This is a genomic window from Azohydromonas sediminis, from assembly GCF_003574675.1.
GTDB lineage: Bacteria > Pseudomonadota > Gammaproteobacteria > Burkholderiales > Burkholderiaceae_C > Calidifontimicrobium > Calidifontimicrobium sediminis.
Window position 1 is genome coordinate 1 of sequence record NZ_QOAZ01000024.1, and the last position, 56,476, is coordinate 56,476.

Here is a 56,476-nt window from a genome sequence, read left to right on the forward strand (position 1 = left end):
CGCCGCACCCTCGTCCCAGCGCACGTGCATGCGCCCGCCCAGCGTGTCCACCACCTGCGGCGCGCCGGCCGCCACTTCGGCCGCCAGGGCCACCTCGCGCATGCGTTGTTTGCTCTCACCCATCGGGTGAGTGTGCCAAGACCCGTCAAAGCCGCGCCAGTGCTCGCTTAGCGCGCGATGACGGACGGTGAACTGCTGGATTCAGGGTCATGGTACGCCGCGCGCGTCGCTCAGCCCGGCCGGTGCCGCGCGGCGCGCGCGCTCAAGGCGTTCGGGAAGAACAGTGCCGTCAGGCTCTTGCTGTGCACCGGCGAGAAGCCGCCGGCGTCGCCGCCGCTGCCGAAGCGGCGCCAGTCGCGCACCCAGTGGATGTCGTCGCAGACTTCCATCAGCCCCATCGTCTCGCGGTCGCCGACGAGGATGCCCTGCACGTGCAGGCCCAGTTCGGCGCGCGCGGCGTCGAGTCGCTCGAGCGTCGCGCGCGTGCAGCCGAACTCGCCGTCGCTGACGATCAGCAGGTCGGCGCCGCGCCAGCGGCCGGCGCCGTCGTGCACCGCCTCGATGGCATGCTCGATCGGCCCGGCCACGTCGGTGCCGCCGTCGAAGCCCTGGCCGAGCAGCTCGAACAGCGCCGCGAGGCCCGCGGCGCCCGCGTCGAGGTCGCGCTCGACGAGCTCGCCGGCGCCGCCGAACGCGATCAGCTTGCAGCCGCGCCGCTCGGCGTGCGCGGTGCGCAGCGCCTGCAGCACGACGGCTTTCGCGATCTGCTCGGGCGCACCGGCCATCGAGCCCGAGCTGTCGAGGCAGACGATGAACGGGCCGCGCGCCAGCGGCGGTGCGGCGGTCGGTGCGGCGGCGGCGCGGGCCTTCGCCTGCGGGTCGGCGCGCCAGTCGGCGAGCACCGCTTCGCTGTCCCACGCGAGCAGCCGCGCCTCGGCGCGCCGTGCGCGCCACAACTTGCGGCCCGCCGGGTGGTGCATCAGCATCGCTTCGCTGGCGAGCTGGCGCTCGACGTGCGCCGAGCGGCGGATGCCGGTGATCTCGCCCGGCGCGTCGGGAATGCGCGTCTCGACGGCGGCCAGCGCACGCGGCGGTGCCGCGCGCGCCGGTGCCGGCGTCGGCTGCGGCGCACCGGCGGCCACGTCGCGCCGGCCGAGGCGGCGGATCACGTCGGCCAGCGCCGGCAGCCGCTCGAGCACCGCCGCCAGCCGTTGCGCCTCGCGCCACTCGCGCGCACGCCACAGCCCCTGCAGTTCGTCCCAGCGCAGCGCGCGCAGGTCGCCCAGGCCCTGCAGCAGCGCGAGCATCTGTTCCCAGTCGCCGCGCTCGACCTGCCACTCGGCGCGAAACGCCTGCACCGCGCGCGCGATCGCGTCGGCGCGCGGCTCGCCGGGCGCGCGGTCGATCACGCGGTCGGCGTGCCACAGCACGGTGCGCAGCACCTGCTCGGCCATCGCCGGCACGCCGCGCGCGAGCGCCGGCAGGTCGAGCTCGCCGACCGCGGCGCGCAGCGCGCCGACGAGCGCCGGGTCGCCGAAGTCGTCGCCGGCATCGGGCAGCGCGCCGGCCTCGAGCGCGTCGCGCCAGCGCGGCAGCGCGTCCAGCCGCGCGGCGGCGGTGCCGGCGCTCGTGACGACGGCCGGCAGCCACAGCCCGCGCGCGAGCGCCGCGAGGCGGTCGTACGGGGCGTCGCGCGCGCTCACCGCGTCAGCCGGCGAGCGCGACCGGCTCGGGTGCGCCTGCCGCGAGCGTCTCGTCGACCGGCAGCGCCGCGAAGCCGGCGCGGATCGCCTGCAGCTGCGCGGCGAGCGACTGCGCGCGCGCCAGCGTCGCGGCCGGGCCGTCGACCAGCCGCGCGGCCAGCGTCGGCGGCAGCCACAGCCGGCCGGCGAGCCGTGCCTGCAGCCGCGCGAGCCGGGCCTGCGCGTCGGCGGCGATGCGCGTCGCGTCGGCGATCACGGCGTCGACCTGCGCGGTGCGTGCGGCCACGTGCACCGGGCTGAAGCGCCGGCGCAGCCGCTCCTCGAGCGCGGCCGCGACGACGCGCAGCATCCCGCCACCGTCGGCGGCGCCGCCGACCGCGCGCGCGAGCGCGAGCTTGCCTGCGGCGTCGTCGCCGTCGTCGGCCGGCAGCGACTGTTCGATCTCGAGCTGCTTGCCGAAGGCCTCGACGGCGCGCGCGAGCCAGGGCAGTTCGTCGGCGGCGGCGTCGGCCACCTGCGCGACGAACCACGCGGCCAGCACCGGCTGCTGCGCCGGCTCGTGCGCGACGACGTACGGCGCCAGCCACAGGTCGAGCGCGTCGACCTCGGCGCGGCCTTCGCTTGCGGCGGCGGTGCGCAGCAGCGCGACGAACTGGCGCCAGCGCCGGTCCGACACCGCGATGCCGGCATCGCGCAGCGCCGCGCGCAACGCGTGCAGCGCGGCCCGCGCGTCGGCGCCGAGCGCGACGGTGGCGGCGGCGTCGCGGATCGCGTCGCGCTGCGCGGCGTCGATCGTTGCGGCGTGCCGCGTGTCGGTGCGCGGCGGCAGGGTCAGCAGCGCGTCGAACGCGCCGTCGCTGACCGGCGCCACCGGCACGCGCACGAGGAAGCGGTCGTAGAACGCGAGCAGCGCCTCGTCGGCGGGCACCTCGTTGCTCGCGCCGACGACGCTGACCAGCGGCGTGCGCGCGCGGCCGGCGCCGTTGTCGAACTCGCGCTCGTTGAGCAGCGTCAGCAGCGCGTTGAGGATCGCCGAGTTGGCCTTGAACACCTCGTCGAGGAACGCGATGCCGGCGGTGGGCAGGTAGCCGTCGACGAGGCGCTCGTAGCGGTCGGCCTCGAGCGCCTTCAGCGACAGCGGGCCGAACAGCTCCTCGGGCGTCGAGAAGCGCGTCAGCAGCCGCTCGAAGTAGCGGCAGCCGGCGAACGCGCGGTGCAGCCGGCGCGCGAGCTCGCTCTTCGCGGTGCCGGGCGGGCCGATCAGCAGCACGTGCTCGCCGGCCAGCGCCGCGAGCAGCGCCAGCCGCACCGCGGCGTCGCGCTCGAGCAGGCCGTCTTCGAGCGCCGCGACGAGCGCGCGCAGCGCCGCGGGCGACGGCGGTGGCGTGCCGTCGCCGGCGGCGCCGGTGTCGTGGCGGGCGGGCACCGTCAGACGGCGGCCATCACGCGCTGCAGGCGCTCGCGCACCTGCGCGGCGACCTGGGCGAGCGCGGCGTTGTCCGACAGGCGGCGCATCGCGTCGGGGTCCATGAACTCGACGTGCACCGCACCTTGCGCGTCCTGGCGCACGACGACGTTGCAAGGCAGCAGCAGCCCGATCGTCGGCTCGGCCTCGATCGCCTGCCGCGCGAACGGCGGGTTGCACGCGCCGAGGATGCGGTACGGCGGCATGTCGTGTCCGAGCTTCTTCTTCAGCGTCGCGGCGACGTCGATCTCGGTCAGCACGCCGAAGCCCTCGGCCTGCAGCGCCGCCGTCACGCGGGCGACGGCGTCGTCGAACGAGAGCGAGACGGTCTTGCCGAATCCGTAGGCGTTTTGCATCGGGGCTCCTGCACAGGGGGTCAGCGGCCGAGGATACCGCGCAGCACGTCGACCGGATTCGGCATCGCCGGCTGCTGCGGCTGCGCGGGCCGCTCGGACGCGGTGCCGGCCGGCTCGCGGGACGCCTGCGAGTCACGCGACGGCACGCCGCCGCCGTCCATGCCGAGCATCGCGGTGGTCATTGACTTCACGCGCACCTTGACGGCCCACTGCGGCTCCCACGCGACGCGCGGGTCGCTCGGGCGCGGCGGGTGCGCCAGGTTCAGCTCGCTGCCGTACGCGATCGCGCGCAGCATCGCGCCGTCGCTGCCGAAGATGCCGCGCGGCACCGTGCACTCGGTGACGGTCGGCGCGAGCAGCACCTTGTCGCGCAGCCAGCGGTCGACGGCGGCGTTGGTCTGGTAGTCGAGCAGGCCGAAACCGCTGTCGGGGAGCTCGCTCGACGTCCACAGCACCATGTGTTCGTCGTCGCCGGCCTTGCTGCCCATCGCGGCGACGAAGTACGCGCGCGCGGCGGGAATCGCGTTCCAGCGCAGCTTCGTTGCGCCGCCGGCGTCGGTCTGCGTCAGCTCGAGCGGGGGCATCAGGTCCTGCGCGGGTGGCAGCGTGAAGCGGAAGCCCTCGGGCACGCCGGCGCCGGTGAAGCCGTGCTCGCCGGCCAGCGTCGCGCGCGCCGGCACCAGCCGGCTGTCCTGCTCGTTCGGCCACACCGGGCGGCCGACGGCCAGGTGCGTGCCGCGCTGCGTCGCGCGCCGGCCCTGGAACACCTGCATCAGGTCGGCCGGCTGCGCGCGCGCGAAGTCGATCGTGCGCGGCTGGCCGGCGCGCACGGTCTCGCCGCAGCCCCAGTACAGCGAGACCTTGCCGCGCGGCTTCTCGGGCTCGCCCTCGATCACCGACTCGTCGCCCGGCTCGGGCGGCGGCGACTTCTGCGTGCGCGGCGCGACGAGCTTGAGCGTGGGCGCGAGCTGCGAGCCGGCCGGCACCGCCATCGTCGCGTCGGCGAGGTTCGGGTTGGCGCGCGTCATCAGCGTGACGTCCATCCAGCGTCCCGTCATGCCGGTGTGCGTGCGGCCGAATTCGTTCTTGCCGCCACCGCCGCCGAACAGGCCGCCGAGCGCGGCCATCGGGTTGGCACCACCGCCGCCGAGGGCGGGCATGCCCATGCCGCCGAAGGTCGCGAGGTCGATCCACGCCTGCGACACCGGCGGGCTGACCTTTTGCGCGGGGGCCTGGGCGAAGGCGATCGAAGGGGCGACCAGCGCAGCCGTAAGGGCGACGGCGCGCAATGGGATGGTCCTGGGCATGGCGTTCCTCCTGCGTGTGGCCCCGCGGCCGGCGAAAGGGGCCGCCAAACGGGGCCGCCGGCGGCATGGCGCGGCGGCCCTGCGGGCGTCCGATAGTGTGGGCCCGACCGGCGCGCGCCGGTGTGATCCCGGTCAGGCGTCGTGGACGACGCCGTCGCGCAGCGCGAGCGCGCCGGTGTCGACGAGCTCGCGCAGCAGCACGTCGCACCACGCGTGCAGGCTGCGCTGCGGATGCCCCAGGCGCTGCCACACGGCGCGCAGGTACGGCGTGTCGCCGGCCCACAGGTGCAGCCGCGCGACGCTCTGCGAGCGCACCTCCATCAGGTGGTACTTCAGCAGCACCTTGGCGGCGTGGCGCGCGTGGCGCGCCGGGTCGCCGCGCATCGCGTCCAGCCGCGAGCGCGCGCGTGCGAGCGCGCCGGGCACGTCGGTGAACGGCGCGCCGTGGCCGGGGATGACCCAGCGCGCGTCGAGCCCGGCGATGAGGTCGAGCGTCGCGCCGACCTCGTCGAAGCCCGGCTCGCCGGCGAGCTCGGGGAACACGACGCCGAAGCCGTTCTCCCACAGCGCGTCGGCCGAAATCAGCACGCCGTTCGCATCGTCGAACAGCACCACGGAATGCGGGTCGTGGCCCGGCGCGGCGAGCACCTGCCAGGCGCGCCGGCCCACCCGCAGCGTCTCGCCCGGCAGCACGGTGCCCTGCGGCGTGAAGCGCTCGCAGGTCTGGCGCGTCGGCGCGTAGCTCAGCGTGTCCTCGTCCCAGTCGAGCGCGGCCTGCCAGTGCCCGGGCGGGATGAACACGACCGCGCCGAACTCGCGCTGCAGCGTCGCGTTGCCGCCGCAGTGGTCGGAGTGCAGGTGCGTGTTGACGACGCAGGCCAGCCGCTCGCCGGCCAGCGCGTGGCGCACCAGCGCCACCGTCTGCGCGGCGTGCGCCACGTGGCCGCTGTCGACGAGCGCCGCACCGCCGCCGTCGCCGGCCAGCAGCACGTTGTTCGACGACAGCCAGCCGCGCTCGAACACCGTGAGGCCGTGCAGGACGGGGTGGTCGATCACCATCGCGCCGATGGTAGGTCAGCGCCGGCCCGCGCGCCGTCGCCGGGGCGACGGCGGCTCACGCCGCGGCGGCGGCGGGATCGACCGGCGCGACGCCGCCCGGGCGCAGCGTGTCCATCAGCCAGCGCGCGGTGCGCAGCAGCCGCGCGTCGTCGTCGCGCGCGGCGACGAGCTGCACGCCGAGCGGCAGGCCGTCGGCGCCCGCCAGCAGCGGCAGCGAGACGGCCGGCGTGCCGGCGGCGGTCCACAGCGTGCACATCAGCGGGTCGCCGGTCGAGGCCAGCCCCGCCGGCGCGGTGCCGAGCGCGGCCGGCGTCAGCACCGCGTCGACCTGCGCGAGCGCGGCGTCGAGCGCGTCGGCGTACGCCGCCAGACGCGCCAGCGCCTGGCGGTGCGCGACGGCGCTCGTCTGCCGCCCGCGCTCGATCTGCCCGCGCAGCGACGCCGACAGGTGCTCGCGCCCGCGCTCGTACTCGGCGTCGAACGAGCCGGCGATCTCGGCCTCCATCACGAGGCGGTGGTCGGCGACGACGGCGTGCGCGTCGGCGGGCAGCTCGAACGCGACGAGGTGCGGCGCGAGCCGCTCGCGCAGGCGCTCGAACGCGGCGCGCGCGTCGGCGGCCACGCGGTCCCGGAACGGCCCCGGGAACCAGCCCAGGCGCGGCGGCGCGGGCGGCGGCTGCAGGCACGCGTCGAGCAGCGGCGGCGTCGCGCGCAGCGCGGTGGCCGGGTCGCCGGCGTCGGCGCCGGCAAGCACCTGCGCGAGCAGCGCCGCGTCGGGCACGCTGCGCGCGAACACGCCGACGTGGTCGAAGTTCGGCGATTGCACGAGCACGCCAGTGCGCGCGATCCGGCCGAACGTGGGCTTGACGCCGACGACGCCGCAGAACGACGCCGGGCGGATCACCGAGCCGTTGGTCTGCGTGCCCACCGCCAGCGGCACGTGGCCGGCGGCCACCGCGGCGGCCGAGCCGCTCGACGAGCCGCCGGGCGTGTGCGCCGTGTCGTGCGGGTTGCGCGTCTTGCCCGGCGCGTAGGTCGCGAGCTCGGTCGTCACCGTCTTGCCCATCACGACGGCGCCGGCGGCGCGCAACCGCTGCACCAGCACGGCGTCGCGCCGCGGCTGGCGTCCGGTGTGCAGCACGGTGCCGTTCTCGGTGGGGAGGTCGGCGGTGTCGACGATGTCCTTCAGCCCCACCGGCAGCCCGAACAGCGGTGCGCCGCGCGCTTCGGGCGGCAGCGCGTCGAGTGCCGCGGCCTGCGTGCGCACGTGCGCGGCGTCGAGCGCGGCCCAGGCCTGCACGGCCGGCTCGCTGCGCCCGATGCGCGCGAGCAGCGCGTCGGCGTAGCCGCCGGCCGTCAGTGTGCCGGCGCGCAGGCGCTCGCGCGCCTCGAGCGCCGTCAGCGCCGCCGCGTCAGCGGCCATAGAGCACTTGCGGCAGCCACAGGCCGATGCCCGGGAACAGGTACAGCAGCACGATCGCGATGACCTGGATGCCCATGAACGGCAGCATGCCGGCGAAGATCTGGTTCAGCGTCACGTGCGGCGGGCTGACGCCCTTCAGGTAGAACGCGCTCATCGCCACCGGCGGGCTCAGGAACGCGGTCTGCAGGTTCAGCGCAACGAGCAGGCCGAAGAACAGCGGGTCGACGCCGAAGTTGTCGAGCAGCGGGATGAAGATCGGCATGAAGATGACGATGATCTCCGTCCACTCGAGCGGCCAGCCGAGGATGAAGATGATGACCTGGCTGAGGATCAGGAACTCCGTCTTGCTCAGGTTCAGGCCCATCACCCACTGCTCGACGAGTTCCTGCCCGCCGAGCAGTGCGAACGCCGCCGAGAAGATCGCCGAGCCGACGAACAGCCAGCACACCATCGCGCTCGTCTTCGCGGTCAGGAACACCGACTCCTTGAGCACCGTCGCGTTGAACTGCTTGTAGGCCACCGCGAGCAGGAAGCCGCCGAAGGCCCCGACCGCCGCCGCCTCGGTCGGCGTGGCCAGGCCGAACACGATCGAGCCGAGCACCGCGAGGATCAGCACCAGCAGCGGGAAGAAGCTCGACAGCAGCATCTTGAAGATCTCGAGCCGCTGGAACGTCAGCAGCGCGTAGAACGCCACGAGCGCCAGCGCACCGACGCCGGCGCCGATCCACCAGCCGGTGGTCGGCGGCGTGCGCCCGGCGCTGGCGGCGGCATCGGCCACGCCCGGCGGCTCCTGCACGTCGTCGCCGGGCGCGGCCGGCTCGGAGGCTGCCGCCTCGCTGCCCGGCGGCTCGGCCAGGTCGCCGTCGGACGCGTCGCCCGGCGGTTCGGCGAGCCCGCCCTCATCGCGCGGCTCGGCCAGGCCGCCCGGCGACGAGCTGCCGCCGAAGCCCATCTCCTCGAGCCCCTCGATTGCCGCCTCGGCCTTGGCCGGTGCGGTGTTCAGGTGCCAGCTCCACGCGGTGACGAGCGCGAACAGCAGCGCCGGCAGCAGCGCGACGCCGAGCTGGCGCAGCAGGTAGCCGGTGGGCACGTCGACGTTGCGCGCGCCCTTGAGCGCGCGCAGCAGCGCCGGCAGCGCGGTGTTCGACACCGCGTCGGCGATCTTCTGCGTCAGCGCGGGCAGGGGCACGTGGCGTTCCTCGGCCGTCAGCGGCGGCATCAGGCTCGGCTTGAGCTTGGCGACCAGGATCACGTAGACGACGTACAGCCCGGCGAGCATCAGCCCGGGGAAGAACGCGCCGGCGTACAGCTGCACGACCGACACGCCGGCCGTGGCGCCGTAGACGATCAGCAGCACCGACGGCGGGATCAGGATGCCCAGGCAGCCGCCGGCGGTGATCGCACCGGCCGACACGCGCACGTCGTAGCCGGCCTTGAGCATCTGCGGGAACGCGAGCAGCCCCATCAGCGTGACGACCGCACCGACGATGCCGGTGGCGGTCGCGAACACCGCGCAGGTGAAGAGGGTCGCCACCGCGAGTGATCCGGGCACGCGCGCCATCGACAGGTGCAGGCTCTTGAACAGCTTCTCGATCAGGTTCGCGCGCTCGACCAGGTAGCCCATGAAGACGAACAGCGGGATCGAGATCAGCACGTCGTTGCTCATCACCGAGAACGCGCGCTGCACCATCAGGTCCAGCGTCTGCTTGACGGCGCCGGCCACGCTCTGCCCGCCCGAGTGGTAGGCGAAGAACGTGAAGATGATGCCCATGCCCATCAGCGTGAACGCGGTCGGGAAGCCGAGCATGATCGCGACGACGACGAGCGCGAGCATCAGCAGGCCGTAGTGGCCGTTGGTCATCTCGTCGGCGCCGAGCACCAGCGCGACCGCGCCGGCGACGATGACCGCCATCAGCGTGAAGCCGAACCACAACTCCTTGCGCAGCTTCATCGTGCGGCTCCCGACTTGTGCTCGTGTTCGACGACGAACCGGTCGAGCGCGGCGATGTCCTCGTCCTTGACGTGGACCATCTCCTTGAGCTTGTCGACGTCGACCTCCTCGACGTCGTGCTCGCGCGAGGGCCAGTGGCCATCGCGCAGGCAGATCACGCAGCGCACGATCTCGGCCGCCCCCTGCAGCAGCAGCAGCGCGCCGGCGAACGGGATGATGAACTTGAACGGGTACAGCGGCAGCGGCGTGGCCGAGAACGTCTTCTCGCGGATCGCGAGCGAATCCTGGAAGTAGCTCCACCCGGCCCAGGTGAGCGCGACGATGCCGGGCAGGAAGAACACGACGTACAGCACGAGGTCGATCGTCGCCTGCGTGCGCGGGCGGAAGAAGCCGTACAGCACGTCGCCGCGCACGTGTCCGCCCTTGGCCAGCGTGTACGCGCCGGCCATCATGAACAGCGTGCCGTACATCATGATCTGGGCATTGAGCGCCCAGTCGTGCGGGTCGTTGAGCACGTAGCGCGAGAACACCTCCCAGGTGATCATCAGCGTGAGTGCGACGATGAGCCAGGCGAAGGCCTGGCCGATCCAGGTCGACAGGCGGTCGACCCGCAACAGGAGCGCTTGCATCGGAAGTCCTCGTCGGTCGCGGCGCACCTCGCAAAGCGCCGCAAACGCGAAGGGCCACCGGCCTTGCAGCAGCGGTGGCCCCCCGCAGGGTGGGCGTTGATTATCAGCTGCGGCGGCGGAAGTAGTGGTTCCACGCCATCTTGAAGTCGACCAGGTAGTCGTTCTGCCACGCGCCGGCACGCTCGGCGAACGCGCGCTGGCTGTCGAGCACCTTCTTGAACATCGGGTTCTCGGCCGACTTCTTCTTCATGATGTCGTCCCACGCCGCCAGCTGCGCGCGCAGGATCGCGTCGGGCGTCTTGTAGAACTTGACGCCGGCCTTCTTCAGCTCGATGTAGTCCTGCGAGTTGCGCTCGATCGCCTTCCAGCTCATGTCGGCACTCGCCGCCTGCACCGCGTAGTCGATGACGGCCTTCAGCTCGGCGGGCAGCGCGTCGTACTTGCCCTTGTTGAACAGGATCTCGAACTGCTCGGTGCTCTGGTGGAAGCTCTGCAGCATGCAGTTCTTGACGACGTCGGCAAAGCCGAGGATGCGGTCGGACGTCGCGTTGTTGAACTCGGCGCCGTCGATCAGGCCGCGGTCGAGCGCCGGCACGATCTCGCCGCCGGGCAGCGGGTTCACCGCGGCGCCCATCGCGGTGTACATGTCGACCGCGAGGCCGACGGTGCGGAACTTGGTGCCCTTGAGGTCCTCGACTTTCGCGATCGGCTTCTTGAACCAGCCGAACGGCTGTGTCGGCATCGGGCCGTACAGGAACGAGACGACCTCGAGGTTCAGGCTCTTGTAGATCTCGTCGAGCAGCGCCTTGCCGCCGCCGTAGTAGTGCCACGCGAGCAGCATGTTCGGGTCCATGCCGAAGCCCGGGCCCGAGCCCCACAGCGCGAGCGCCGAGTTCTTGCCGTAGTGGTACGCGACGACGCCGTGGCCGCCGTCGAGCGTGCCCTTGGCCACACCCTCGAGCAGCTGGAACGCCGGCACGACCGCGCCGGCGGGCAGCACCTCGATCTTCAGGCGGTTGCCCGCCATGTCGTTGACCTTCTTCGCGAAGTCGTTGGCGTACTCGTGGAAGATGTCCTTCGCCGGCCACGTGCTCTGGAAGCGCAGCGTCGTCGTCTGCGCGACGGCCGTCATCGGCGCGGCCATCGCGGCGGCGCCGGCGACACCGGCGGTGCCGAGGAAGCGGCGGCGGGACTTGGTCTTGGCTTGGGCGGGGGATTGGCGTTCGCTCATCGGGGTCTCCGTGCGTGTGTCGATAGCGGAAAGGGGCGCGGCCGGTGAGCGCCGGCGGCGCCGAAGCGGTCCGAGACGATGGTGGGGCTGGACTATCGAGGCCGCCCGCCGGCCCCACAACTGGGTCTTACCCGTGCGGCACGCAAGCCCCAGGGCGGTCCAACGCGTCAGATTGACGCGCGCTGCGGGCGCATGCGCGCCGGGGGCGCTGCGGCCAGACCGCGGCGGGCGGCGCGACGCACGAGGGGTCAGGCGGCTGCGTCGCCGGTGCGCCACAGCGAGGCGGCGCGCTCGGCCAGCCGGGCGTGCTGCGCCGCGTCGAGCAGGCGGTGGCGCAGCGCGAAGTCGAGCGTCGCCAGTGCGGCGTCGACCGTCATCGCGCCAGTGGCGGCGAGCGCGAGCGCCTCGTCGACCGGCACGAGGCGCAGCGCGGCGACTTCGCCGTCCTGGTTGCGCGGCATCACGTCGCGCGGCAGCGGCAGGTCCCACACGTGCAGGTGCTCGTGCTGCAGCCCTTCGGCGATGTCGCAATCGAGCACGATCACGCGCCCCGGGCGCGCGGCGGCCATCGTCGCCGCGTCGAGCCCGGCTTCTTCCCAGCCCTCGCGTACCAGCGCGTCGAACGGCGACTGGCCGTGCGGCACGCCGCCGCCGACGAGGTTGTCGAGCTTGCCCGGGTCGGTGGGCTTGTGCGGCGAGCGCTGCGCGATCCACAGCGCCCGCGGGCGGCCGCTGTCGTCGGCGACGTAGCCGTTGGCGTGCGCGCCCAGCGTCAGCGTGCCCCAGAAGCGCGCCGCCGCGCGCTCGATCGCCGCCAAGGCGCGCATCGTGCGCGGCTGCCACAGCGTGAAGCGCTCGTCGCGCCACGCGCGGATCCACCCGTCGTCGCGCAGCGCGGCGTGCACCTCGTCGAGCCGCGCGTCGAGGTCGGGCACCGCACGCAGCCGCACCGCGTCGGGCGCGACGTCGATGAGCGTGGGCCAGCGGCCGAGCGCCTCGAGGTGCGCGCGGGCGACCGAGCCGACCGGGGTGTCGTCGCTCCCGACGAACAGCGGCACGCGCGGCACGCGCCGCCGGCGCGCCGCGTCGATGCAGCACCAGTCGCGGTCGCCCACCGGCAGCCGCTCGCGAGCGCCGTTCAGGCGGCGCGTGCCACCGCGGTGCCGGCCGGCTGTCCGCGCCAGCGCGCCATCAGCGCGTCCCACTTCGCGCGCGCGGCCTTCAGGTGGCGTGCCTTGACGTGGCCGTAGCCGCGGATCTCCTCGGGGATGCGGGCGATCTCGACCGCGAGCGCGAGCCGCTCGGCGGTCAGGCCCTGCAGCAGCTCGTCGATGCACGCGCGGTACTCGCCGATCAGCGCACGCTCGGTGCGCCGTTCCTCGGTGCGGCCGAACGGGTCGAGCACGGTGCCGCGCAGGCCCTTGAGCTTCGCGAGCACGCCGAACGCCGTGCGCACCCACGGCCCGAACGGCCGCTTGACGAGTTCGCCCTTGGCATTGGTCTTCGCGAGCAGCGGCGGCGCGAGGTGGTGCACGAGCCTGAAGTCGCCTTCGAACATCGAGGCGATCTTCGCGACGAACGCCGGGTCGGTGTGCAGGCGGGCGACTTCGTACTCGTCCTTGTACGCCATCAGCTTGAACAGGTAACGCGCGACCGCTTCGGTCAGGCCCGTCGAGGCGAGCGGCGCCTCGGCGGCGCGCACCTTGTCGACGAACGCCTTGTAGTCGGCGGCGTAGGCGGCGTTCTGGTAGCCGGTGAGGAACTCGACGCGCCGGGCGACCATCTCGTCGAGCGACGGCCGCCTGACGAACTCGATCACCTGCGCGCCCTTGAAGAGTGCGCGCACCGCGGCGAGGTCGTGCGCGCAGCGGCGGCCCCACTCGAACGCGGCCTTGTTGGCCTCGACCTGCACGCCGTTGAGCTCGATCGCGCGCAGCAGCGACGCCTGCGTCAGTGGCACGCGCCCCTGCTGCCACGCGTAGCCGAGCATCAGCGGGTTGGTGAAGATGCTGTCGCCGAGCAGGGCTACCGCGACTTCCTCGGCGTCGAACGCGCCGACGAGGGTGTCGCCGGCCGCCGCGCGCAGCGCGGCTTCGCAGTTCGCGCCCGGGAACTGCCAGTCGGGCTGGTGCACGAACGCGGCGGTCGGCGTGCCGTGCGTGTTGACCGCGACGTAGGTGCGGCCCTTCGCGATCGCGCCGAGCGTCGTCTTGCCGGCGGTGACGATCGCGTCGCAGCCGATCACGAGGTCGGCCTTCGCGGTGTCGACCTTCGTCGTGTAGATCGCCTCGGGGCGGTTGGCGATCTGCACGTGGCTCCACGTCGCGCCGCCCTTTTGCGCGAGGCCGGCCGAGTCCTGCGTGACGACGCCCTTGCCCTCGAGGTGCGCGGCCATGCCGAGCAGCTGGCCGATCGTGATCACGCCGGTGCCGCCGACGCCGGCAACGACGATGCCGTAAGCCGTCTCGGCCGCCGGCAGCACCGGCTCGGGGATCGGCGGCAGCGCGAACGGGTCGGCCTTCGTCTCCTTCTTCGGCTTGCGCAAGCTGCCGCCTTCGACGGTGACGAAGCTCGGGCAGAAGCCCTTGACGCAGGAGAAGTCCTTGTTGCAGGTGTTCTGGTTGATGCGCCGCTTGCGGCCGAACTCGGTCTCGAGCGGCTCGACCGACAGGCAGTTGCTCTGCTCGCCGCAGTCGCCGCATCCTTCGCACACCAGCTCGTTGATGACGACGCGCTTGGCCGGGTCTTCCATCGTGCCGCGCTTGCGGCGGCGGCGCTTCTCGGTGGCGCAGGTCTGGTCGTAGATCAGCACGGTGCAGCCGGCGATCTCGCGCAGCTCGCGCTGCACGGCGTCGAGCTCGTCGCGGTGGCGCACCGTGACGCCGGCAGCGAGCCGCTGCCTCACGCCGGCGTCGTCGTACTTGTCCGGCTCGTCGGTGACGACGACGATCTTCTTGACGCCTTCGGCGTCGAGCTCGCGCGTCATTTCGGGCACGCGCATCGTGCCGTCGACCGGCTGGCCGCCCGTCATCGCGACCGCGTCGTTGAACAGGATCTTGTAGGTGATGTTGACGCCGGCGGCCACGCTCTGGCGCACCGCGAGCAGCCCCGAGTGGTAGTAGGTGCCGTCGCCGAGGTTGGCGAACAGGTGCTTGTCGGTCGTGAACGGCGCCTGGCCGACCCAGCTGACGCCTTCGCCGCCCATCTGGCTGAACGTGACGGTGCTGCGGTCCATCCACACCGCCATGTAGTGGCAGCCGATGCCGGCCGCCGCGCGCGAGCCCTCGGGCACGCGCGTGCTGGTGTTGTGCGGGCAGCCGCTGCAGAACCACGGGATGCGGTCGCCGGTCGTGACGGTGGTGGCCGCCATCGCGCGTTCCTTGGCCTCGATGACGGCGATGCGCGCGTCCATGCGCGCGGCGATGTCGGCGCTCACGCCCATCTTCTTCAGCCGCTTCGCGATCGCCTTCGCGATGATCGACGGCGTGAGATCCGCCTTGGCGCGCAGCAGCCAGTTCTGGCTCGGGTTCGGCATCGCCCACTCGCCACCCGAGAAGTCGCCTTCGGGCTCGTCGAACTTGCCGAGCACGTTCGGCCGCACGTCGGGGCGCCAGTTGTAGAGCTCCTCCTTGAGCTGGTACTCGATGACCTGGCGCTTCTCCTCGACGACGAGGATCTCCTGCAGCCCGGTGGCGAAGTCGCGCGTGATCGTCGCTTCCAGCGGCCACACGACGTTGACCTTGTGCAGCCGGATGCCGAGCTGCCGGCAGGTGTCGTCGTCGAGCCCGAGGTCGGCGAGCGCCTGGCGCGTGTCGTTGAACGCCTTACCGCTGGCGATGATGCCGTAGCGGTCGTTCGGCCCTTCGATGACGTTGTGGTTGAGCCGGTTTGCACGCACGTAGGCGAGCGCGGCGTACCACTTGTAGTCCATCAGCCGCGCTTCCTGGTCCAGCGGCGCGTCGGGCCAGCGGATGTGCACGCCGCCGGCGGGCATCACGAAGTCCTCGGGCAGCACGATGCGCACGCGCTCGGGGTCGACGACGACCGACGACGCCGACTCGACGACTTCCTGGATCGTCTTCATGCCGGTCCACACGCCGGCGAAGCGGCTCATCGCGAACGCGTGCAGCCCCATGTCGAGGATGTCCTGCACGTTGCTCGGGAAGAACACCGGCAGCCCGCAGGCCTTGAAGATGTGGTCGCTCTGGTGCGCCGCGGTGCTGCTCTTGGCGACGTGGTCGTCGCCGGCCACCGCGATCACGCCGCCGTGCTTCGCGGTGCCGGCCATGTTGGCGTGCTTGAACACGTCGGAGCAGCGGTCCACCCCCGGGCCCTTGCCGTACCAGATGCCGAACACGCCGTCGTACTTCTTCGAGGACGGGAACAGGTCGAGCTGCTGTGTGCCCCACACCGCGGTGGCGGCGAGCTCCTCGTTGACGCCGGGCTGGAACACGACGTGGTTCGCCGCGAGGTGCTTCTTGGCCTGCCACAGCGCCTGGTCGTAGCCGCCGAGCGGGCTGCCACGGTAGCCGCTGACGAAGCCCGCCGTGTTCAGCCCCGCCATCGCGTCGCGCTGGCGCTGCAGCATCGGCAGCCGTACGAGCGCCTGCACCCCGCTCATGAAGGCGCGGCCGTGGTCGAGGGTGTACTTGTCCTCGAGCGTGACGCTCTCGAGCGCCTTGCGGATCGATTCGGGCAGCGGTGCATTCATCGGGCGGACTCCGTCGGTGGGGGGTCGGTGCGGCGTTCGCGCGCGAGGCTCGTGACCCCGCCGCGGCTGCGTGCCAGTGTAGGAGCGCGGCGCCGACAGGTGTTTTCTATTCGTGCTTTCCAGGGCATGATGGGCGCATCGATCTTGCTCTGTCGCCGAGTTTCACGAATCAATGTCATCGCCGATCGCCGAATCAGGGAAAACCAGAAGGCCGCCCCCGGGTGACGGTGCCGAGGCGGCGCACGGCCCCGACCTCGACCGCTACGACATCGCGATCCTGGCCGAGCTGCAGCGCGACGCGCGGCTGTCGAACGCCGAGCTGGCGTCGCGCATCGGGCTGTCGGCCGCGCCGACGTGGCGGCGCGTCAAGTGGCTCGAGGAGCAGGGCTACATCACCGGCTACCGCGCCGAGATCGACCGCCGCCGCATCGGGCTGGGCGTGCTCGCGTTCGTGCGCGTCGACACCGAGCGCGCCAGCGGCGCCGCGATGCGCGAGCTCGAAGCGGCGATCCGCGCGCTGCCCGAAGTCGTCGCCTGCCACTACGTCAGCGGCAGCGGCACCTTCGAGCTGCAGGTGATGGCCACCGACCTCGACGCGTATGCCCACTTCTCGGTCGACACGCTGCTGAACCTGCCGAACGTGAAGGACATCCACACGCGCTTCTCGCTCGGCGAGGTCAAGGCCGGCGGCGCGCTGCCGCTGGCGCACCTGCGCGCGCGGCGTGGCTGACGCACGCGGCGCCCCCGCGCCGGTGCTGCCGTGGCGGCACCTGCTGCTGGGGCTGGTCGTCGTCGCCGTGTGGGGCAGCAACTTCGTCGTCATCAAGGCCGCGCTGGCGCACCTGCCGCCGCTGTTCCTCGCGTTCCTGCGCTTCGCGCTCGCGTTCGCGCCGGCGCTCGTGATCGTGCGCCCGCCGGTGCCGTGGTCGCAGCTCGCCGCGTACGGCGTGCTGATCGGCGCCGGCCAGTTCGGGCTGCTGTTCTTCGCGATGACGGCCCACATCTCGCCCGGGCTGGCCTCGCTCGTGATCCAGACGCAGGTCTTCTTCACGATCGGGCTGGCGGCGTGGCTCGGTGGCGAGCGCGTGCGCCGCGTGCAATGGCTCGGACTCGGCTGCGCCGCCGCGGGGCTCGCGCTGATCGCGTGGCAGGGCGACGCGAGCGCGACGCCGCTCGGGCTGGCGCTGGTGCTCGCCGCCGCGGCGAGCTGGGCCGGCGGCAACCTCGTCGGCCGGCGCGCCGGGCGCGTCGACATGCTCGGCTACATGGTGTGGTCGAGCGCGTTCGCGCTGCCGCCGCTGCTCGCGCTGTCGCTCGTGTTCGAGGGGCCGGCCGCGATCGTCGAGGGCGTGCGCGGCGCCGACGGCGCGACCTGGCTGGCGGTGGCGTGGCAGGCGCTGGGCAACACGCTGTTCGGCTACGCGGCGTGGGGCTGGCTGCTCGCGCGCCACGCGGCAGCCACCGTGGCACCGCTGGCGCTTGGCGTGCCGGTGTTCGGGATGGCGGCGTCGGCGTGGTGGCTCGGCGAGGCGCTGCCGGCGTGGAAGCTCGTCGCCGCCGCGCTCGTGATGCTGGGGCTGGCGCTGAACGTGCTGTGGCCGCGCGTCGAGTCGGCGTTGCGCGGCAGGTCGAAGTGACGCGATACCCGAGGAAGCCGGGCACGGATGGCGCAAGCCCTGGGCCGGGATCGATGGCGCGCGGCACTGGTACGCACCTTGCACCGGGGTGTCCCAGTCGTGCCAGCGAATCCTGCCCCTCCCGAACCGTCGCTGATGTCCAGTGTCCACGACGCCGCCCCCGCGCCTGCCGCGCTGCCTGTGCACGCCGACGGCTGGTACGAGCGTCTGTCGCTGCTGCTCGAGTCGACCGGTGACGGCATCTATGGCATCGACGACGCCGGTCGCTGCACCTTCATCAACCGTGCTGGTGCGCGCATGCTCGGCTGGCGCACCGAAGAGGTGCTCGGCCGCAACATGCACGACCTGATCCACCACCGGCGCGCCGACGGCTCGCCATACCCCGAGCACGACTGCCCGATCTTCAACGCCTTCCGCCAGGGGCTTCCGTGCCGCATCGACACCGAGGTGCTGTGGCGTGCCAACGGGACGTCGTTTCCGGCCGAGTACTCGTCATACCCGATCGTGCAGGACGGAAGGCTCATCGGCGCCGTCGTGACCTTCGTCGACATCACCGAGCGCAAGCGCGGCGAGGAGCTGCTGCGCCAGGCACGCGACGAACTCGAAAAGCGTGTGGCCGAGCGCACGGCCGAGCTGTCGGCCGCGCTCGGCCAGCTGCGCGAGCTCGCCGCGTATTCCGAGACCGTGCGCGAGGACGAGCGCACGCGCATCGCGCGCGAGATCCACGACGAGCTCGGTTCGCTGCTGGTGGCGCTGAAGATGGATGTCGACTGGCTGGCGCGCCGCCTCGACGACCGCCCGGCACTGGCTGCGAAGTGCCACGGCATGGGGCGGCTGATCGACACCGCGGTCGACAACGTCGGGCGCATCATCACCGACCTGCGCCCGAGCATCCTCGACCACCAGGGGCTGTGGGCCGCGCTCGAGTGGCAGGCGCAGGAGTTCGCCGGCAGCGCCGAGCTCGACGCCGACATCCAGGTCGTCGTGCCGGCCGGTGCCGTCGCGCCGCAGGGCGGGCAGGCCACCGCGGTGTTCCGCATCTTCCAGGAGATCCTGAGCAACGTCGCGCGCCACGCGCGCGCCCGGCACGTGTGGATCCGCATCGACGTCGATCCGCCGCCAGGGCCGGTGCTGTACATCGAGGTGCGCGACGACGGTGTCGGCGCCGCGCCCGACGCGCTGAGCCACCCGCGCAGCTACGGCGTGATGGGCATGCGCGAGCGCGCGCGCCATTTCGGCGGTCGGCTGACGATCGACAGTGCCCCCGGCCAGGGCACGCGCGTGCGGCTCGTGATGCCGATCGAGGAGACCGCGACATGATCCGCGTGCTGATCTGCGACGACCACCTGATCGTGCGGCAGGGCATCAAGCAGATCCTCGCCGACGCGAGCGACATCGAGCTTGCCGGCGAGGCCGCCGACGGCCCCGATGCGCTGGCGTGGGTGCGCCGCGCCGCCGCCGACGGCACGCTGCCCGACGTCGTGCTGCTCGACATCGCGATGCCTCGGCGCGATGGCCTCGACGTGCTCAAGGCGCTGAAGAGCGAGTTCGCGAAGCTGGCGGTCCTGATGCTCAGCACCTACCCCGACCGCCAGTACGCGGTGCGCAGCCTCAAGCTCGGCGCGTCCGGCTACCTGAACAAGAGCGCCGACTCGGAGCAGATGATCGAGGCGATCCGCAAGGTCGCCGGCGGCGGGCTGTTCATCACGCCGGCGATCGCCGAGCAGCTCGCCACCGCGCTCGGCGCCGGCGCGAGCCGGCCGGCGCACGAGCAGCTGTCGCACCGCGAGTACCAGGTGTTCCGCCTGCTCGCCGCCGGGCGCAGCGTCGGCGAGATCGCCGAGCAGCTCGTGCTGTCGCCGAACACCGTGAGCACGTACCGTGCGCGCATCCTCGAGAAGACCGGCGCGCGCAACGACGTCGAGCTCGCGCTGTACGCGGTGCGGCAGGAGCTGCAGTCGGTCTGACCGCGCCGTGTGCGCGATGTAGGGCCAGCCCTACGCGGTGTCGTCGGCGCGGCGACGCCGACTTCATTGCCGGCGCGATGGTCCGCGCGGCGGGCGCTTCCTACGATGGGCCATCGACCTGGTTGGAGCTGCGATGGACACCGACCGCAATGCTGCCCTCGACCCGTACGACGCCGACCGCCCGCTGCGCCTGCGCTGCGCGTGCGGCGGCGACCACGCACCGAAGGACCACGCACGCTGCGCCACGCCGGCCACTGCCGTCGCGGCGGCGGCGCTCGACGAAGAGCGGGTCGGGCGCGACCTCGTCGAAGCGACGCTCGTCAAGGCGCTGTTCCCGCACGAGCCGCTGCGGCGCGCGTTCCTGAAGGCGGTGGGCCGGCGCACCGCGATGGCGGCGATCGCCAGCGTGGTGCCGCTCGCGTCGCTGCAGGCCATGGCGCAGGAGAGGAAGCCGCCCGAGAAGAAGAACCTGAACATCGGCTTCCTGCCGATCACCTGCGCGACGCCGATCGTCGCTGCCGACCCGCTCGGGTTCTACGCGCAGGAGGGGCTGCAGGTGTCGCTGCAGCGCACGGCGGGCTGGGCCGTCATCCGCGACAAGACGCTGGCCGGCGAGTTCGACGCGTCGCAGATGCTGTCGCCAATGCCGCTGGCGATCACGCTCGGGCTGGGCTCCACCGGCACGCCGATGGTGATGCCGGCGATGGACAACATCAACGGCAACGCGATCACGCTGGGCATCCAGCACAAGGACCGGCGCGACCCGAAGACGTGGAAGGGGATGCGCTTCGCGATCCCGTTCGACCACTCGATGCACAACTATCTGCTGCGGCACTACCTCGCGGCCAACGGCATCGACCCCGACCGCGACGTGCAGCTGCGCGTGATGCCACCTCCCGACATGGTGGCGAACCTGCGCTCGGGCAACATCGACGGCTTCATCGTCGCCGAGCCATTCAACCAGCGTGCCGTCGTCGACGGCGTCGGCTTCATCCACATGCTGACGAGCCAGATCTGGGACGGCCACCCCTGCTGCGCGTTCGTCGCCACCGAGAAGTTCGCGCGCGAGCTGCCGAACACGTTCGCCGCGCTGTTCCGCACGATGGTGCGCTCGGCGATGCACTGCTCGCAGCCGGCCAACCGCAAGGCCGTCGCCGAGGCGCTCGCCGGGCCGAACTACCTGAACCAGCCGCCGGCTGTGCTCGAGCAGGTGCTGCTCGGACGCTTCGCCGACGGCCTGGGCAACGTGCGCAACGTACCCACGCGCATCGACTTCGACCCGTTCCCGTGGCACTCGATGGCGGTGTGGATGCTCACGCAGATGAAGCGCTGGGGCTACGTCAGTGGCGACGTCGACTACGCGCAGATCGCGCGGCGCGTGTTTCTCGCCACCGACGCGCAGAAGCTCATGGCCGAGCTCGGCTTCCAGCCGCCCGCCACGACGATGCGCACGCACACCATCCTGGGGCAAACCTTCGATCCGGCACGGCCCGAGCAGTACCTGTCGTCGCTGCCGATGGTGCGCAGCTGAGGTGGCTTGTAGGGCCAGCACTACAAACCGTCGGCGGGTGCACGACAGCGGATTCACCGCTGCCGCGATGGTGTGCACGGCGCTTGCTTTCTACGATCGTCCCCACGATTGCCAGGAGTTGTCATGAGCGACGAGCGCCCCACTGCCTACGACCCGTACGACGCCGACCGGCCGCTGATGCTGCGCTGCGCGTGCGGTGAAGACCACGCGCCACAGGACCATGGCAAGGCCGTCGCGACGGCCGATGCGGCGAATGCCATGCAGGCTCCACCGGCGCCGGTGAGTGAGGAGCAGCTCGGCCGCGAGTTCATCGAGGCGGCGCTCGTCAAGGCGCTGTTCCCGCGCGAGCCGATCCGCCGCGCGTTCCTGAAGGCGGTGGGACGCCGCACCGCGATGGCGGCGATCGCCAGCGTGCTGCCAGTCGCATCGCTGCAGGCGATGGCGCAGGAGAAGAAGGCGCCCGAGAAGAAGGATCTGAAGGTCGGCTTCATCGCGATCACCTGCGCGAGCCCGCTGATCATGGCCGACCCGCTGGGTTTCTACCGCCAGCAGGGCCTGAACGTGCAGTTGATGAAGACGGCGGGCTGGGCGCTGATACGCGACAAGATCCTCAACAACGAGTACGACGCGACGCATTTCCTGTCGCCGATGCCTCTGGCGATCTCGCTGGGTCTCGGCTCGACACAGACGCCGATGAACGTGGCGACGATCCAGAACACGAACGGCCAGGCGATCACGCTGCACGTCAAGCACAAGGACCGCCGCGATCCGAAGACGTGGAAGGGCTTTCGGTTTGCCGTGCCGTTCGACTACAGCATGCACAACTTCCTGCTGCGCTACTACCTCGCGGAGCACGGCCTGAACCCCGACACCGACGTTCAGATCCGCGTCACGCCGCCGCCCGAGATGGTCGCCAACCTGCGCGCCGGCAACATCGACGGCTTTCTCGGACCCGACCCGTTCAACCAGCGTGCCGTGTTCGACGAAGTCGGCTTCATCCACATCCTGTCGCGCGAGATCTGGGACGGCCACCCCTGCTGCGCGTTCGGGCTGAGCGAATCGTTCATCCAGCAGAACCCGGCCACTTACGCTGCGCTGTTCCGCGCCGTGCTGACCGCCGCCGCCATGGCGCGCGAGGCAAAGAACCGCGAACTGATCGCCAAGGTGATCAGCCCGACGCAGTATCTGAACCAGCCCGAGGCGGTCGTGTCGCAGGTGCTGACCGGCCGCTTCGCCGACGGACTGGGCAACGTGCGCAACGTGCCCGAGCGCGCCGACTTCGACCCGGTGCCGTGGCAGAGCATGGCCGTGTGGATGCTCACGCAGATGCAGCGGTGGGGCTACCTGAAGGGCGACGTGAATTACCGCCAGGTGGCCGAGAAGGTGTTCCTGCTGACCGACGCGAAGAAGTACATGAAGGAACTCGGCCAGCCGGTGCCCGACGGCGCCTACAAGAAGTTCAAGGTGATGGGCAGGGAGTTCGACCCGGCCAAGCCGGCCGACTACCTGAAGAGCTTCCCGATCCACCGCATGGCCTGAGCGGACACGGCGATGACGACCACGCGCACGCAATCGCTGCGGGCGGCGATGCTCTCGCTGCTGATCCTGCTGACGCTTCTCGGGATCTGGCACCTCGCCACGAAGCCGACCACCATCGCCGGGCCGGCGGTGACCTTGACCGCCGAGGAGATCGAGTACGCCAAGCTGATGGGTAAGGACGTGTCGGCGCTCGCCGCCGGCACGCAGACCAGGAGCAGTGGCTTTCCGACGCCAGCGCAGCTCGGCGAGACCATCGTCGAGCAGCTCTCGCGCCCGTTCTACGACAACGGCCCGAACGACAAGGGCATCGGTGTGCAGCTCGCGCACTCGCTCGGGCGCGTCGCCGCCGGCTTCGCGATCGCGGCGCTGGTCGCGATCCCGCTGGGCTTCGTGATCGGGATGAGCCCGCTGCTGTACCGCGCGCTCGACCCGTTCATCCAGGTGCTCAAGCCGATCTCGCCGCTGGCGTGGATGCCGCTGGCGCTGTACACGATCAAGGACTCGTCGATCTCGGGCGTGTTCGTGATCTTCGTGTGTTCGGTGTGGCCGATGCTGATCAACACCGCGTTCGGCGTCGCCGGGGTGCGCCGCGAGTGGCTCAACGTCGCGAAGACGCTCGAGGTGCGGCCGCTGCGCAAGGCCTTCGAGGTGATCCTGCCGGCCGCCGCGCCGACGATCCTCACCGGCATGCGCATCAGCATGGGCATCGCGTGGCTCGTGATCGTCGCCGCCGAGATGCTCGTCGGCGGCACCGGCATCGGCTACTTCGTCTGGAACGAGTGGAACAACCTCGCGCTGACGAACGTGATCTTCGCGATCCTCGTGATCGGCGTCGTCGGCATGGGGCTCGACGCGATGTTCGCGCGCATGCAGAAGGCGGTGACCTATGTCGAGTGAAGCCACGCCGCGTCCGTTCCTGCAGGTGCAGGGGCTGGCCAAGACCTACCCGGGTGCCGCCGAGCCGGTGTTCGACGGTGTCAACTTCGGCATCGCCAAGGGCGAGTTCGTCTGCATCATCGGCCACTCGGGCTGCGGCAAGACGACGATCCTCAACGTGCTCGCCGGGCTCGAGACGGCGAGCGCCGGCACCGTGATCATGGACGGGCGAGAGGTCGCGGGCCCTAGCCTGGACCGTGGCGTCGTGTTCCAGGGCCACGCGCTGATGCCGTGGCTGACGGTGCGCCGGAACATCGCGTTCGCGGTGCGCAGCAAGTGGCCCGACTGGCGTGCCGCGCAGGTCGACGCGCACGTCGAAAGGTACGTCGCGATGGTGGGCCTGGCGCACGCGATCGACAAGAAGCCGGCGCAGCTGTCGGGCGGCATGAAGCAGCGCGTGGGCATCGCGCGCGCGTTCGCGATCCAGCCCAAGATGCTGCTGCTCGACGAGCCGTTCGGCGCGCTCGACGCGCTCACGCGCGGCACGATCCAGGACGAGCTGCTGAAGATCTGCGCCGAGACGCACCAGACGGTGTTCATGATCACGCACGACGTCGACGAGGCGATCCTGCTCGCCGACACGATCCTGCTGATGAGTAACGGCCCGCGCGCGCGCGTCGCCGAGATCGTGCGCAACCCGCTGCCGCGCTCGCGCCAGCGCGCGACGCTGCACCACGAACCGCTGTTCTACGCGGTGCGCAACCACCTGGTCGACTTCCTCGTCAGCCGCTCGAAAGCGCTGGCGCACGGCCAGGCGCCCGAGTTCCCGCCCGAGGTGCACCCCGGCGTCGACCCCGAGCCCGAGCCCGACACCCCGTTGCCGCGCCCGGCCGCCCGCCCGGCCCTGCAGCGCGTGGCCTGATCCCGCCCCATCCCCATCCCCGTCACGAGGACCGAAGGAGAGAACCCGATGAGCCGTCTCGAAGTCACCGAAAAGATCGTCGCCACCAAGGTGGCGAAGGGCCTGAAGTGGGCCGACGTCGCCGCCAAGGTCGGCTTGAGCAAGGAGTGGGTCACGGCCGCGTGCCTCGGCCAGATGACGCTCAACGCCGAGCAGGCCGACGTCGTCGCCGAGATCTTCGGCCTCACACCCGACGAAAAGAAGTGGCTGATGGTCGTGCCGTACAAGGGGTCGCTGCCGACCGCGGTGCCGACCGACCCGCTGATCTACCGCTTCTACGAGCTCGTCAACGTCTACGGCACGACGTTCAAGGAGCTGATCCACGAGGAGTTCGGCGACGGCATCATGAGTGCGATCGACTTCAAGATGGATTTGAAGCGCGAGCCGAACCCGGCCGGCGACCGCGTGTCGATCACGATGTCGGGCAAGTTCCTGCCGTACAAGACCTACTGACGACGACGCGCTTCGCGCGCGTCGTCAGTGTCGCCGGGTTCGCCCCCACGCCGCTGCGCGACGGGGGTCAACCCCGCGGGCCCAGCGGCTTCACCGCGTTCGCGTTGTCTCTGCAGTCGTCGATGGGCGAGGCGCAGCGCTGCCCCGACGACCATCCTTGGCTCGGCGGCCTCGGGCTGTAGCGCCCTCTTCCCCGGCGCGCGCGATCGCCGGGCACGCGCTTTGCTGACATCGTCTCTCGCATTGCTTCACTCCACGACGAGGATGACCATGACCCCTTCGATCGGACGCCGCCGTGCCCTGCAGGCCGGCCTTGCGGGCGCGCTCGCCGCACCGGCCGTCGCGCACGCGCAGCAGACCTTCAACTGGAAGATGACGAGCGCCTACGGCAAGGGCTCGCCGTTCTACATGGAAGGCCCCGGCAGCGCGACCGACCTCGCGCGGCGCATCGAGGCCATGTCCAACGGCCGCATCAAGATCCAGGTCTTCGGCGCTGGCGAGCTGATACCGGCGCTCGAGGGCTTCGACGCCGTGCGCGCCGGCACCGTCGAGATGAACCACGCCAACGCCTACTTCTGGACCGGCAAGACGGCGGCGGCGCAGTACTTCACTGCGGTGCCGTTCGGGCTCAACTTCCAGGGCATCAACGGCTGGCTCTACGACGGCGGCGGCCAGGCGCTTTACGACGAGGTCTACGCGCCGTTCGGGCTCAAGGGCCTGGCGTGCGGCAACACCGGCGTGCAGATGACCGGCTGGTTCAAGAAAGAGGTGCGCGGCATCGACGACTTCAAGGGCCTGAAGATGCGCATCCCCGGTCTCGCGGGTCGCGTCTATGCGGCGCTCGGCGTCGACGTCAAGCTGCTGCCGGCTGGCGAGATCTTCCCGGCACTCGAGCGCGGCGTGATCGACGCGGCCGAGTTCGTCGGCCCGTTCCTCGACCGGCGCCTCGGCCTGCACAAGGCGGCCAAGTACTACTACACGACCGGGTGGCACGAGAGCGCGACGGTGTCGGAGCTGCTGATCAACAAGGCCGCGTGGGACCGCCTGCCCGCCGACCTGAAGGCGATCGTCGAGAACGCCTGCGCCGCGTGCAACGTGATCAGCGAGGCCTGGTGCCAGCGCAACAACGCCGAGGCGATGGACGACCTGATCAAGAACCAGGGCGTCATCGCGCGCCCGCTGCCCGAGTCGGTGCTCAAGCGGATGCGCGAAGTCACCAACGACGTGCTCGCCGAGGCCGCGGCCAAGGACCCGCTCACCAAGAAGGTGCACGACTCGTACATGGCCTACAAGAAGAAGTACGACGCCTGGGCCATGTACAGCGAAGGGCAGTACCACGAGAAGGTTCTGACGGCCTGACCCCCCGATGAACGACCAGCCTCCTGCCGGCACGACGCCGGAGGGCGGCGCGCCGCTGCGCGGGCCGGACAACGGCTTCGTCGCCGCCGTCGAGCGCGCCGTCGACCTCCTGGGCCGTGGCGCAGCGTGGCTCACGCTGGCCATAGTGCTGCTGATGGCCACCAACGTGCTGCTGCGCTATGCGTTCAGCATCGGCTCGGTGTGGGCGCAGGAGCTCGAGTGGCACCTGCTCGCGCCGCTGGTGCTGTTCGGCATGACGTACGCCCTGCTCAAGGGCGACCACGTGCGCGTCGACGTGTTCTACGCGCGCATGGCGCCGCGCGGGCGTGCCGCGGTCGATCTGCTGTCGGCGCTGCTTGCGGTGGCGCTCGCGGTGCTCGTGATCCGCTACTCGATGCCCTACGTGCAGCAGAGCTACGCCATAGGCGAGATCTCGCCCGACCCCGGCGGCCTCACGCACCGCTGGCTGCTGAAGGCGCTGATCCCGCTGGGCTTCGGCCTGTTCGGGCTGCAGGCCGCGGCGCAGGGGGTGACGGCGGCGTTGCGGCTCGCGCGCGCGGGGCGGTCATGACGCCGCAGGAGTGGCTCGCGCTCGGCCTGCTCGGCGGCTTCTTCGCGCTGCTGATGCTCGGCGTGCCGGTGGGCATCACGCTGGCGGCGAGCGGCTTCGTGTTCGGCTTCCTCGGCTTCGGCGAAACGCTGTTCGGGCTGCTGCCGGCGCGCATCTACGGCGTCGCCGCGAACTACCAGTGGCTCGCGATCCCGCTGTTCGTCTTCATGGGCGTGATGCTCGAGAAGTCGAAGCTCGCCGAGGACCTGCTCGACGTCATTGGCCACCTCGCCGGCGCTCTGCGCGGCGGCATGGCGCTGGGCATCATCGGCGTGGGCGTGCTCATGGGTGCGACCACCGGCATCGTCGGCGCGACCGTGATCACGCTCGGGCTGCTGACGCTGCCGTCGCTGCTGCGCCGCGGCTACGACCCCGGCGTCGCGTGCGGTGCGATCTGCGCGTCGGGCACGCTCGGGCAGATCATCCCGCCGAGCCTGGTGCTGATCCTGCTGTCGGACATCATGCAGCAGTCGGTCGGTACGCTGTTCGCCGCCGCCGTCTTCCCGGGCCTGATGCTCGCCGGCCTGTACTGCGCGTGGATCGTGATCTACGGGATGCTGCGTCCCGCCGCGATGCCGCCAGTGCCGAAGGCCGAGCGCGACGCACTGCCCATGGGCCAACTGTGGCTGCGTGCGACGAAGGTCGCGCTGCCCCCGCTGGCGCTCGTGTTCGCGGTGCTCGGTTCGATCATCGGCGGCGTCGCGGCGCCGACCGAGGCCGCGTCGATGGGCGCGCTCGGTGCCATCGTGGTGGTGGCCGGCGCGCGGCGGCTGAGCCTGCAGGTGCTGCGCGAAGTGATGCAGGGCACGCTGCGCATCTCGGCGATGGTGCTGTTCATCCTGATCTGCGCGCAGGTCTTCGGCCTCGCGTTCCGCGGCTTGCACGGCGAGCAGCTGATCGAGGACCTTTTCGAATTCCTGCCCGGCGGCACCAGCGCCGACATCGCGTTCATGCTCGCGCTGATCTTCGTGCTCGGCTTCTTCCTCGAGTGGATCGAAATCAGCTACATCGCGGTGCCGCTGTTCCTGCCGATCTTCGCCGCCGCGGGAGTCGACCCCGTGTGGCTCGCGATGATGGTCACCGTGATGCTGCAGACCAGCTTCCTGACGCCGCCGTTCGGCTGGGCGCTGTTCTTCCTCAAAGGCGTCGCGCCGCCACAGGTGACGACGCGGCACCTGTACCTCGGCGTGATGCCGTTCGTCGCGCTGCAGCTGATCGGCGTCGCGCTGGTGTTCGCCTTCCCCGGCATCGCCACCTGGCTGCCGAAGGCGATCGGCTGGTAGCGGCAGGCGGCGCCACCGCCCGGGGGCGCCATCGTGCTTGCGTGCCGTTCAGGCGGCGCGGGGCAGCACCGCCGCCGGTGCGGTCGCGACCAGCGTCGCGATCACGGTGCCGGCGGCACCGACGCGCTGCATGCGCAACTCGCGCGGCGTGTCGGCGACGACGCGCCAGTCGCCGTCGCCGCCGATCGCGCCGTGCACCGTGATCGGTAGCGACGTCGTCTTCACGCGCAGCGGTACCGATTGCGGGACGTAGGCCGACAGCGGATCGTCGTCGCCGGCGATCGCCGCCGCGATCGCGCGCGCCTGGCGGCCGATTGGCTCGATGAAGCGGCTCGCCTGCCCGCCGACGGCGACGCAGTCGCCGAGCGCGTGGATGTCGGGGTGGGCAGTGCGCAGCGTCGCCGGCTCGACGACGACGCCGCCGCAGCGCTCGTCGAACGCGAGCTCCGCGCTGCGCGCGAGGCGATCGGGTGCGGCCAGTCCTGTCGCGGCGACGACGTGGTCGGCGCCGAACGCGCGGCCGTCGGCGAGCGCGACGCGGCGCGTGCCGTCTGCGAGCGGCTCGACGCCGGCCACCTGCACGCCGCCGACGAACGTGATCGGCAGCGCCGCCCACGCGGCGAGCAGCCGCTGCGACGCGACTTCGGGCAGCAGCGCGGCGAGCGGCCGCGGCTGCACGTCGAGCAGCGTGACCGCGTGCCCGCCGAGCGCGAGGTCGTTCGCGAGCTCGCAGCCGACGAGACCCGCGCCGACGATCACGACGCGCTGCGGCCGCGGCGCGAGCGCGTCGCGTAGCCGCTGGTAGGCCGCGAGGTCGTTGACGCGCCAGACCTGCTGCGGCGGCAGCGCGGCGGGCAGGCGCGGCGCCGCGCCGTGCGCGAGCACGAGCTTGCGCCAGCGCAGCGTGCCGCGCGTCGTGCGCAGCGTGCGCGCGACGGGGTCGATGCGCACCGCGATCGCCTCGGTCACGAGCTTCACGTCCAGCCGCTTCGCAGCATCGGCGGCGCGCTCGCGCACGATGCGCTGCGGCTCCAGCCCGCGTGCGATCGCGACCGACAGCGTCGGCTTGTCGTACAGGTCGGCGCTGCACGCGGCAACCAGCGTGATCGGCAGCGCGGCGTCGCGCTCGCGCAGTGCCTGAGCGACCTGCCAGCCGGCGCGCCCGCCGCCGACGATGACGACCCCCGGGTCGTGCCGGCCGCGGCCGGCGTGCGCGACCGGCGCCGCGGCACGCGGCAGCGCCGGCGCGACGTAAGGCTCGAAGTCGGCCTTCGTCACACCGCACAGCGGGCAGGCCCAGTCGTCGGGAATGTCCGCGAAGCGCGTGCCCGGCGGCAGGCCGCCGTCGGGGTCGCCCTGGGCCTCGTCGTAGACGTAGCCGCAGGCGCGGCAGATGAACTGGCGGAACGCCGCGTCGTTGGACGCCGGCAGCGCGACCGGTGGCGTGGTCGCGCTCATGCCGGCATCGGCGGTGTCGACAGCCGCGCGATCTCCTTGCGCAGGTGCTTGATCGCCGGCGTCACGATCGCGACGAAGTGGCTCTCGCGCACGCGGCGCTGCACCGGCGAGCTCATCAGGTAGCCGCGCGCGCCGGCGTGCAGCAGTGCGGACTGTGCCGCGCGCAGCGACAGCTCGGCACCGTGCGCACGCGCGTCCAGGACGTCGATGAAGAACTCGGGGTCGGTCTCGAACGGGTCGCGGGCGAGCGCCATCACGCGCGCGGTCAGCGCGTCGAGCTCGGCCTGCAGCGCGTCGGGGCGGTCGTCGAGGAAGCGGTTGACGTGGCCGAGCTGCGGTTCGACCGCCCACATCGAGTCGATCGCGCCTTGCGTGATGCCCACCGCCATGCCGGCCTGCAGCAGCACGAAGGCGCCGCGGATGCGCGCGATGTACGGGCGCGCCGGGTCGGCGAGCAGCCGCTCGGGGCCGACGCGGTAGTTCGAAAGGCGCACGGCCCAGGTGTTGGTGCCCTCCATCGCCGAGAAGCTCGGGCAGTCGCGGCGCTCGACGCCGTCGGCGTCACAGTGGACGAGGAACATGATCTCGTGCGGCGCGCCGTCGGTCGTCGCCGGCGTGCCGTCGGCGGCCACCACCGGCGCGACGACGCCGAAGTAGTGGTCGTCGCCGAGGTTGCTGACCCACGGCAGCGTGCCGCTGACGCGGTAGCCGTCGCCGTCGGGCGTCGCGCGCAGCAGGAAGGGCTCGATGCCGGCGAACGACTTCATCGGGTTGCTCATCCCGGTGGCGCCCATCGTCAGCGCGCGGCCGTGCCGGCGCAGCACCTCGCCGCCGAGCGCCGGGTTGCCCGACTGCTCCATGTACAGGCCGCAGACCATGTGGCACCAGGTCATGAAGCCGGTCGCGCCGCACACGCGCGAGACCTCGGCCATCGCGCGGATCGCGAGGCCGTAGTCGGCCGAGGCGCCGGGCAGGCCGCGGTCGGCGTGGTGGCACTGCAAGGCGCCGAGCCGGCCGAGCTCACGCAGCACCGCCTCGGGATACGTGCCCCGGCGGTCGACGGCATCGGCGATCGCGGCCAGCGGCCCGTCTGCCACGCGCCGCACCGCGGCGATCAGTGCGTCGCCGTCGAGCGGCGGTGGCAGGGCGTCGAGCGTGGCGACCCGCGCAGCGGCAGGCGCGGCGACCGGGGCCGCCGTGGTGGGTTCGAGCACGGCGGCCATCGTCGTCACTCCGCGAGCGCGATCGTCATCGGCACCGGGTTGCGCATCGTATTGGCCACCGGCGAGAAGTAGTTGGCCCGCTGCACGATGTCGTCGAGCACGTCGCGCGGCGCGTCGCCCTCGACGACGACCTTGACGCGGATCGCCTGGAAACCCATCTCGGGCGGCAGTTTCTCGGCGCCGCCGGCGCCCCACGCGGCAGGGTTGCCGATGTCGGCCTCGAGGAACAGCTCGAGCCTGCTCAGCCGGACCTGCTTCCACGTCGCCACCGCGGTGATGCCCACCGCGAGGCAGCCGCCGAGCGCCGACAGCACGATTTCGCCGGGCGCCGGTGCCGTGTTCTGGCCGAACAGGTGCAGCGGCTCGTCGACGACGACGGGTGCGTGGTCGCCGACGTAGCTCAGCGTGCGGTACTGCCCCTCGCAGACGGTGTGCACCTTGTTCGTGCTGCGCGCGTTCGGGTTGGCGCGGCCCTTCTCGGCGAAGGCCATCAACCCGTCGCGGTCGATCGGGCGCAGGTAGGTCTTGACGGTGGTCGGTTCGAGCACGGCGGACATGAAATCTCCTGGGGGTGGGTCGGGAGGGTGCGAAGAATCTCAGGCGGCCATCGCCATCGCGGACGGCGCCTTGGTGACGAGCGGTGGCGTGGCATCGATCGGCAGCGACGGGTCGCGCGACCACTCGTTCCACGAGCCGAAGTACATGCGCACGTCACTGAAGCCAGCCTGCTTGAGCGCGAGGAACGTGTTCGACGCGCGCGCGCCCTTGAAGCAGTAGAGGTAGACGGTGTCGTCGGGCGCGATGCCGGCCGTCGCGCACTCGGCCTGCACCTCGAGCGGCGACTTGAACTGCGGGCCGTGCGGGCCCGGCTTCATGAAGCGGTACCACTCGATCCACTTCGCGCCCGGCAGGCGGCCCTTGCGCGGCGCGAAGTCGCGGCCGTAGGGCGACGAGCTCTCGCCGGTCCACTCGTCGACGTCGCGCACGTCGAGCAGCGTGACGTCGCTGCGCCCGAGCGCGGCCTTCACGTCGTCTTTCGTCAGCATCACGTCGGCGCCGGCGAGGCCGGCCGGGAACGTGGCCGGCTTCGGCGTCACGGCCTCGGTCGATGTCGGCAGGCCGTCGGCCTTCCACGCGCTGATGCCGCCGTCGAGCACGCGGATCTTCGGGTAGCCGAGCCAGGTCAGCAGAAAGTAGCCGCGGCACGACTGGCCGTAGCCGTTGTTCAGCGCGTCCTCGTAGAACACCGCCGTCTCGGCGCCCGACAGGCCCACGGCGCCGAAGTGCGCGGCGAACGTGCTCTTCAGCGCCTGCAGGCCCTCGGCGGTCGAGGTCGCGAGATAAGTGAAGATCTCGCGCAGGTTCACCGCGCCGGGCAGGTGGCCGGTGGCGTACGCCTCGGGATCGCGCGTGTCGATCACGACGACGGGCTCGGTGGCCATCATCGTCTGCAGTTCGGCGGGCGAGATCAGTACGGGGGTCGTGGCCATGGTGCAGCACTCCGGGGTTGAGGGGACGGCGCAGCTCAACGCAACCGCCGTGCCACGCCTTCACGCGATCGTGCGGGCGGCGTAAGTCGTTGTCGCGGCACGCAGTGCGCGGTGTTCGCGAGCACTGCAAGCGCCGCGTAGGCCCGCCCTGGCGGACACGTTGTCGACAATGTGTCGAGGTCTGTCGACAGCGCACGTATCGACCTGCGCGTGCGTGAGCCGACAGCGGCCGTGGCGACAACGCGCCGTGCGCCCGCGCGGGCGCGCGTCGAGCCGAGAGCCGCCGGGTTGCTCTGCGAAGACACGTTGCGCGCGGGCACGCAGCGCTTGCCGCCCCGCCATGAGCCGGCGACGGCCCGATCGAGGCGGGCAGCGATGCGGCGGTCAGGCCGACGCCGCGGCACCACCGCCGCGCTCGGCCGCTTCGGCGCGCGCTGCGATCGCGCGCGCCAGCCCGGGGAAGATCACCGCGTGCGCCGGCAGCAGCGCGTGCCAGTACGCGAGCCCCGGCGCGCCGGCCGGGTGGAAGTAGGCCGTCACGTCGATGCGCGTGCGCCGGGGGGCGAGCGCGCGCACCTCGAAGCCCAGCGCTGCCGCGCCGGGCAGCTTCATCTCGGCCAGCAGCATCAGCCGCTGCGGCGGCTCGAGCGCGACGACGCGCCAGAAGTCGACCGTGTCGCCGACCGCGAGGCGCTGCGGGTCGCGCCGGCCACGGCGCAGCCCGCTGCCCCCCAACGAGCAGTCGATCGCGCCGCGCGCCGACCACAGCGCGTTCAGGAAGTAGTAGCCGTGCTCGCCGCCGATGCCCTCGACTTCGCGCCACACGGCCTCGGGCGACGCGGCGGCCACGGCGTGCGCCGTCATGCGCTTGGCGTAGTACGCGAAGTCGGCGCGCTCGCGGCGGTACAGCATCGAGCCCTCGACCCAGCGCTGGCCGGCGTCGCCCGGCTCGGGCGCCGCGCGCTCGGCGGCCAGCGCCGCGGCGATCGCGCCGCCGCAGCGGTGCAGTTCGAGCGGGATCAGCGCGCGGATCGCCGCGTCGTCGGCGAGCACGTCGTGGCCGAGGCCCTCGATCAGCGCGCGCGCGACGTTGGCCGGCACCGCCGTGACGAGGTCGAGCCAGTACGACGACAGCTTCGGCGTGAGCACCGGCACCGGCACGATCAGCGGCCGGCGCCCGACCTGGCGCGCGAACTCGCGCATCAGCTGCTCGTAGGTCAGCACCTCGGGGCCGCCGACGTCGTAGACCTGGCCGGCGGTCTGCGGTAGCTGCGGCACGCGCAGCAGGTACTCGAGCACGTCGTCGAGTGCGATCGGCTGCGAGCGCGAGCGCACCCAGGTCGGCGTGACCATCACCGGCAGGTGGAACACGAGGTCGCGGATGACCTCGAACGCCGCCGAGCCGGGGCCGATCACGATGCCCGCGCGCAGCTCGGTGACCGGCACCGCGCCGGCGCGCAGCAGTTCGCCGGTCTCGCCGCGCGAAGCCAGGTGCGCCGACCCGGCACCGGCCGGCTGCAGCCCGCCGAGGTAGACGATGCGCTTGACGCCGGCGCGCGCGGCGGCGTCGCGGAAGTTCACTGCCGCCTCGCGGTCCAGCCGCGGGAAGTCGGCGCCGGCGGCCATTGAGTGCACGAGGTAGTACGCGACGTCGACGCCGGCCAGCGCCCGGTCGAGGCCCGCGGGGTCGAGTGCGTCGGCGGCCACCGTCTCGACACCGCGCCAGCCGCGCGCCTCGAGTGCGTCGACGCGCCGCGCCGCGGCGCGCACCGCATGGCCGCGCGCGACCAGACGCGGCACCAGGTGGCTGCCGATGTAGCCGCTGGCGCCGAGCACCAGCACGCGCGCCGGGACGGCGACCGATGTCACCGGGCAACCGCCGGGGCACGCGAGCGGCGCGCGGCCGGCGGCACCGTGCGGCGCGGCGTCGTCTTCGTGGCGGCGGCCGCCGTGGCCGCGCCCGTGGCCTTCGTGGACTTTGCAGCCTTCGACGGCGCTGCGGTCTTGGCGGCCGACTTCATGGCCGCGCGCCGACGCGCTGCCGGCGCGTCGGCGCCCGGCAGCACCTGGCGCAGCAGCGCTTCGCAGTCGTCGCGGCTCATCACGCGCGGCACCGGGTAGTTCAGGTCGGCCTCGCGGCACGCGGCCTGCGCGAGCGCCGGGATGTCGTCGTCGCGCAGTGCCGCCAGCGTGCGCGGGATGCCGACGCGGTCGCCGAGCGCCTGCACCGCGTCGACGAAGCGCGCCGCCTGCGCCGCAACGTCGCCGTCGTCGCCGGCCACGCCGATGCGCCGCGCCAGCGCGGCCAGCCGCGCGGCGGCCGGCTCGAGCGCGAAGCGCAGCACGTGCGGCAGCACGATCGCGTTGGCCAGCCCGTGGGGCGTGTGGTAGCGCGCGCCGAGCTGGTGCGCGATCGCATGCACGTTGCCGACGTTGGCGCGCGTGAACGCCATGCCGGCGTAGGTCGATGCCAGCGCCATGCGCTCGCGCGCGTGCAGGTCGTCGCCGTGCTCGCACGCGCGCGGCAGGTGCTCGAACACCATGCCCACCGCGGCCAGTGCGAGGCGGTCGGTGGCCGGCGTCGCCCACTGGCTGATGTAGGCCTCGATCGCGTGCGTCAGCGCGTCCATCCCGGTGGCGGCCGTCACCGCCGGCGGCAGGCCGGTCATCAGCGTCGGGTCGAGCGCGGCCATGTCGGGCACGAGGCGCGTGTCGGCCACCACCAGCTTGCGCTGCGCGTCGGGGTCGGAGATCACGGCGGCCACCGTGACCTCGGAGCCGGTGCCGGCGGTGGTCGGCACCGCGTAGACCGGCAGCGGGCCGTGCAGGCCGCGGAAGTAGCCCGCGAGGTCGCGCAGCGCCTTCGTGTTGGTCGCCGCCAGCGCGATGACCTTGGCCGCGTCGATCACCGAGCCGCCACCCACCGCGAGCACGGCGTCGCAGCGGTGGCGCCGCAGCGCGAGCAGCCCGCGCTCGACGACGGGGATCGGCGCGTCGGGCTCGACCTCGTCGAACACGTCGAACGCGGTGCCACTGCGCTCGAGCGCGGCGGTGAGGGGCGCCAGCAGCCCGAGCCGCACGATCATCGCGTCGGTGACGACGAGCAGCCGGCGGTGACCGAAATCGCCGATCGCGGCGGCCAACCGTTCGGCGGCGCCCGGGCCTACCATCAGCAGAGGCTGCGGGATCGGCACCAGCCGCGTCACGGCCCCGGCCGCGCGCTTGAGGACCGGCAGCCCCGTCGCGCGGGCGAGGTCGGTGAGGGTGTGGCTGATCAAGGTCGTTCTCCGTCGTCGCGGTGAGGCTGGGGGCTGCGCCTTGCGGCGCTCACGAGGGCAAGTGTATGAAGACGGTCGTCGGCATCAGTCTGGGCTCGAGCCAGCAGGACTTCGAGTTCACGACGCGCTTCCTGGGGCAGCGCCTGACGGTCAGGCGCATCGGCACCAACGGCAGCATCGCCCGCGCGCTCAAGCTGGTCAAGCAGTGGGACGGGCAGGCCGCGGCGATCGGCGTCGGCCTGGTCAAGGACAGCGACGGGCTCGGCGCGCGCGCCGACCACCACGCCGAGCGGCTCGCCGCCGCGGCCGAGACCACACCGGTGACCGCCGGCGGCCGGCTGGCCGACATCCTGCAGGAATGGGCGGTGCGCCACGCGCAGGCCGAGCTCGGCCACTACTTCGACAACGCGCGCGTGCTGTTCTTCTCGGGGCTCGCGAGCCGCAAGCTCGCGCAGACGATGTCGGAGTACACCGAGAACCTGCGCTTCGCCGACCCGGTGCTGCAGCTCGGTGTGCCGAAGCTGCTCGGCTCGCTCGACGCGCTGCAGCTGTACGCCACCGGCGCGCACCTGGTGGCCGAGTGGGTGCCGCCGCGGCTGACGCCGGCGCCGCTGCTGGCGCAGTGGAGCCGGCACGTGCTGCGCCACGCGCTGCACAAGTGCACCGTCGTCGTCGCGCCGGTGCACGAGCTCGACGGCTTCGGGCTGCAGGAACTGGCGGGCAAGACGGTCGTGACCTCGACCGTCAGCGACAAGCGGCTGGCCGCGCTGGCGAAGAAGGGCGTGCAGATGGTGATCGACGGCGCGCCGGTGATCGGCGGCCACGTCGTCGCGCCCGACCTGCTGCACGCGATGATCGTCGCGGTGCGGCGCAAGCCGCCGCAGCAGATCGTCGAGGACGACCTGCTCGAGATCCTCGCCGAGCTGCAGCTCGCGCCGCGCATCCTGTACCCGAATGGCTTCAAGCGCGTCAACCGCTTCGCGTTCGTGATCCATCCGCTGTCGCAGGAGTACTTCAAGGTCGTCAAGCCGGTCGAGATCCTGTCGCAGGTCTCGCCGCCGCTGTTCATGGACACGCTCGAGAAGGTGCTGGCCTACGCGCCGCCGTTCGTCTACTCGACGGTGACGGGCATCAAGAGCCCGACCGGCGTCGAGGCCGAGGGCTGGCTGATCAGCGTCGGCGGCACGCCGCACGAGATCATGAGCCACCCGCCCGAGTTCACCTACAAGCGCCTGCTCGCCGCGGCCGAAATGGCCAGGAAGCTCGGCGCGCAGATCATGGGGCTCGGTGCCTTCACGAAGATCGTCGGCGACGCCGGCGTCACCGTCGCGCGGCGCGCGCCGCTGCCGATCACGACCGGCAACAGCTACAGCGCGTCGGCCGCGCTGTGGGCCGCGCACGACGCGCTGCGGCGGCTGGCGCTGCTGCCGCCGCCCGACGGCGACGCGCGCGTGAAGTTCAAGGCGATGGTCGTCGGCGCCACCGGCTCGATCGGTGCGGCGTGCGCGCGGCTGCTCGCGCGCGCGGCCGAACAGATCTACCTCGTCTCGCCCGAGACGGCCAAGCTGCTCGCGCTCAAGGAGTCGATCCTGAAGGAGAGCCCCGGCGCCACCGTGCATCTGGCTGCGCGCACCGACCGCCACATCGGCGAGATGGACATGATCGTCACCGCGACGTCGGGCGCGGGCCAGAAGGTGCTCGACATCATGAAGGTCAAGCCCGGCTGCGTGATCACCGACGTCGCGCGCCCGCTCGACCTGCCGCCCGAGGAAGTCGTCAAGCGCCCCGACGTGCTCGTGATCGAGTCGGGCGAGATCCAGCTGCCCGGCGAACCGAAGATGAAGAACATCGGCCTGCCGCCGGGCGTGACCTACGCGTGCCTGGCCGAGACGATCGTGCTCGCGCTCGAGGGTCGCTTCGAGAACTTCACGGTCGGCCGCCACATCGAGTGGGAAAAGGTGCGCGAGATCTACAAGCTGGGCCTGAAGCACGGCATGAAGCTCGCTGCGATCAGCGGCGTGCACGGCGTGATCACCGACGAGCAGATCGCCCGCGTGCGCGAGCTGGCGCTGGCCGCGCGCGCGGCGAACGCGGCGCGCGCCGCCCGGCAGCCGCGCGCCGCAAAGGCCGCCAAGGCCGCGACGACGTTGCCGCAGGCGACCCGCGCGCCAGCGGTGCGGCGGCGCACCGTCGAACAGCCGCGGCGGTGAGCGTCGTCGCGCGCTTCGAGATCGAGTGCTGCGCGCTGGGGTGGTGGCACTGGTGCTGAGCGCCGCGGTTCACGCGCGCGGGGGCTGCAGCTTGCGCCAGCGGTAGGCGAACTGCCGCGGCGTCAGCCCGAGCGACTGCGCTGCGCGCGACTGGTTGCCGCCGTGGCGTGCGAGCGCGGCGGCCAGTTCCTGCGCGCTGTGCGAGTCGCGTCGCAGGTAGTCGCGCACGATCGGCGACGCGGCGGCGGTCGGCGGTGGTGCCTGCGCCGCGACGGCAGGCGGCGGCGCGGCCGGCAGGAAGCGCGCGAGGTCGGCCGCCGTGACGGTCGGGTGCTCGGCGAGCAGCACGAGCCGCTCGATCACGTTGCCGAGCTCGCGGATGTTGCCCGGCCAGTCGTGCGCGGCCAGCCGCTCGAGTGCGGCCGGCGCGAGGTGCACGTTGCGCTGGTGCGCCTGGTTCGCGCGGCTGAGGAAGTGCAGCGCGAGCGTCGCGACGTCCTCGCGCCGCTCGCGCAGCGCCGGCAGGCGGATCGGGATCACGTTGAGGCGGTAGTACAGGTCGCGGCGGAAGCGCCCGGCGGCGACTTCGTGCTCGAGCTCGCGGTTGGTGGCGGCGACCAGTCGCACGTCGACCGGGATCTCGCGCTGGCCGCCCAGGCGCACGATCGTGCCTTCCTGCAGCGTGCGCAGCAGCTTGGTCTGCATCGCCAGCGGCAGCTCGCCGACCTCGTCGAGGAAGATCGTGCCGCGGTCGGCCTGCTCGAACCAGCCGGCGCGCGCGGCGTGCGCGCCGGTGAAGGCGCCCTTCTCGTGGCCGAACAGCTCGCTCTCGAACAGCGTCTCGGGGATCGCCGCGCAGTTGACCTTGACGAACGGCGCGTCTCGCCGCGGGCTGGCCAGGTGCAGCGCGCGTGCGAACAGCTCCTTGCCGGTGCCCGACTCGCCGAGCAGCAGCACGCTCGCGGTGGCCGACGACACGCGCTCGAGCTCGCCGAGCGCGTGCAGCAGCGCCGGTGACGTGCCGACGATGCCGTAGCGCGCCGCGGCGCTCTCGAGCGCGCGCGTCAGCAGCGCGTTGCGCTCTTCGAGCGTGCGCGTGCGCGCCGCGACGTGCTGCTGCAGTTGCAGCAGCTGGCCGGCCAGCGTGGCCAGGATCTGCAGCACCGCCACGTCGTCGGCAAGCTGGCGCTGGCGACTTCGGATGCGGTGGCACGCGAGCACGCCGATCGTCTGGCCGTCGACCTCGATCGGCAGCGCGATGAAGGCCACCGTCTCGGGCGGCAGCCGCGCGCGCGCGACGGCGCGAAACAGGAACGCCGGCTCGGCGTCGACGTCCTGCACGACGGCCGGCTGGCTCGTCGCGAGCACGCGGCCGGTGACGCCCTCGCCGGGGCGGTAGCGCCCGCGCGCAGCCTCGTCGCGCGTCAGCCCGTAGGCGTAGCGGATCGACGCGGTGCCGAACGCGTCACCACGGCGGCGCGGCACGGGTGCCGTCAGGTCGAGTCCGTCGATCAGCACGATGCGCCCGCGGTTCAGGCCCAGCAGCTCCGACATCAGGTGCAGCATCTCGCGCAGCACCGTTTCGGGTGCGAGGCTCTTGCCGATCGCGCGCACGACCTGCGACAGCAGCAGCAGCTCCTGCGTGCGCCAATCGGGGGCGCACAGTTCGGGGGCGGTCGGCGCGGCGGGCATGCGCCCCAGCCCTGCAAGAAGCCGGCCAGGGCGCCGGCGTCGCGCCGAGAGGGGGTCGCTCAGTGACTGATCATCCAAGGCCGCCGCCCGACGATGGCCTTGCTGCCATCGGGCAGGCGCCGCGTTGCGCGAGCCCGGCCCGGTGCACAGCAGCCGCACCCGGCCGGATGCGCCAGCCGCGTGTAGCCGGCCGACGACTGCGGCTCGTGGGCCGCGCGCTCGTTGATCTGCATCGCGCGGCGCATCGTCTCGGGCAGGCAGGCCAGGCGCGGCATCGCCGCGAGCACGCGCGGCGACGGTGTGCCGCAATCGGGACAGGTGGCTGGCTCGTCGCGCTGCGCATAGGGGCGCAGCGCGTCGAATCCACCGCAGGCCGGGCAGGCGTAGTCGTAGGTCGGCATGCGGCGGCTCCCGTCAGAGGTCGGGCGACAGCGGCACCTCGATGCCTGGCGTGACAGCCCTGACCGGCCCGCTCGCGCTGGGGCGGATGTCGAAGTCGAAGATCTGCGTCGGCAGCCACAGCGTGGCGCAGGCGTTGGGGATGTCGACCACGCCGCTGATGTGGCCCTGCACCGGCGCCGTGCCGAGGATGGCGTAGGCCTGGGCGCGCGAGTAGCCGAACTTCGTCAGGTACTCGATCGCGTTCAGGCAGGCCTGGCGGTAGGCCACGTGGACGTCGAGGTAGTGCTGCTGGCCGTGCTCGTCGACCGAGATGCCCTCGAAGATCAGCCAGTCGTTGTAGGTCGGCGTGATCGGGCTGGGCCTGAAGATCGGGTTCTTGATGCCGTACTTGGCCACGCCGCCCTTGATCAGCTCCACGCGCATGTGCACCCAGCCGGCCATCTCGATCGCGCCGCAGAAGGTGATCTCGCCGTCGCCCTGGCTGAAGTGCAGGTCGCCCACCGACAGCCCGGCGCCGTCGACGTAGACGGGGAAGTAGATCCGCGAGCCGCGGCTGAGGTCCTTGATGTCGCAGTTGCCGCCGTGCTCGCGCGGCGGCACGGTGCGCGCGCCCTCGGCGGCGATCCGGTCCCGGACGTCGCCCCGGGCCGCGCCGGCGTGGGCGGTCTTGGCGAACGGCGGGTTGGCCAGCGGCGGCACCCGCGTCGGGTTGGTGGCGATGAAGCCGACCTCGCGCTCGTTCCAGGTCTGCAGCAGCCGGCGGTCGGGCAGGCAGCCGATCAGCCCAGGGTGGATCAGGCCGGCGAAGCGCACGTTCGGCACGTGGCGGCTGGTGGTGTACAGGCCGTGGAAGTCCCAGATCGACTTCTGCGCCTGCGGGAAGTGGTCGGTGAGGAAGCCGCCGCCATTCTTCTTGCTGAAGAAGCCGTTGAAGCCCCACAGGCTGTCGGGTTTGGCGCCGACATCGAGCAGGTCCACGACCAGCAGGTCGCCCGGTTCCGCGCCTTTGACGCCCACCGGTCCGGAGAGGAAGTGCACCGTCGTCAGGTCGACATCGCGGACGTCGTCGGCACTGTCGTTGTTCTGGATGTAGCCGCCGGTCCAGTCGTAGGTTTCGAGGATGAACTCGTCACCCGGCTGGACCCAGCAGGCCATCGGGATGTCGGGGTGCCAGCGGTTGTGCACCTTCTCGTTCTCGTAGGGGGACTGCTTCAGGTCGACCTTGATCAGGGTGTCGGGCATGGCGTGCTCCTGGTTCGGGGTGGGCTCACACGGAGAGGTAGCTCTTGATGTGCGCGACGTCGGTGTCGGCGCGCGCGGTTTCGTGCACGAAGCGGCCGCCTTCGATGACGAACAGCCGATCGGCCACGTCCATCGCGAAGCTCAGCACCTGCTCGCTGACGACGATCGTCAGCTCGCGCGTCTTGCGGATCTCGTTGAGCGCTTTCGCGATGTCTTTGATGATCGACGGCTGGATGCCCTCGGTGGGCTCGTCGAGCAGCAGCACCTTGGGCTCGGTGACCAGCGCGCGGGCGATCGCCAGCTGCTGCTGCTGGCCACCCGAGAGGTTGCCGCCCTTGCGCCGGCGCATGTCCCACAGCACCGGGAACAGCGCGTAGATCTCGTCGGGCACGCGCTTGACGGCGGCATTCTCGAGCCCGGTCTGGATGTTTTCCTCGACCGTCAGCGTCGGAAAGATCATGCGGCCCTGAGGCACGTAGGCCAGACCGGCGGCGACGCGGCGGTGGCTCGGCTCCTGCGTGAGATCCCGCCCGTCGACGAGCACGCGGCCGGCCTTGACGGGCAGCAGACCCATCAGCGCCTTGAACAGCGTCGTCTTGCCCATGCCGTTGCGCCCCAGCACGGCCACCGTCTCGCGCCGCGCGGCGGTGAAGGTGATGCCATGCAGCGCCTGGCTCTGGCCGTAGGCGACGACGAGATCCTTGACGTCCAGCATCGCAGCGTCCCTTTCAGTGGCCGAGGTAGACGTCGATCACGCGCGGGTCGTTCTGCACTTTCTCCATCGGCCCTTCGGCGAGGATGCGGCCCTGGTGCATGACGGTCACCTTGTGCGCGATGCGCTTGACGAAGTCCATGTCGTGCTCGATCACGATCACGGCGCGCTCGGTGCAGATGCGCTGCAGCAGGTCGGCCGTGAGCTCGCGCTCGCGCGCGCTCATGCCCGCGATCGGCTCGTCGAGCATCAGCAGCTCCGGCTCCTGCATCAGCAGCATGCCGATCTCGAGCCACTGCTTCTGGCCATGGCTGAGCAGGCCGGCCTCGAGGTCGAGCAGGTCGGCGAGCCCGATCTCGGCGGCAACCGCCTGCACGCGCTCGCGCACCTCGGCGTCGCAGCGGAAGAACAGCGCGCCGAGCACCGAACGGCCGCGCGGGAACGACACCTCCAGGTTCTGGAAGACGGTCAGGTTCTCGTAGATCGACGGCGTCTGGAACTTGCGTCCGATCCCCTTGCGCACCCGCGTGTGCTCCGGGAGCTGCGACATCTCTTCGTTCTTGAACTTGATGCTGCCGCTGCTGGGGCGCGTGCGCCCGCAGATCAGGTCCAGCAGCGTCGTCTTGCCGGCACCGTTCGGGCCGATGATCACGCGCAGCTCGTTGCGGTCCACGTACAGCGTCAGGCCGTCGATGGCCTTGAAACCGTCGAACGAGACGCTCAGATCCTCGACGGCGAGCGCGAAGTCGGTGTTGCTCATCGCAGGGTCCTCAGGCCTTCAGGCCGCCCAGCGGGCCCGCCACCGAGCCCGCGGTCGCCGTGGGGGCGGTTGCCGCTGGCCTCCCCGACGCCGCGTCGATGCGCGCTGCGGCTTCACTGTGCGTTGCTTTCGGCACGGCGGCATGCCGGCGCTGCCACCAGGGCTTGACGTGGCTCGCGATCAGCCCGGCGAGTCCGTTCGGGAAGGCCATCGTCACGCCGATGAACAGCGCCGCCATCAGGAACAGCCACAGGTCGGGGAAGGTCTCGGAGAACAGCGTCTTGCCGGCATTGACCAGCAGCGACCCGTAGACCGCGCCCACGAGGCTCATGCGGCCGCCGACGGCCGCGCAGATCACCATCTCGATCGAGGGCACGATGCCGACGAACGACGGCGACATGAACCCGACCTGCAGCGTGAACAGCGCCCCGCCGATGCCGGCCAGCGCCGCCGCCAGGCAGAACGCGGCGACCTTGAACATCGCCACGTCGTAGCCGGAGAAGCGCACCCGGTCCTCGCGGTCGCGCATCGCCAGAAGCAGCGTACCGAACTTGCTGCGCTGGATCCACAGGCACAGCACGATGCAGCCCAGCAGCAGTCCTGCGCAGACGTAGTACAGCGTGACCTTGGCCGCGTCGGTGCGGATGTCCCAGCCGGCCAGCGTCTTCAGGTCGGTGATGCCGTTGACACCGCCGGTGTAGCCCTGCTGGCCGATGATCAGCACGGTCAGGATCAGCGCGACCGCCTGCGTGATGATCGCGAAGTACACCCCGCCGACACGGCGCTTGAACATCGCGTAGCCGAGCACGAAGGCCAGCGCGACGGGCACCAGCACGACCGCGACGAGTGCGAACGGCAGGCTTTCGAAGGGCTGCCAGAACCACGGCAGCGACGTGACCTGGTTCCAGTCCATGAAGTCCGGAATACCCGGCGTCGACTGGATCTTCGTGCTTTCGGGGTCGCTCGCCTCGAGCTTGAGGAACATCGCCATGGCATAGCCGCCGAGGCCGAAGAACACGCCCTGGCCGAGGCTGAGGATGCCGCCCCATCCCCACAGGATGACCAGACCGACCGCGACGAAGGCGTAAGCGAGGTACTTGCCGACGAGGTTGAGGCGGAAGACGTCGAGGGTGACCGGCAACAGCACGAGCAGCAGCAGCGCGAGCAGTGCGACGCTGCCGACGCCGGGCCGGCGGATCCACAGGCTAAGAGTGTTCATGGGTGGGTCCTCAGGAGGTCGTCAGCGTCTCACCTTGGCCGCGAACAGGCCCTGCGGTCGCACCATCAGGATCAGCACGATCATCGAGAGCGTGAGCACCTTGGCCATCGAGCCGGTGAGGAAGAACTCGCTGATCGACTGCGTCTGTGCGATCGCGAAGGCCGACGCGACGGTGCCCAGCAGGCTGGCGGCGCCGCCGAAGGTGACGACCAGGAACGCGTCGACGATGTACAGCGAGCCCGAGGTCGGGCCGGTCGAGCCGATCGTCGTGAAGGCCGCGCCGGCGATGCCGGCGATGCCGCAGCCGATGGCGAACGTCATGCGATCGGTACGCCGCGTGTCGATGCCCACCGCGCCGGCCATCGGGCGGTTGCTGACGGTGGCGCGTACGCGCAGGCCCCAGCGGCTGCGGTACAGCGCGACCATCACCAGCACGGTGACGGTGGCCGTCAGCGCGAGCACGAACAGGCCGTTGCGGGGAATGTCGAGCCCCTCGACCGGCGACCACGAGCCCATCAGCCAGTCGGGCAGCGTGGGGCTGACTTCTTTCGGACCGATGAAGGAGCGGAACGCTTGCTGCAGCGCCAGGCTCAGCCCCCAGGTGGCCAGCAGCGTGTCCAGCGGGCGCCGGTACAGGTGCCGGATCAGCGCCCACTCGGCCAGCCAGCCCGCCGCGAACGCGAAGGCGAACGCCGCGAGGATCGCCAGCGGGAAGTAGGCCTGCATCAGACCCGGAGCCCAGGTCTCGGTCAGCGTCGAACCGAGGAACACGGTGTAGGCCCCGATGGCCATGAACTCGCCGTGTGCCATGTTGATGACACCCATCTGACCGAAGATGATGGCCAGGCCGAGTCCCATCAGCAGCAGCACCGAGAACAGGCTCAGCCCGGCGAAGCCCTGCATGAGCCCGATGTTGAGCATCTCCGACAGCGACATCGCCGCGCCTCCTGGTGACCGCCTGGCGGCTTACTGGTAGCCCTTCGGGAAGGGGTTCGGCTCGATCAGGTTCGGGCTCTCGGCGACGACCTTGAACTGGCCGTCGGGCAGGATCTGGCCGATGCGCGCCTTGCTCCACAGGTGGTGGTTCTCGTGGATCTTCACGTAACCCTCGGGCGCCTCCTTGAATTCGATGCCCGGGCTGGCGGCTGCGACCTTGTCGACGTCGAAGCTGCCGGCTTTCTCGACCGCGAACTTCCACAGCCACGGGCCGAGGTAGGCGGCCTGGGTCACGTCGCCGATGACCGACTTGGGTCCGTACTTGGCCTTGAAGGCTTCGACGAACTTCTTGTTGTTCGGGTTGTCGAGGCTCTGGAAGTACTTCATGCAGGCGAAGAAGCCCGCGGCGTTCTCGCCGCCGATGCCCAGCAGCTCGTCCTCGGTGACCGAGATCGTCAGCAAGAACTGCCTGTCCGACGTGATGCCCGCCGCCTTGAGCTGCTTGTAGAAGGCGACGTTGGAACCGCCGACGACGATGGCGTATATGCAGTCGGGCTTGGCGACCTTGATCTTGTTGATCAGCGAGTTGAAGTTGGTGTGTCCGAGCGGGAAGTACTCTTCGCCGACGACGCGGCCCAGCTTGGCGACGCGCTCGATGTGGGCGCGCGCGATCTTGTTGCTGGTGCGCGGCCAGATGTAGTCGCTGCCGATCAGGAAGAAGGTCTTGGCCTTCTTCTCCTGGGCCGCCCAGTCCAGGCCCCAGAGGATCTGCTGGGTCGCTTCCTGGCCGGTGTAGATGACGTTCTTGCTCTGCTCGAGACCCTCGTAGAACGTCGGGTAGTACAGCATGCCGTTCTCCTTTTCGAAGATCGGCAGCACCGCCTTGCGCGAGGCGCTGGTCCAGCAGCCGAACACGGCGGCGACGCGGTCGTTGACGAGCAGCTTCTTGCTCTTCTCGGCAAAGGTGGGCCAATCGCTGGCGCCGTCTTCCTTGATCACGCGGATGCGCCGGCCGAGCACGCCGCCGGCGGCGTTGATCTGATCGATCGCCAGCTGCTCGGCCTGGATCGAACCGGTTTCGCTGATCGCCATCGTGCCGGTGGCCGAGTGCAGCTGTCCCACGGTGACCTCGGTGTCGGTCACCGCCAGCCGCGTGGTGTTGACTTTGGCGGTCGGGAACTGCTGCGCGAGCGTGCGCGGCGACAGTCCCACGAGCGGGAGTGCGGCGGCCCCCTGCAGCAGGCGGCGGCGCCGGAGCATCTCGAAAGCGTGGCGTACGGGGTCGTTCATGGTGGACTCTCCTGGGGTGACGTGGCGGGTCGTGGCGCGCTCGACGTGGGGCACCTCCCCGGTGCATCGTGAACGCCACATTGGGGAGCAGCGTAGGCGTCGATGGCGGTAGGCCGAATACGTCATTCGACGTAGCAGCGATGGCGCCGCGCGGCCCGACACTGCAGCCGTGCCGCGGTTCGCTTCTTGCTACGCGCGGGAAGGGCTGCTGCCCGCTGCGGCGGCACCGACCGGGTCATTCACGAGGCCACCCTTGTCCATCGCTCCGCAGAAGATCCTGCGCATCCGCCGCGACTACAACAGCTGGGTCGCCAACGAGACGCTCGAGGACTACGCGCTGCGCTACACCGCCCGCCACGCGCGCAAGTGGAGCGAGTTCCGTGTGGCCAACACGGCGTTCGGCGCGACGTCGTTCCTCGCGCTGGAGGCCATCGGCGCGGCGATCGCGCTGAGTTACGGCTTCACCAACGCGCTGTGGGCGATCCTGGTCGTGGGGCTGATCACCTTCCTCACCGGGCTGCCGATCAGCGTCTACGCGGCCCGCCACGGCCTGGACATGGACCTGCTCACCCGCGGCGCGGGCTTCGGCTATCTGGGTTCGACGATCACGTCGCTCGTCTACGCGAGCTTCACCTTCATCTTCTTCGCGCTGGAGGCGGCGATCCTCGGGCTGGCGTTGCAGATGCTCACCGGCTGGCCGCTGTGGGTCTGCTACCTGGTGTCGTCGCTGGGCATCGTGCCGCTGGTGATGTACGGCATCACGCTGATCTCGCGGCTGCAGTGGTGGACGCAGCCGGTGTGGCTGCTGCTGTGCGTGCTGCCGTACCTGGCGGTGGCGCTGAACGACCCCGCCAAGTACAGCGAGCTGACCTCGCTGGCCGGGCGCGTGTCGGGCAGCGCCGGCTTCGACGCCGTGATGTTCGGCGCCGCGGCGACGGTGGCCTTTTCCCTCGTCGTTCAGATCGGCGAGCAGGTCGACTACCTGCGTTTCCTGCCCGAGAAGACGCGGGCCAACCGCTGGCGGTGGTGGGCGGCGGTGCTGGTGGCCGGGCCGGGGTGGATCGTGCCCGGCATGGCCAAGATGCTCGGCGGTGCCTTCCTCGCCTTCCTCGTGCTGCAGGGGCAGCAGCCGCTGGAGCGGGCGGTGGATCCGACGCACATGTACTTGGCCGGGTTCGGCTATGTGTTCGATGACCCGCGCTGGGTGCTCGGGGCGACGGTGCTGTTCGTGCTGGTCTCGCAGGTCAAGATCAATCTGACCAATGCCTACGCCGGCTCGCTGGCGTGGTCGAACTTCTTCGCCCGGCTCACGCACAGTCACCCGGGGCGCGTCGTGTGGCTCGTGTTCAACGTGCTGATCGCTGTGCTGCTGATGATGCTCGGCGTGTTCGGCGCGCTCGAGAGCGTGCTCGGTCTGTACAGCAATGTCGCGATCGCGTGGGTCGGCGCGCTCGTCGCCGACCTGGTGATCAACAAGCCGCTGGGCTGGAGCCCGCGCCACGTCGAGTTCCGCCGCGCGTACCTGTACGACATCAATCCGGTCGGCCTGGGCGCGATGCTGCTCGCCGCGGCCTGCGCGATGGCCGCCTATGGCGGCACGTTCGGCCCGGTGGCGCAGGCGTACGCCCCGTTCATCGCGCTGGCGGTCGCGCTGGTGGTCTCGCCGGTGCTCGCGTGGTGGACGAGAGGGCGCTACTACCTGGCGCGCCCGCTCTCCACGCCGTGGCGTCCCGGTGAACCGGTGCGCTGCGCGGTGTGCGAGAACACCTTCGAGTCCGAGGACATGGCCACGTGCCCGGCCTACGGCGCGCCGATCTGCTCGCTGTGCTGCACGCTGGAGTCGCGCTGCCACGACCGGTGCAAGACGCGCTCGCGGGTGGCCGAGCAGGTCAGCGCGGCGCTGGCGGCCGTGCTGCCGCGCAGGCTGGCGCGGGCCGTCAACTTCCGCGTCGCGCATTACCTGGTGGTCGCGGCGTCGCTGGTGGGGCTGTGCGCAGCCATCCTCGCGGTGGTCTACACGCAGTACAGCGCCACCCAGCCGCCCGAGGTGGTGAGCGCGCTGCGCGGCTCGCTGCTGCAGGTGTTCGCGCTGCTGTCGCTGGCGGCGGCGGTGGGGGCTTGGGGCATCGTGCTGGGCAGCGAGAGCCGCCAGCGTGCGCAGCAGGAGTCCGACCGGCAGAATCTGCTGCTGACCCGGGAGATCGAGGCGCACCGCCAGACCGACGCGCAGCTGCAGCGTGCCAAGGACCTGGCCGACGCGGCCAACCAGGCCAAGACGCGCTACGTCACCGGCATCACGCACGAGCTGCGCACTCCGCTCAACAGCATCCTCGGCTACGCGCAGATCCTGCTGAAGGATCCGCGCGTCGACGGTGAAGCCCGCGTCGCCGTCGACACGATCCGCCGCAGCGGCGAGCACCTGCACGGCCTGATCGACGGCCTGCTCGACCTGGCCCGTATCGAGGCCGGCAAGCTGCGGCTCGACCTCGCACCGGTGGACCTGCGCGAGCTGCTCGACGACGTCGTCGGCATCGTGGCGCCGCAGGCCGAGGCCAAGGGCCTACGCTTCGAGCTGCGCGTGCACGGCCGCCTGCCGCCTTACGTGCGTGCCGACGCCAAGCGGCTGCGGCAGATCCTGATCAACCTGCTCGGTAACGCAGTGCGCTTCACCGAGCGCGGCGGCGTGACGCTGGCACTCGACCACCGGCGCGAGGTGGCGCGGTTCGAGGTCATCGACACCGGCATCGGCATCGCCGAGCAGGATCTGGAGCGCATCTTCCTGCCGTTCGAGCGCGGTACCGCCGGCCGGCGCAGCGGTGACCCGGGCACCGGTCTGGGCCTGACGATCACGCAGCTGCTCACCCAGCTGATGGGCGGCGAGCTGTCGGTGCGCAGCCGCCCGGGCGAGGGCAGCGTGTTCACGGTGCGCCTGTACCTGAGCGAGTCAGCGCCACCGCCGCGGCGAGATGGTGCGGCGCGCCGCCCGGTCACCGGCTACCTCGGGCCGCGGCGCACGCTGCTGATCGTCGACGACCAGCCGACGCAGCGCCAGATGCTGGCCGGCATGCTGATGCCCCTGGGCTTCGTCGTGCGCGAGGCCGCCAGCGGACCCGAGTGTCTCGAGCGGGCGCGTGACGAGGCCGTCGACGCGGTCCTGCTGGACATCGGCATGGCCCACATGGACGGCTGGGAGACCGCGCGCCGGCTGCGCGCGGCGGGCCACCACCGGCTCCCGATCCTGATGGTGTCGGCCAATGCGTTCGAGAACGTGCCGGAGCGCTTGCGCGAAGCGGGGTGCCAGGCCTTCGTCGACAAGCCGGTGATCGAGTCGGAGCTGCTCGCCGCACTGGAGCGGCACCTGCATCTCGAATGGGCCATCGAACCATCGCCCCGTGAGCGGCTGCAAATGCCACGGCGCGTCGGCGCGCCGTCCGGATCGGTGCTGCCGCCCGAAGCGCTGCAGCGCCTGCGCTACCTGCTGTGGCTCGGCCACCGGCAGGGGGTGGTGCAGCTGCTCGAAGCCTTGCACGACGAGCAACCCGGGGCCGAACCCGAGGTCGCCGTGCTGCGCGAATGCGTCGAGCGGTGGGATGTCGCCGGTGTCGACGACTGGCTGCAACGGGCGCTGCAGGCCCACGAGGAGACGTCGCGGTGACCAAGGGGCGGGACGTCGTGCTCGTCGTCGACGACGCGCCGGGATCGCTGGGCGCGCTCGCCAGCGAGCTCGAGGCGGAGGGCTATACGGTGCTGCTGTCGTCCGACGGTGCCGATGCGCTCGAGCGGCTGCGGTGGGTGACGCCCGATGCCGTGCTGCTCGACGCCGTGATGCCCGGGCTCGACGGCTTCGAGGTCTGCCGCCGCATCAAGGCCGAGCCCGCGTGGTCGCATGTGCCGGTGATCTTCATGACGGGGCTGGCGCAGACCGAGCACGTCGTCGCCGGCTTCGACGCCGGCGGGGTCGACTACGTCGTCAAACCGCTGCGCGCGGCCGAGGTGCTGGCCCGCTTGGCCACACACGTGCGCAACGCGCGCGCGGTGCGGCTGGCGCGCGACGCGGTCGACGTGGCGGGCCACGGTGTCGTCGTCGTCGACGCGCGTGGCCGCGTGGCCTGGTGTTCGCCGCGCGCGCGCCAGCTCATGCACGAGTGCTTCGGCAGCGACGACGCGGCGCTGGTGCCGCTGCAGACCTGGCTGGCCGACGCCGCTGCCGTGGGGCCCGACGGGCTGCTGTGCCGGGCCTGCGGCAGCGGCGAGCTGCTGGCCCGGCGACTCGGCGAGGTGGCACTCGGCGAGACGATGTGGCTGCTGGCGTGGCGCCAGGCGAGCGACGCGACGACGCTGCGGCTGCAGCGCGCGGCGCTGACGCCGCGTGAAGCCGAGGTGCTGTCCTGGGTGGCCAAGGGCAAGACGAACCGCGACATCGCCGACATCCTGGGCATGAGCCCGCGCACGGTCAACAAGCACCTCGAGCACGTGTTCGAGAAGCTCGGGGTCGAGACGCGCGCCGCCGCCGCCGCACTGGCCAGCCGCGCGGGCGGCGATGCGTGATCACTGCAGCGAAACCTGCGTCGTCAGCTTCGCGATCGTGCGCCGCACCAGCGACGACGGCGGCAGCGGCTGCACCAGCCGTGCGGCCTGCAGCCGCTCGAGCGCGCGACGCGTCATCGAGTGCGTCGTGCGCGCATCGGCATCGTCGGCGAGCAGCAGGTACTGGCCGCGCTCGCTGCGCCACAGCAGCTGCACGCGCGTCCAGCGCCCGCCGATGAACATGCGCCGCATCTGGCCCACGGCGAACGTGTCGGCGGGCATGCCGCCATCGTCGACGCCGGTGGGCAGGAACTCGGCGGGCACCGTTTCCATCGACGCGACGTCGATCACCGAGTCGCCGAACGGCCGCGGCGGCGGCTCGTCGGCGCGGATCTGGTCGCGCAGGCGCTGCACGACGTCGGCCGCGCCCGGCGCGCGCGCGTCGCCGGCAGCGCGCCCGCGCAGCGCCTCGGTGTGCGCCGCCATCAGCTGGTCGAGGACGGCGTCGCGCTCGGCGTCGGGCAGCGCGATCGATGCCATGCCGCTGCGCAGCGTGCCCAGCAGCGGCGGCAGCAGCGCGAGCAGCTTCTGGCGGCTGGCCGGGTCGGGCGGCACGTCCAGGCTCCACAGCAGGTCGTCGACGGCGCGCACGAAAGCCTGCGTGCGCGCGTGCGCCTCGCCGTGCTCGACCATCGCCTGCGCGATCACGCGTGCCCACGGCCCGGCGAGGAAGCGGCGCACCGCTGGCGGCACGTTGCGCGACGCCATCTGCTCGGCCAGCCGCTCGGCCAGCCGGTGCTGCAGCACCTCGCGTTGCTCGACGCGTGCCAGCTGCGCGATCGCCGGCTGCCCGGCAGCCAGGCGTTCTTGCCACAGCGCGTCGGCTTCGGCGTCGATCGCGGCCAGTGCGCGGCGCACCATCGCCGCGGTGGGCACGTCGGCGGCGGCCAGCTGGGCGGCCAGCGGCGTGCACGCGGCGAGCAACCGCCGCTGGCGCGCATCGCCGGGCGCGTAGTCCTCGCCGATGCGCGCGATGCGGTCGAGCAGCTGCCACACGGGGTGATCGAGGTCGTGCAGCGCCGACTCGTCGGCGAGCACGAGGCGCAGCACCGGGTCCTGCAGCGCCGCGATGACGTCGCGCGCGTCGGCGCCGACGCGGTCGTCGGCGGCGAACGCGCGAAACAGCCGCGACACCAGCGCCGCGATCTGCGCCGCCTGCACCGGTGCCGCTGCCGTGCCGCCGGCGATCGTGTGGCCGGCGACGGTACTGCCCGGCGCACCGGCCGCCGCACGCGACAGCGAGATCTCGCCGAGCAGCGACTGCAGCGCGCTGGCGGCGCCGCGGCTGCCGCGCAGCGGCACGCTGCCCGGCGGCAGCTTGACGCTGCGGTAGGCGCTGGGCATCACGCCCTGCGCCTCGAGTCGCGCGGTGGCCTGCGCGAAGCCGCGCTTGAGCTCGTCGGCCAGCACGGCGCTGGCCGCGCGCAGCAGCACGATGCGCTGCGCCTGGTTCGCCAGCACCGTGCCGGTGGCGTCCCACAGCGCACCGGCGTAGGTGTGCGGGCGCAGCGGCAGGCTGTGCGCGCTCACGTGGCGCAGCCCGGCCAGCGCCGACGTGAAGGTCTGCAGCTCGCGCAGCTCCCACTCGGCGGTGCTGTCGATGACCTGCGCCGCGCGCGAGATCTCGATGTCGACCTCGACGCGCGATTCGTCGACCAGCTCGAGCTCGAGCGCCCCGCCGCGCGCCGGTGCGGCGGCCTCGCGCGCCGAGCGCATCTCGGCGGCGACGCGGCGCCGCAGCGCGTCGCAGAACGCTTCGCGGAACGCCGCGGCGCGGCCGGTCAGCGCTTCGAGCAGCGCGAAGTGGTGCGCGCGCTCGCTCGGGTACAGCGCGGCGCGCTCGGGGTCCTTCAGCGCGTGCAGCGTGCCGGCGTGCACGCGCTCGGCCAGCTCGGGGCAGCGGCGCAGCTCATCGTCGACGAACTGCTGGATCGATGCGGCGGCGGGCATGCCGCATTATCCGGCGCGGTCGCTGCCACGGCGGCGCTCAGCGGGGGGCGTCGCGCGGCCACAGCACCCACATGCGCAGCGGCTGCTTCATGCGCCCGGCCTGCGCTTCGGCGTCGCCGTCCCAGCCCCAGAAGAAGTCGGCGCGCACCGCACCGACGATCGCGCTGCCGGTGTCCTGCGCGACGACGAGCCGGCGCAGCGGCGTGCTGGCGAGCGGCTCGGTGGTGTCGAGCCACACCGGCGTGCCGTACGGGATGCTGCGCGGGTCGACGGCGATCGAGCGACCCGGCGTCAGCGGCACGCCCTGCGCGCCGCGCGGGCCCACCGCCGGGTCGGGCAGCGGCTCCTCGCGGAAGAACACGACGCGCGGGTTGGCCCATAGCATCTCCTGCACGCGCTGCGGGTTGCGTTGCGCCCAGGCCTTGATCGCGGGCCACGACGCCTGCTCGGCGGGCAACTGGCCCTGGTCGATCAGCCAGCGCCCGACCGAGCGGTACGGCTGGTCGTTGTGGCCGGCGAACGCGAGGCGCACCGTCTGCACGCGCCCGTCGGGCTCGGTCACGCGCAACCGGCCCGAGCCCTGGATCTGCAGCACCAGCGCGTCGAGCGGGTCGGCCACGTAGGCGATCTCGCGTCCGCGCAGCGCCGCCTGCGCCGCCGGCAGCGTGTCGAGCTGCTGGCGCGTCCAGTATGGGCGGCGCGTCGCGAGGTCGGCCGGCGGCGCGTGCAGCGGCACGCGAAACGCGCCGCCGGGGACGCGCCGCGCCTCGACGAGCGGCTCGTAGTAGCCGGTGATCAGGCCGTCGGCGCTGCCGTCGGCCGCTTCGACGCGGTACGGCTGCAGGCGCTGCATCAGCCAGTGGCGCGCGGCGGCATCGTCGACGGGCGTGGCGGCCAGCGCCTGCGCGCACAGCGCGCCCCAGCCCGGCGCCGGGCGCTCGCAGCTGCGCTGCAGCGCCGGCCAGGCGCCGGCGAGCGTGTCGTCGAACCAGCCGGGCAGCGCGAGCCAGTCCACCGCAACCCAGCGCGCGCCCTCGCGCTCGATGACCGGCCCCGCCGCCGGGGCCGCCGGCGGCGCCTCGTGCGGGGGCATTGGCACTGGCGGCACGGCGCACGACGCGAGCGTTCCTAGAATCGTGGCCGCCGCGACCTTCACGACGATCCCCGCGATGTGGCTTCTCCTGCTCGAAGCGCTGGCCGCGCTGCTGCTGCTGATCTTCATCGTGTGGTGGACGATGTTCTCCGGCCGCCGGCGCGGCGAGCGGCGCAGCGGCGACGACGCCGCACCGCGGCGCGACGATCCGCCGCGCTGAGGCCCCGCGGCGCACTCATGGGCCGCCGGGCGCCTCCCGCGGCGGCCACAGGAAGCTCAGCGGGCGGCGCAGCAGCCTGCGGCGGATCGCGCGCGCCACACGGGCGCGGTCCCTGACCTGCACCCCGGTGGCGCGCAGCGCGAGCTTGAACGCGAGGTAGAAGCTGACGCCGACGTTGAGCACGCCGGTGGCGGCGATGCCGGCGACGCACCACCAGAAGTCGGCGCGCTGCAGCACGTCGGGCCCGAGCGCACCGATCGCCGCGGCGAGCTGACCGGTCGACAGCGTCACGTGGCGGACCTCGACGGGCAGCGCGAAGAAGCCGAGCACGGCCGGCACGAGGCCGAGCATCATCCCCAGCGACACGTTGGCCGCGACGCCCGAGACGTTCGCGCGCCACCACGCCGCCCAGCGCCGCGCGCGCGCCGCGCCCAGCCGCGCGACGAGGGCGGGGTGGTGCGCGATCGCGCTGTCGAGGCGGTGGAACACGAAGGCGTTCTCGACCCAGCCGGCGACGATCGAGCTGGCGAACAGCAGCACGCCGGTGAACGCGGCGAACAGCGCGGTGGGGCCCAGCAGCGTCAGCGAGTGCAGCACGTACTCGGCCGTCTCGGGACCGACCGGCGGTGCGCCGAACGCCGCGGCCCAGCCGAGCTGCACCGCGAGCACGAGGGGGAACACGAGTGCGAGGTTGCCGAAGATGCCCGCCGCCTGCGAGCGGATCAGGTGCGTGACTTCGTCGACGAAGGCGGCGACCTCGTCGTCGGGGAGCTGCGCGCGCAGCTTGGCGGCCATCGCCGGTGCGGTCATCGCCGGCTGCTTGGTTGCCACCGTCCAGCCGAGCAGCATCACGACGACGAAGCTCGCCGCGTAGTTGACACCGGCCCAGAAGCCGGTCCAGAACGCGCCGAGCGCGAGCGCACCGATCGCAAACTTGACGAAGGTGGTCAGCGCGATCACGGCACCACCGCCGGCGGCGGCGCGCAGCATCGCGCGGTACTCGGCGGCATTGCGCGTGATGTAGTGGCTGCCGACCTCGGCGTTGCGTTCGGTGAGCTTGCGCGCCAGCAGCGCGTAGTGGCGCTCGAACAGCGAGCGCACGCTCAGGCGCCGGTGCGCGACGTCGACCAGGTCGGCGAGCAGACGCGCGACGTCGTGCGCGGGCGCGGGCGACACCAGGCAGCCCAGCACCTCGTCGAGCCGGCGCGCGCGCGACTTCAGTTGCTCGACTTCGAACACGATGTCGACCGACACGCCGAACTCCTCGAGGTGCGCGTGGACGCTGTCGGCCGCGCGCGCGCAGGCGTCGACGAGCGCGCGCAGGTACGGCAGCTTGCGCAGTGCGAGGGCGTCGTCACCGGCGCGCAGCGCCGCGACGACTTCGGTCGTCGCGGGCACCAGCTGCGGGAATGGCGCGTCGGCCACGAGCGCGGGGTCCATGCGCCGCCGCAGGGGTGCCGACACGCCGGCCGCGGCGATGTGCGTCGCGAGGAAGGTGGCGGCGTCGAGCAGCGGACGTCGCCAGCCGTGGGCGTCGCCGTGGCCTGGTGGCGGCGCGACCAGCGCGACGAGACGCTGCAGCGTCTCATCGTCGATCGCGCGCAGCCGGTCGGCATCCGCGCGCGACGGGAACAGCAGCACGAACAGCTCGGCCAGGTCGCGCGTCTCGGGCGTGGCGGGCAGCAGCCGCAGCGCGAGCCGGTGGCGAAGCTCGCTCCACAGCGACATGCGGGTGCCGTAGCCGAGATCGGCGAACAGCGAGGCGACGTCGACGTCGCGCCAGAACTGCGCCAGCAGCGCCGCGACGCGGGCGCGCGGTTCGCCGTGACGCTCGAGCACGTCGACCAGGTGGCGCAGCCGCAGAACTGGCAGCGGCGTGCGGTCGGCATCGGCTGCGGCGGTGGGGCCACGCGCCGCCGCGCGCAGCCACTGCGTCAGCCCGATCAGCCAGCGGTGGCGCTCGGCGAGCGGCGCGCGTGGATCGGCGGCCGTCAGCAGCGACGGGAGGTCCCATCCGCGTTGACGGGCGGCGGCGGGGACGGACGACGGCGGGGTCGCGACGGCCACGGCGGCGCGAGTCTCAGTGCAGGTCGTGCGCGCGCGCCAGCGGGAACTCGGGCACCGGCGCCTCGAACCAGTGCGCGTCCTCGGTGATGCAGAAGTAGGTGCCGCGCATCGACCCGGTGGGCGTGGCCAGCCGCGTCCAGCTGGTGTACTCGAACGACTCGCCGGGCTTGAGCACCGGCTGGTGGCCCACGACCGCGAGGCCGCGCACTTCCTCGAGATGGCCGTGCGCGTCGGTGATCAGCCACTGGCGGGCCACCAGCTGCGCGGTGATGTCGCCGGTGTTGGTGATCGTCACGGTGTATGCGAACGCGTGTGCACCGTCACCCGACTGCTCGGGCAGGTGCTGCACCTTGACGCTGCAGGTGAACTCGGGTCGTGCCATGGCGGCCGATTCTGTCAGCCTCCTAGAATTTGACGATGCCCACCTACCGCATCGCCCCGTCGATCCTGTCGGCCGACTTCGCGCGCCTCGGCGACGAGGTGCGCGCGGTGATCGCCGCTGGCGCCGACTGGATCCACTTCGACGTGATGGACAACCATTACGTGCCGAACCTGACGATCGGCCCGATGGTCGCCGCCGCGCTCAAGCCGCACTG

At 71.9% G+C, this 56,476-nt stretch carries 44 protein-coding genes and 1 pseudogene; 16 read left to right on the plus strand and 29 right to left on the minus strand.

The genetic code is table 11. The features are described 5' to 3' along the window. Nucleotides 1-230: 230 nt before the first annotated feature. From DRV96_RS12540 to DRV96_RS12590, 11 genes are all read right to left on the minus strand, one after another. On the minus strand, nucleotides 231-1,703 hold the full coding sequence (locus DRV96_RS12540) for a VWA domain-containing protein (RefSeq protein ID WP_119291587.1): 1,473 nt from the start codon (nucleotides 1,701-1,703) through the stop codon (nucleotides 231-233). A gap of 4 nt (nucleotides 1,704-1,707) precedes the next feature. After that, a complete protein-coding gene (locus DRV96_RS12545; RefSeq protein WP_210757038.1) occupies nucleotides 1,708-3,129 on the minus strand; it encodes an AAA family ATPase in 1,422 nt (473 codons plus the stop codon). 2 nt (nucleotides 3,130-3,131) lie between these two features. Next, a complete protein-coding gene (locus tag DRV96_RS12550) occupies nucleotides 3,132-3,524 on the minus strand; it encodes a DUF302 domain-containing protein (protein ID WP_119291589.1) in 393 nt (130 codons plus the stop codon). Between the two features lie 20 nt (nucleotides 3,525-3,544). Beyond that, nucleotides 3,545-4,831 carry a hypothetical protein gene (locus tag DRV96_RS12555; protein WP_162911040.1) on the minus strand — a complete coding sequence of 429 codons (1,287 nt, stop codon included), beginning with the start codon at nucleotides 4,829-4,831 and terminating at the stop codon, nucleotides 3,545-3,547. Between the two features lie 132 nt (nucleotides 4,832-4,963). Next, nucleotides 4,964-5,890: an MBL fold metallo-hydrolase gene (locus DRV96_RS12560; protein WP_119291593.1), complete on the minus strand. Its 927-nt coding sequence runs from the start codon at nucleotides 5,888-5,890 to the stop codon at nucleotides 4,964-4,966. 55 nt (nucleotides 5,891-5,945) lie between these two features. Beyond that, on the minus strand, nucleotides 5,946-7,313 hold the full coding sequence (locus DRV96_RS12565; RefSeq protein WP_119291595.1) for an amidase: 1,368 nt from the start codon (nucleotides 7,311-7,313) through the stop codon (nucleotides 5,946-5,948). Next, nucleotides 7,303-9,264, minus strand: coding sequence for a TRAP transporter large permease (locus tag DRV96_RS12570; RefSeq protein ID WP_119291597.1), 1,962 nt, complete (start codon nucleotides 9,262-9,264; stop codon nucleotides 7,303-7,305). The genes DRV96_RS12565 and DRV96_RS12570 overlap by 11 nt, the downstream gene beginning before the upstream one ends. After that, a complete protein-coding gene (locus DRV96_RS12575; protein WP_119291599.1) occupies nucleotides 9,261-9,893 on the minus strand; it encodes a TRAP transporter small permease subunit in 633 nt (210 codons plus the stop codon). The genes DRV96_RS12570 and DRV96_RS12575 overlap by 4 nt, the downstream gene beginning before the upstream one ends. 103 nt (nucleotides 9,894-9,996) lie before the next feature. Further along, a complete protein-coding gene (locus DRV96_RS12580) occupies nucleotides 9,997-11,124 on the minus strand; it encodes a TRAP transporter substrate-binding protein (protein ID WP_119291601.1) in 1,128 nt (375 codons plus the stop codon). A gap of 248 nt (nucleotides 11,125-11,372) precedes the next feature. Continuing rightward, nucleotides 11,373-12,239 (minus strand): NUDIX hydrolase, encoded by an 867-nt coding sequence (locus DRV96_RS12585; protein WP_235823387.1) that lies wholly within the window; start codon nucleotides 12,237-12,239, stop codon nucleotides 11,373-11,375. 23 nt (nucleotides 12,240-12,262) lie between these two features. After that, the gene (locus DRV96_RS12590; protein ID WP_119291603.1) at nucleotides 12,263-15,835 is read right to left on the minus strand and encodes an indolepyruvate ferredoxin oxidoreductase family protein; all 3,573 of its coding nucleotides are present in this window, start codon (nucleotides 15,833-15,835) and stop codon (nucleotides 12,263-12,265) included. 172 nt (nucleotides 15,836-16,007) lie between these two features. On the opposite strand from DRV96_RS12590, the gene DRV96_RS12595 reads away from it, so the two are divergent. From DRV96_RS12595 to DRV96_RS12650, 12 genes are all read left to right on the plus strand, one after another. Continuing rightward, the gene (locus DRV96_RS12595; protein WP_119291605.1) at nucleotides 16,008-16,565 is read left to right on the plus strand and encodes an Lrp/AsnC family transcriptional regulator; all 558 of its coding nucleotides are present in this window, start codon (nucleotides 16,008-16,010) and stop codon (nucleotides 16,563-16,565) included. A 25-nt stretch (nucleotides 16,566-16,590) separates the two neighbouring features. Then, nucleotides 16,591-17,472: an EamA family transporter gene (locus DRV96_RS12600; RefSeq protein ID WP_210757041.1), complete on the plus strand. Its 882-nt coding sequence runs from the start codon at nucleotides 16,591-16,593 to the stop codon at nucleotides 17,470-17,472. Between the two features lie 135 nt (nucleotides 17,473-17,607). Continuing rightward, the gene (locus DRV96_RS12605) at nucleotides 17,608-18,792 is read left to right on the plus strand and encodes a sensor histidine kinase (protein ID WP_119291609.1); all 1,185 of its coding nucleotides are present in this window, start codon (nucleotides 17,608-17,610) and stop codon (nucleotides 18,790-18,792) included. Next, complete coding sequence (locus DRV96_RS12610) at nucleotides 18,789-19,439, plus strand: response regulator (RefSeq protein ID WP_119291611.1); 651 nt, start codon at nucleotides 18,789-18,791, stop codon at nucleotides 19,437-19,439. The genes DRV96_RS12605 and DRV96_RS12610 overlap by 4 nt, the downstream gene beginning before the upstream one ends. A gap of 133 nt (nucleotides 19,440-19,572) precedes the next feature. Further along, nucleotides 19,573-20,970 (plus strand): CmpA/NrtA family ABC transporter substrate-binding protein, encoded by a 1,398-nt coding sequence (locus DRV96_RS12615; RefSeq protein ID WP_119291613.1) that lies wholly within the window; start codon nucleotides 19,573-19,575, stop codon nucleotides 20,968-20,970. Nucleotides 20,971-21,093: 123 nt separating this feature from the next. Further along, nucleotides 21,094-22,509, plus strand: a complete 1,416-nt coding sequence (locus DRV96_RS12620) for a CmpA/NrtA family ABC transporter substrate-binding protein (RefSeq protein ID WP_119291616.1) — start codon at nucleotides 21,094-21,096, stop codon at nucleotides 22,507-22,509. Nucleotides 22,510-22,521: 12 nt separating this feature from the next. Then, complete coding sequence (ntrB, locus tag DRV96_RS12625) at nucleotides 22,522-23,406, plus strand: nitrate ABC transporter permease (RefSeq protein WP_119291618.1); 885 nt, start codon at nucleotides 22,522-22,524, stop codon at nucleotides 23,404-23,406. Continuing rightward, nucleotides 23,396-24,307 (plus strand): ABC transporter ATP-binding protein, encoded by a 912-nt coding sequence (locus tag DRV96_RS12630; RefSeq protein WP_119291620.1) that lies wholly within the window; start codon nucleotides 23,396-23,398, stop codon nucleotides 24,305-24,307. The genes ntrB and DRV96_RS12630 overlap by 11 nt, the downstream gene beginning before the upstream one ends. A 48-nt stretch (nucleotides 24,308-24,355) precedes the next feature. Further along, on the plus strand, nucleotides 24,356-24,799 hold the full coding sequence (gene cynS, locus DRV96_RS12635; protein ID WP_119291622.1) for a cyanase: 444 nt from the start codon (nucleotides 24,356-24,358) through the stop codon (nucleotides 24,797-24,799). Between the two features lie 270 nt (nucleotides 24,800-25,069). After that, nucleotides 25,070-26,158 carry a TRAP transporter substrate-binding protein gene (locus DRV96_RS12640; RefSeq protein ID WP_119291625.1) on the plus strand — a complete coding sequence of 363 codons (1,089 nt, stop codon included), beginning with the start codon at nucleotides 25,070-25,072 and terminating at the stop codon, nucleotides 26,156-26,158. A 7-nt stretch (nucleotides 26,159-26,165) separates the two neighbouring features. Next, nucleotides 26,166-26,729, plus strand: a complete 564-nt coding sequence (locus DRV96_RS12645; RefSeq protein WP_119291627.1) for a TRAP transporter small permease subunit — start codon at nucleotides 26,166-26,168, stop codon at nucleotides 26,727-26,729. Continuing rightward, on the plus strand, nucleotides 26,726-28,051 hold the full coding sequence (locus tag DRV96_RS12650) for a TRAP transporter large permease (RefSeq protein WP_119291629.1): 1,326 nt from the start codon (nucleotides 26,726-26,728) through the stop codon (nucleotides 28,049-28,051). The genes DRV96_RS12645 and DRV96_RS12650 overlap by 4 nt, the downstream gene beginning before the upstream one ends. Nucleotides 28,052-28,099: 48 nt before the next feature. Here the strand turns inward: DRV96_RS12650 and DRV96_RS12655 are convergent, their stop codons facing one another. From DRV96_RS12655 to DRV96_RS12680, 6 genes are all read right to left on the minus strand, one after another. Next, the gene (locus tag DRV96_RS12655) at nucleotides 28,100-29,509 is read right to left on the minus strand and encodes an FAD-dependent oxidoreductase (RefSeq protein ID WP_119291631.1); all 1,410 of its coding nucleotides are present in this window, start codon (nucleotides 29,507-29,509) and stop codon (nucleotides 28,100-28,102) included. Further along, on the minus strand, nucleotides 29,506-30,732 hold the full coding sequence (locus DRV96_RS12660; protein ID WP_119291674.1) for an acyl-CoA dehydrogenase family protein: 1,227 nt from the start codon (nucleotides 30,730-30,732) through the stop codon (nucleotides 29,506-29,508). Before DRV96_RS12660 ends, DRV96_RS12655 begins: the two co-directional genes overlap by 4 nt. Nucleotides 30,733-30,737: 5 nt before the next feature. Next, the gene (locus DRV96_RS12665) at nucleotides 30,738-31,289 is read right to left on the minus strand and encodes an OsmC family protein (RefSeq protein WP_119291633.1); all 552 of its coding nucleotides are present in this window, start codon (nucleotides 31,287-31,289) and stop codon (nucleotides 30,738-30,740) included. Between the two features lie 39 nt (nucleotides 31,290-31,328). Continuing rightward, complete coding sequence (locus DRV96_RS12670) at nucleotides 31,329-32,222, minus strand: sulfurtransferase (protein WP_119291635.1); 894 nt, start codon at nucleotides 32,220-32,222, stop codon at nucleotides 31,329-31,331. Nucleotides 32,223-32,606: 384 nt separating this feature from the next. Then, a complete protein-coding gene (locus DRV96_RS12675) occupies nucleotides 32,607-34,091 on the minus strand; it encodes a DUF2867 domain-containing protein (RefSeq protein WP_119291637.1) in 1,485 nt (494 codons plus the stop codon). Beyond that, complete coding sequence (locus DRV96_RS12680; RefSeq protein ID WP_235823388.1) at nucleotides 34,088-35,500, minus strand: iron-containing alcohol dehydrogenase; 1,413 nt, start codon at nucleotides 35,498-35,500, stop codon at nucleotides 34,088-34,090. The genes DRV96_RS12675 and DRV96_RS12680 overlap by 4 nt, the downstream gene beginning before the upstream one ends. A gap of 65 nt (nucleotides 35,501-35,565) precedes the next feature. Between DRV96_RS12680 and DRV96_RS12685 the strand changes: the two genes are divergently transcribed. After that, nucleotides 35,566-37,710: a dehydrogenase gene (locus DRV96_RS12685; protein WP_210757040.1), complete on the plus strand. Its 2,145-nt coding sequence runs from the start codon at nucleotides 35,566-35,568 to the stop codon at nucleotides 37,708-37,710. Between the two features lie 69 nt (nucleotides 37,711-37,779). On the opposite strand, the gene DRV96_RS12690 is transcribed toward DRV96_RS12685, so the two are convergent. From DRV96_RS12690 to urtA, 8 genes are read right to left on the minus strand one after another with little or no spacing between them, the layout of a single operon-like run. Beyond that, nucleotides 37,780-39,402 carry a sigma-54-dependent Fis family transcriptional regulator gene (locus tag DRV96_RS12690; RefSeq protein ID WP_119291639.1) on the minus strand — a complete coding sequence of 541 codons (1,623 nt, stop codon included), beginning with the start codon at nucleotides 39,400-39,402 and terminating at the stop codon, nucleotides 37,780-37,782. A 59-nt stretch (nucleotides 39,403-39,461) separates the two neighbouring features. Then, a complete protein-coding gene (locus DRV96_RS12695; RefSeq protein WP_119291641.1) occupies nucleotides 39,462-39,803 on the minus strand; it encodes an FmdB family zinc ribbon protein in 342 nt (113 codons plus the stop codon). Nucleotides 39,804-39,816: 13 nt separating this feature from the next. Beyond that, entirely contained in the window at nucleotides 39,817-41,046 is a 1,230-nt protein-coding gene (gene fmdA / locus DRV96_RS12700; protein ID WP_119291643.1) for a formamidase, read from the minus strand. 25 nt (nucleotides 41,047-41,071) lie between these two features. Then, nucleotides 41,072-41,761 (minus strand): urea ABC transporter ATP-binding subunit UrtE, encoded by a 690-nt coding sequence (gene urtE / locus DRV96_RS12705; RefSeq protein WP_119291645.1) that lies wholly within the window; start codon nucleotides 41,759-41,761, stop codon nucleotides 41,072-41,074. A gap of 13 nt (nucleotides 41,762-41,774) precedes the next feature. Continuing rightward, complete coding sequence (gene urtD, locus DRV96_RS12710; protein WP_119291647.1) at nucleotides 41,775-42,518, minus strand: urea ABC transporter ATP-binding protein UrtD; 744 nt, start codon at nucleotides 42,516-42,518, stop codon at nucleotides 41,775-41,777. Between the two features lie 10 nt (nucleotides 42,519-42,528). Then, entirely contained in the window at nucleotides 42,529-43,737 is a 1,209-nt protein-coding gene (urtC, locus tag DRV96_RS12715; protein WP_119291650.1) for an urea ABC transporter permease subunit UrtC, read from the minus strand. A gap of 21 nt (nucleotides 43,738-43,758) precedes the next feature. Continuing rightward, nucleotides 43,759-44,673 carry an urea ABC transporter permease subunit UrtB gene (urtB, locus tag DRV96_RS12720; protein ID WP_119291652.1) on the minus strand — a complete coding sequence of 305 codons (915 nt, stop codon included), beginning with the start codon at nucleotides 44,671-44,673 and terminating at the stop codon, nucleotides 43,759-43,761. 30 nt (nucleotides 44,674-44,703) lie between these two features. Continuing rightward, complete coding sequence (gene urtA, locus DRV96_RS12725; protein ID WP_119291654.1) at nucleotides 44,704-45,963, minus strand: urea ABC transporter substrate-binding protein; 1,260 nt, start codon at nucleotides 45,961-45,963, stop codon at nucleotides 44,704-44,706. Nucleotides 45,964-46,216: 253 nt separating this feature from the next. Between urtA and DRV96_RS12730 the strand changes: the two genes are divergently transcribed. Together DRV96_RS12730 and DRV96_RS12735 are read left to right on the plus strand one after the other, a co-directional pair. Next, on the plus strand, nucleotides 46,217-49,618 hold the full coding sequence (locus DRV96_RS12730; protein ID WP_119291656.1) for a hybrid sensor histidine kinase/response regulator: 3,402 nt from the start codon (nucleotides 46,217-46,219) through the stop codon (nucleotides 49,616-49,618). Beyond that, nucleotides 49,573-50,511 (plus strand): response regulator, encoded by a 939-nt coding sequence (locus DRV96_RS12735; protein WP_419187054.1) that lies wholly within the window; start codon nucleotides 49,573-49,575, stop codon nucleotides 50,509-50,511. Before DRV96_RS12730 ends, DRV96_RS12735 begins: the two co-directional genes overlap by 46 nt. Here DRV96_RS12735 and DRV96_RS12740 read toward each other — a convergent pair whose 3' ends face one another. The 4 genes from DRV96_RS12740 to apaG all read right to left on the minus strand — a co-directional run bounded on the left by DRV96_RS12740 (nucleotide 50,512) and on the right by apaG (nucleotide 56,262). Beyond that, nucleotides 50,512-52,500, minus strand: coding sequence for a DUF1631 family protein (locus DRV96_RS12740; protein WP_119291661.1), 1,989 nt, complete (start codon nucleotides 52,498-52,500; stop codon nucleotides 50,512-50,514). It abuts the gene before it with no gap. 37 nt (nucleotides 52,501-52,537) lie between these two features. Continuing rightward, entirely contained in the window at nucleotides 52,538-53,737 is a 1,200-nt protein-coding gene (gene mltA / locus DRV96_RS12745; RefSeq protein WP_235823390.1) for a murein transglycosylase A, read from the minus strand. Nucleotides 53,738-53,828: 91 nt separating this feature from the next. After that, on the minus strand, nucleotides 53,829-55,880 hold the full coding sequence (locus DRV96_RS12750) for a site-specific recombinase (protein ID WP_119291665.1): 2,052 nt from the start codon (nucleotides 55,878-55,880) through the stop codon (nucleotides 53,829-53,831). Between the two features lie 13 nt (nucleotides 55,881-55,893). Next, on the minus strand, nucleotides 55,894-56,262 hold the full coding sequence (apaG, locus tag DRV96_RS12755; RefSeq protein WP_119291667.1) for a Co2+/Mg2+ efflux protein ApaG: 369 nt from the start codon (nucleotides 56,260-56,262) through the stop codon (nucleotides 55,894-55,896). Between the two features lie 35 nt (nucleotides 56,263-56,297). On the opposite strand from apaG, the pseudogene DRV96_RS12760 reads away from it, so the two are divergent. Then, nucleotides 56,298-56,476: pseudogene (locus tag DRV96_RS12760) on the plus strand (ribulose-phosphate 3-epimerase); the annotation flags it as partial.

Excerpts from the sequence above, each read along its gene's own strand:
- DRV96_RS12550 (WP_119291589.1), bottom strand. The coding sequence starts at position 3,524 with ATGCAAAACGCCTACGGATTCGGCAAGACCGTCTCGCTCTCGTTCGAC.
- DRV96_RS12555 (WP_162911040.1), bottom strand. The coding sequence starts at position 4,831 with ATGCCCAGGACCATCCCATTGCGCGCCGTCGCCCTTACGGCTGCGCTG.
- DRV96_RS12560 (WP_119291593.1), bottom strand. The coding sequence starts at position 5,890 with ATGGTGATCGACCACCCCGTCCTGCACGGCCTCACGGTGTTCGAGCGC.
- DRV96_RS12565 (WP_119291595.1), bottom strand. The coding sequence starts at position 7,313 with ATGGCCGCTGACGCGGCGGCGCTGACGGCGCTCGAGGCGCGCGAGCGC.
- DRV96_RS12570 (WP_119291597.1), bottom strand. The coding sequence starts at position 9,264 with ATGAAGCTGCGCAAGGAGTTGTGGTTCGGCTTCACGCTGATGGCGGTC.
- DRV96_RS12575 (WP_119291599.1), bottom strand. The coding sequence starts at position 9,893 with ATGCAAGCGCTCCTGTTGCGGGTCGACCGCCTGTCGACCTGGATCGGC.
- DRV96_RS12580 (WP_119291601.1), bottom strand. The coding sequence starts at position 11,124 with ATGAGCGAACGCCAATCCCCCGCCCAAGCCAAGACCAAGTCCCGCCGC.
- DRV96_RS12590 (WP_119291603.1), bottom strand. The coding sequence starts at position 15,835 with ATGAATGCACCGCTGCCCGAATCGATCCGCAAGGCGCTCGAGAGCGTC.
- DRV96_RS12595 (WP_119291605.1), top strand. The coding sequence starts at position 16,008 with ATGTCATCGCCGATCGCCGAATCAGGGAAAACCAGAAGGCCGCCCCCG.
- DRV96_RS12605 (WP_119291609.1), top strand. The coding sequence starts at position 17,608 with ATGTCCAGTGTCCACGACGCCGCCCCCGCGCCTGCCGCGCTGCCTGTG.
- DRV96_RS12610 (WP_119291611.1), top strand. The coding sequence starts at position 18,789 with ATGATCCGCGTGCTGATCTGCGACGACCACCTGATCGTGCGGCAGGGC.
- DRV96_RS12615 (WP_119291613.1), top strand. The coding sequence starts at position 19,573 with ATGGACACCGACCGCAATGCTGCCCTCGACCCGTACGACGCCGACCGC.
- DRV96_RS12620 (WP_119291616.1), top strand. The coding sequence starts at position 21,094 with ATGAGCGACGAGCGCCCCACTGCCTACGACCCGTACGACGCCGACCGG.
- ntrB (WP_119291618.1), top strand. The coding sequence starts at position 22,522 with ATGACGACCACGCGCACGCAATCGCTGCGGGCGGCGATGCTCTCGCTG.
- DRV96_RS12630 (WP_119291620.1), top strand. The coding sequence starts at position 23,396 with ATGTCGAGTGAAGCCACGCCGCGTCCGTTCCTGCAGGTGCAGGGGCTG.
- cynS (WP_119291622.1), top strand. The coding sequence starts at position 24,356 with ATGAGCCGTCTCGAAGTCACCGAAAAGATCGTCGCCACCAAGGTGGCG.
- DRV96_RS12640 (WP_119291625.1), top strand. The coding sequence starts at position 25,070 with ATGACCCCTTCGATCGGACGCCGCCGTGCCCTGCAGGCCGGCCTTGCG.
- DRV96_RS12645 (WP_119291627.1), top strand. The coding sequence starts at position 26,166 with ATGAACGACCAGCCTCCTGCCGGCACGACGCCGGAGGGCGGCGCGCCG.
- DRV96_RS12650 (WP_119291629.1), top strand. The coding sequence starts at position 26,726 with ATGACGCCGCAGGAGTGGCTCGCGCTCGGCCTGCTCGGCGGCTTCTTC.
- DRV96_RS12655 (WP_119291631.1), bottom strand. The coding sequence starts at position 29,509 with ATGAGCGCGACCACGCCACCGGTCGCGCTGCCGGCGTCCAACGACGCG.
- DRV96_RS12660 (WP_119291674.1), bottom strand. The coding sequence starts at position 30,732 with ATGGCCGCCGTGCTCGAACCCACCACGGCGGCCCCGGTCGCCGCGCCT.
- DRV96_RS12665 (WP_119291633.1), bottom strand. The coding sequence starts at position 31,289 with ATGTCCGCCGTGCTCGAACCGACCACCGTCAAGACCTACCTGCGCCCG.
- DRV96_RS12670 (WP_119291635.1), bottom strand. The coding sequence starts at position 32,222 with ATGGCCACGACCCCCGTACTGATCTCGCCCGCCGAACTGCAGACGATG.
- DRV96_RS12685 (WP_210757040.1), top strand. The coding sequence starts at position 35,566 with ATGAAGACGGTCGTCGGCATCAGTCTGGGCTCGAGCCAGCAGGACTTC.
- DRV96_RS12690 (WP_119291639.1), bottom strand. The coding sequence starts at position 39,402 with ATGCCCGCCGCGCCGACCGCCCCCGAACTGTGCGCCCCCGATTGGCGC.
- DRV96_RS12695 (WP_119291641.1), bottom strand. The coding sequence starts at position 39,803 with ATGCCGACCTACGACTACGCCTGCCCGGCCTGCGGTGGATTCGACGCG.
- fmdA (WP_119291643.1), bottom strand. The coding sequence starts at position 41,046 with ATGCCCGACACCCTGATCAAGGTCGACCTGAAGCAGTCCCCCTACGAG.
- urtE (WP_119291645.1), bottom strand. The coding sequence starts at position 41,761 with ATGCTGGACGTCAAGGATCTCGTCGTCGCCTACGGCCAGAGCCAGGCG.
- urtD (WP_119291647.1), bottom strand. The coding sequence starts at position 42,518 with ATGAGCAACACCGACTTCGCGCTCGCCGTCGAGGATCTGAGCGTCTCG.
- urtC (WP_119291650.1), bottom strand. The coding sequence starts at position 43,737 with ATGAACACTCTTAGCCTGTGGATCCGCCGGCCCGGCGTCGGCAGCGTC.
- urtB (WP_119291652.1), bottom strand. The coding sequence starts at position 44,673 with ATGTCGCTGTCGGAGATGCTCAACATCGGGCTCATGCAGGGCTTCGCC.
- urtA (WP_119291654.1), bottom strand. The coding sequence starts at position 45,963 with ATGAACGACCCCGTACGCCACGCTTTCGAGATGCTCCGGCGCCGCCGC.
- DRV96_RS12740 (WP_119291661.1), bottom strand. The coding sequence starts at position 52,500 with ATGCCCGCCGCCGCATCGATCCAGCAGTTCGTCGACGATGAGCTGCGC.
- apaG (WP_119291667.1), bottom strand. The coding sequence starts at position 56,262 with ATGGCACGACCCGAGTTCACCTGCAGCGTCAAGGTGCAGCACCTGCCC.